The organism is Sulfurimonas hongkongensis (assembly GCF_000445475.1).
Lineage (GTDB): Bacteria > Campylobacterota > Campylobacteria > Campylobacterales > Sulfurimonadaceae > Sulfurimonas > Sulfurimonas hongkongensis.
This window is the reverse complement of the sequence record NZ_AUPZ01000002.1, coordinates 345723-392279: the sequence shown is the minus strand read 5'-3', so window position 1 is coordinate 392279 and position 46557 is coordinate 345723. Positions and strand designations below refer to the sequence as shown.

The window sequence follows — 46557 nt, the reverse complement described above, 5'->3', positions numbered from 1 at the left end:
TACTAAATGTAGCTGACACGAAATTTTAAACGGTCTCTCTTAACTTCTGAGATATTCTAAATCTGTATATATTAAAGCCCACAAGTGAGTATAAGTAAGAAGTATCTACTTTTTTAGAGTAGAATAATAAGTAGATTAAAAATCCTCTTTTTTATACTCCAGTTCACCTGCAACAGCTTCTTTGTCGTTTATGATTTTTTCTATCTGTTTTTTGACTCTGTCGTAGCGATATTGCTCTTTAAAGCCCATGATTCTACCACCTGCTGCATTTGGATGTCCTCCTCCATTTGCCCACTCTTTTGATATCAAAGAGACGCTTACGTTATTATTGGCTCTAAGGCTCATCGTACCTCTATAGCTGACATCTACTATAAAATCATACTCAGGAAAGGCAAGTAAAAAACCGTTTCCTATGATGGAAGTGTTTCCAACTCCATAACTTAAATAGCCTCTATAGCCTTTGTAATAAATAGTTTTTTCATCCCTTGCATTACCTAAAAGCTCAACTATATATTTTGTAGCTAGGTTATCAAGTGTATTGTTACTATCACGCATAAAAAATTCTTTTTTTAGTTGATGAATTTTCTCATCTAATAGTACTGGAGCATCTGGTTCATCTAAGTATTTGGTAGATGCTAGTAGTAGTGAGAGTTTATAGTTGTTATCATCATCAGCAAACATGACTCTGTTTAACTCTCTACTCTCAGTTACAAGACGCATACAAACTTTACCATATTCAAACGCTTCAACTTCTTCTTGTTTCCATAAATCAACAGCATTAACAGCATTTACAAACTTGTTCATCCACTTAGGCTCATCAAATTCAAAATTTTCTTGTGCGTAGTCATATGTTATCTTTGTTGCACATCTTGATGTATCAAGATAGTACCACTCATATTTGTTAGCACTATCCTCTCCACTTCCGTGATGGTCGAGTAAAACCAGCGTGATATCATTTTTTTCATCATTCATCTTAATTACTTCATTGTTAAGCCATCTAGACTCATCAAATGTTAAGTTAAGGTCGGTGATGAGTATCATTGCAGGAGCATTATTTTTAGAAATATTTTCTAAAATGAGTTCAAGTTTTTGTCTAACTTCTGCTCCATAATTTGCGTTGTAATTAAAGATTTTATACGGAGTAAACTTCATAACTAGTTGGCAACTATAACCGTCTAGGTCTATATGAGAGAGATGGTGGATTGTTTTATTATTCATTATTTTCCTTAGGGATTTATTATAACACTATTTATCTATACTTGGATTGATATGGAACCCATAACCTCAAAAGTAGCACTAGAATCTATCTCAGCATGAGATAGAGTTACCACATCTAAAGAGAATCTTTCAAATATCTCTGCTATAGCGCGGCGGAGTTGTGGATCTACTATGATAACTACAGGCGAGATACCTTTTTGCAAGAGTTCATGCGCTTTTGCACTAGTTGCTTGGATGAGTTGATTTATCTCTCCAACGCTTAGCATCAAGTTTCTAACTCCATCTTGTTCTTGTGATTTTTCTAGCATCATCTGTTCTGAACTTGTATCAAAAGTAAGTAGTCTTATAACTCCATCATCTCCTGAATACATTTGAGTAATGATGCGAGAGAGTTTTGAGCGGACTTGTTCGGTTATAAGGTCAACATTTTTTGTATACTCTGCTATGTCTGCGATGGTCTCTAAGATGCTAAGCATATCTTTTAGAGGTATTTTTTCATGCAGGAGTGCTTTTAAAACTCTTTGTATAAGTCCTATAGATGCTACTTTTAAAACATCATCGACGATAACAGGGAAGTCTACTTTTATCTTATCTATAAGAGCTTGAACTTCTTGACGTGTTAACATATCTTGTGCATTTTTCTTAACAAGCTCACTCATATGTGTTGAGATAACAGTAGCAGGATCGACTACAGTGTAGCCATTTATGATAGCTTCCTCTTTTTGATCAGGATTTATCCATAGTGCATCAAGACCAAATGCTGGCTCTTTTGTAGCTTCTCCATCTATCTCGCCCGTTGCCATTCCACTATCCATCGCTAAAAACTTATCTGGTTTTATAGAACCTTCGCCTATAGAGATACCTTTTAGTAGTATTTGATAGGCTTCTGGATCTAGATGAAGATTATCACGGATGCGAACTTGTGGCATCAAAAATCCAAAATCAGCTGCTATTTTTCTTCTCATAGAGCGGATTCTCTCTAGCAAATCTCCACCTTGAGAACTATCTGCTAATCTTATAAGTTGATAACCTAGGGTAAGTTCTAGCATCTCTACTTTAAGTATATCTTCGAGCGCTGCTTCTTCTTCTTTTGCTATCTCTTCATTTGTTTTTTTAGGTTTAGATTCACTCTCTTTTTTATCTAGTTGCTCTTGTGCCTTTGGTGAGAGAATTTTTTGCACATCAAGAATGCTTAGTTCGCCTTTTTCATACTTATAGATAGACCAGCCAAGAAGGGCAAATAAAATACCTACAAACCCCATAGAAGCAGTAGGAAGACCTGGAACTAGTGCAAAAAGAATCATGATAAATCCAACTATCATAAGAATTTTTGAGTTTCCTATCATCTGATTGATAGTGCCCTCTGCAAAATTATCTCCCTCTCCAGAAGACCGAGTTATCATTATACCTGTTGCAGTTGAGATTATAAGAGCTGGAATCTGACCAACCAAACCATCTCCAATAGTAAGAAGTGTAAATGTTGAAGCACTGTCTGAAACACTCATATCATGTTGAAAAACGCCTATTAGAAATCCGCCGATGATGTTTATAAGAGTGATGACGATACCTGCAACTGCATCTCCTTTTACAAACTTAGAAGAACCATCCATTGCCCCATAAAAATTTGCATCTTGGAGAATTTCTGCACGACGCTGTTTAGCTTCTGCATCATCAATAAGCCCAGCATTTAGGTCAGCATCAACTGCCATCTGTTTACCGGGCATCGAGTCAAGTGTAAAACGAGCTGCAACCTCTGCAACTCTGGTAGAACCTTTTGTAATTACCATAAAGTTAATAAGGACTAGGATAGAGAAGACTATGATACCGATGACAAAATTTCCACCAACAACAAAGTCTCCAAAGCTCGTTATGATACTACTAACAGCCTCAGGTCCTTCACCTCCATGGCTTAAAATCATCCTAGTTGTAGCAATATTTAAAGAGAGTCTAAAGAGAGTTAGGATGAGGATAAGTGTTGGAAATGTTGTCAAATCCGTTGGTTTTGGGACATATAAAGATATAAGTAAAATCAAAACAGCTAAAGCCATTGAGATTGTAAGAAGCACGTCTAACAAACCTGATGGAAGAGGGACTATAATGATGGCTAAAATAGCCATTACAAAAACAACTACGCTTAAATCTCTTTGACCGATTAGAAAATTTAGTGTAGTTCCAATCTGCTCTCTTGTGGTAAGTTTTCTTGCCAAGATGCTACTCTAAAATATCATCAAGAGATAGGTCAGCTAAAAAAGTGTCAATCTTGCCTTGTAATTTGTTTAAAAAAGGCCAAATAGAACAAAGCTGTGCTTTGTCGCTCGGGCAATCTTGTATAGATGGTGAGCAATCAAAAACAGTTGGAGCTTTTCCTTCAACCGCACTCATTATCTCTAGCATATTTATGTCTTTGGCATCTTTGTTTAGCATAAATCCACCATTTACACCTTTGTAGGATTTTAAAATACCTTTTTTAGCTAAGGCTTGTAGAATTTTTGCCAAAAAACTTTTAGGAATGGATAGTTGCTTAGAGAGAGTCTCACTATCCATGGGGGAGGTAGCTTTTGTTAAAACTATTAGAGAGAGTATTGCGTATTCGCTTGCACGAGTTATTAACATTTAGTTTGCTTTATGAATTGAGATAAATTTAAAGAGATTATATCTAAAAAAATTGAATATAATTTAAGTTTGATAAATTTAAAAGTCAGTATAATGTCCTTATGTCATTTAAAATAATATCAAAAAAACTAATAATAATCATACCTATTATTTTTTTAGTTATAGCACTTGCTAGAGTAACTGTAAACTATTTTGAGAATAAAGCTAGTGTTGAAGAGTTTATCTCACAACAGGCAAAGCTTGTTGACTCACTATATCTAACTCATAGAGATTATTATCAAGATTTGTACCTCAGAGATATCATACATTTAGATGAAAAAACGCTCCTAGGATTGCCTGCTTATTCGGCAGTGGAAATTTCAAAAAATTTTTCACAAAACAATAAACTTCATATAGAGATGCAAACAGTTAGTGATAAAGCAAGGAACCCTAAAAATCAAGCAGATGAGTATGAACTAAGAGCTATAGAATATTTTAGAAATAATCCTAATGAAGATGAATATTTTGAGCGTGAGGATGAATTTTATCAATATGCAACGCCTTTAAAAATTGAGCAAAAATGCCTAAGTTGTCATGGAGAAAAATCAAAAGCTCCAAAATTTATATCAGAGATATATGATAAAGCTTATAATCATAAACTAGGCGAAATAAGAGGGATCTTAAGTGTAAAAGTACCTACAAAACATGTTGAAAAAATCATAAACAAACAATTTTTTGGTTCACTCCTTTATGATCTGCTTCTCATTATAGTTATCTCTATTATAGCTTTTTATTTTATAAAGTACTTCTCAAACTTACAAAGAGAGCTAGAAGAAGAGTTAGAAGATAGGACTAAAGAGCTTAAGAATTCACTCTCATTTTTGGAGAGTTATAAAGATGCGATAGATAGCAATTTGATAGTCTCAAAAACTGACTTAGATGGAAATATAAGCTATATAAATGAAAATTTTTGCGAGATTAGTGGATATACCCCTAAAGAAATTATAGGTCAAAACCACAATGTTTTAAGAGATAAAACGCTCTCAGAGGCTATACAAAAAAGATTGTGGCGAGCTACAATCAGAAAAGGAACCTGGAGTGGTAGGCTTAAAAATATAAAAAAAGATGGTTCTTTTTACTGGGTTGATGCAACTATAGCACCAATCACAGATGCAAAAGGAAAGATAAAAGAGTACATCTCAATAAGACACGATGTTACAGAGTTAGTGGAGCAAAAGAATGAGCTTAAACTCCTAGCTAACACAGACCCACTTACAAAACTAGGAAATAGAAATGCACTAAAAGAAGAGAGTGCAAAGGCTAAAAACCTATCTTTGATCTTGGCAAATATAGATAGTTTTTCTCAGATAAATGACTTTTATGGGCATGAGCTTGGAGATGAAGTTTTGGTAGAGTTTGCAAAAAAATTACGAGAGTTATGTGAAGCAAATCAAAATCTGAAAATTTATAGAGTTAGCGGAGATGAATTTGCAATACTAGCAAGAGATATGAAAGCTCACTCAGTTGTACAAAAGGCTCAAGATATTGTTAAGTTTATAGACTCACACATATATGAAGTCCAAGGTGAGACAATAGAACTTAGTGCAACTCTGAGTATATCTTTTGAAGAAAAAGACAATCTTCATGTTACAGCAGATATGGCTCTAAAGATCGCAAGAAGAGAGGCAAAAGATCTTATTGTTTATGATAAAAGTATGAGTTTGGATGATGAGTATGAAAATAATATGCTCTGGACTAAGAGGATAAAAGATGCTATTAAAAATGATAGAATAATTCTCTATTTCCAGTCTATTGTAGATAATAATACTCTAAAAACAAATAAATATGAATCACTCATAAGGCTTGTAGATGAACACGGAAATGTCATCACTCCATACTTTTTCTTAGAAATAGCAAAAAAAGCTAAGTTATACAAACAACTAACGAAAATAGTTGTTCAAAAGAGTTTTGAAAACTTTAGAGAGAATGATTTTGACTTTTCTATAAACCTGAGTATAGATGATATCTTAGATAAAGAGATTAGTGAGTATATCCTAGAGATGCTCGCTATTTACAACATCTCAGATAGAGTTATCTTTGAGATAGTTGAGTCTGAGAGTATAGAAAATTTTTATGAGATACAGAAATTTATAAAAAATGTAAAGCTACTTGGTTGTAGGATAGCTATTGATGATTTTGGAACTGGTTACTCTAACTTTGAGTATCTTATGCGTCTTGAAGCTGACTTTATCAAGATAGATGGAACTATCATAAAAGAGATAGTTCATAACAAAAATTCAGAAATCATCACAAAAGTTATAATTGATTTTGCTAAGAGAATGAATATAGAAATTATAGCTGAGTATGTTGAGAATGAGAAGGTCTTTAAAAAGGTAAAAGAGTTGGGGATTGAGAACTCTCAGGGTTATTATTTTAGTGAACCTAAACCTACTTTAATGTAGATAAGCTATAATCTCGCTTCAACTTTGCACTACTTTAGTGTAAATGTTAGACTATTATACCCATCAGGAGGCTATTATGGCTTTAGATTCGGCTAAAAAACAAGAAATTGTAACAAAATTCGGTCGCTCAGAGAGTGATACAGGTTCAAGCGAAGTTCAAATCGCACTTTTAACAGCAAGAATAAGTGAATTAACAGAGCATTTAAAACAGTTTAAAAAAGATCATGCATCAAGATTAGGGCTACTAAAGTTAGTTGGTCAGCGTCGTCGTTTAATGAAGTATTTTAAAAAGAAAAATAAAGATGCTTATATGAAACTAGTAGAAGATTTAGGTATCAGAGACAATATCTAATCAAACTCCTTTTAAACCTCTTTTTTAGGAGGTTTAAATTTCTAAACTTACTCACAAAACAATCAAACAACAAAAGAATTATTAAAAAAGCCTAGAGAAATATCTCTATAGCTCTTGCCAGATCCTCTGGGGTATCTATTCCAAAACCTGTACTTGAAACTTTAAGCATTGTTATCTTTTTTTGATGGTAGATGGCGCGAAGTTGTTCTAAGCCTTCTATATCTTCTATAGGAGCGTCACTTAAGTTACAAAACTCTTTTAGGCTTTTTTTGCTAAATCCATAGATGCCAATATGCCCAAAATATGTAGCTCTACCACTTCGGTTATATGGAATAAGCGATCTTGAGAAGTAGATGGCATTGTTTTTCTCATCTAACACAACTTTTACTAAGTTTGGATCTTTTGCAGATTCTGCATTTATGGCATTAAAACAACTCCCCATGATAAAATCTTCATCTTTTTTTTGTAACTCTTTGAGTTTTGCCATAAGTGACTCTACAACTTCTGGCTCTATAAACGGCTCATCAGCTTGAACATTTATGATAATCTCATCATCACTTAGATTTAAGATATTAGCACACTCATTGATGCGATCTGTTCCACTTTTGTGTGTAGTTGAAGTGAGCCTTGCTTCAATGTTGTGCTTTTTGCAAACTTTTATGATGGACTCATCATCTGCAGCAACTACAACACGATCAAGATGCTCAACTCTCTTTGCAGTTCTTACAATCATAGGCAAACCACCTATATCAGCTAAAACTTTTTGAGAAAATCTAGTAGATGCTAATCGTGCGGGTATAATAATCATTATTTTTCCTTAAGTGATGCGAATAACTCTCTCGCTTTTTATTATTGGGTATAATTTCACAATTATACAAAAAAAGGGTGTAGATGTTACTTTACCAACCTCAAGTTGGCTACTGCTACAATAGCGATTCTATATTTTTATATGATTTTATTAACTCATTTAATCCAAAAGGCAGAGTCTTAGATGTTGGTGCTGGTTGTGGTGTTATCGGGCTTTTAGTTGCAAGAGATAACCCTAAAGTTGTGCTTGAAGCTATAGAGAAGCAAGATGCTTTTGCAGAGTATGCTAGCATCAATGCAAGAGTAAATAAAATCGCTTATAAGATTCATAAAAAAGATTTTTTAGATTTTGAGGATGACAAAAAGTTTGACTACATTATCTCAAATCCTCCATTTTATAGTGATAATATCTCAGTGAGTAAAAATGAGATGTTATTTAATGCAAGGTATAATATCAACTTACCATTGAGACCTTTTTTTAAAAAGGTCTCACAACTTTTAAAACCTAGGTCTCATTTCATTTTTTGTTATGATGCCTCTCAGTTTGGGCTTATTTGTGCTGAACTTGAGCGTTTTAAACTAAGAGCAGTTAATGTTCGTTTTGTTCATCCAAAAATAAATAAGGGAGCTTCTTTAGTAATGATACATGTTAGAAATGGCTCTTCATCGCTTATGAATATCCAAAAACCACTTCTAAGCTTTGAAAGAGATGAGTTCACACAAGAGGTAAAAGAGATATATAAAAGAGCATCCTCGCAGAGTATAAAATGTCATATTTAATGAAAAAAGAGGGTTTTTCTTATACTTTTGATTCATCAGCTTGTGCTAGTTGTGGTGGTAGATGTTGCACTGGTGAGAGTGGATATATCTATGTAAATAAGAGTGAGATTGAAGATATTAGCAATTTTTTAAATATAAACACTAAAGATTTTGTAAAAAAATATCTCTACAGAGAAGGTTTTAAATACTCTATAAAAGAGCGGAAAGTAGGTGATTCTTATGAGTGTATCTTTTATGATGCTACAACAAATGGATGTAGAGTATATGAGGCTCGTCCAATCCAGTGCAGAACTTTTCCATTTTGGGACTATTTTAAGACAAGAATAGATGAACTCCAACTTGAATGTCCTGGAGTAATATTAGGAAGTGATGATGATTAAAATAATTTTATCTATATTTTTATTACTGCTATTTAGTGGATGTGTAGCAAAGTATGAAGATGTACAAGTTAAACCTAATGAAAAAGTTTTTGAGCAAGAAGATACTCTTATACTCTTTGCCCTAAGAGCCGCAGAATTAAAACAATACGATAAAGCTTCAAGTATATTTAACACCCTATATGAAAAATCAAATAAAAAAGAGTATCTCTATGAGTCGCTTCAAAATGATCTCTTTGCACAAAAATATGAGAGAGCTGTAAAAAGAGTAGATGCTCAAATGGATGAAGAATTAGAAGATTTAAAACTCGTTAGGATAAAAATCATAGCTCTTATAGGGGATGAAAAACTACAAGAGGCTAGAGTGTTAGCACTAGCATTAGTAGAAAAATCAAAAGAGGTAGATGACTATATCCTAGTTAGCGAGATATATGTAAAACAAAAAAAGTTTGACACAGCATTAAAGTACTTAGAGAGTGCATACACAAAAAACTATAATGAAAAAATCCTTGATAAGATGTCTATTATCTTATATGTAAATCTACAAAGAAACAAAGATGCAATAGCTCAACTTGAAACTCATGCAAGAATGCATGGATGTTCTAAGATAATTTGTACAAGACTTATAGGTTTTTACTCAAATGAAAACAATGTTGATGGGCTTTTATCTGTATATCTTAGATATTATGAACTAGAAAAAAATGATGAAATAGCAAAAAAAATAGTCCAAATTTATGCTTATAAAAAAGACTTTATAAAACTTATGAGTTTTTTGCAAGATAGCGGAGTTGATGATGATTTGCTTTTGCAAGTCTATATAAACTCTAAAAACTACTCTAAAGCAGCGATTTTAGCAAAAAAACTTTATGAAGACAGAGGTGATTTAAATTACTTAGCACAAAGTGCAATCTTTGAATATGAGAGCCATAAAGATAAGAATGATAAAAAGATGCAAGCCTCGGTTATAAAGAAACTAAAAAAAGCTATAGCAGGAGATAAAAAACCGCTATATTTAAACTATCTAGGATATCTCTTGATAGACCACTCCATCAACATAAAAGAGGGAATCTCTTATATAAGAGAGGCTTTAAGCATAGAGCCTGATTCAGCTTATTATCTTGACTCTTTAGCATGGGGATACTATAAACTAGGAGATTGTAAAAGAGCTTATAAAATCATCTCAAAAGTCGTAAAATTAGAGGGTGGAGATGACGAGGAAGTTGTTAAACACTTAAAAGCTATAAAAAAATGTCTAGAAAACCAAGAAAAGGAAAAAAATAAGAGATGATTTTAGATGATATTATAAAAAAGACAAAAGAGGACTTAGTAAAGAGAGAAAAAGAGTTCTCTCTTGATTGGTTAGGTCGCTCACTTGCTTTTAATGCAAGAGCTCCACGAGATGTATATCCATACTTAAAAGCCACAGAACAAGACCCATATAGAATAATCTCAGAAGTTAAAAAGGCTTCTCCATCTAAGGGTGTTATACGAGAGGACTTTGATCCACTTGCCATAGCCCAAGCTTATGAGCGAGGTGGAGCTAGTGCTATCTCGGTACTGACAGAGCCTCATTTTTTTCAAGGTTCACTTGATTATCTAGGTGGCATTAGAAGATATGTTGGCATTCCACTTTTAAGAAAGGATTTTATAGTCTCAAAGTACCAAATCTTAGAAGCCATGGTTCATGGAGCTGACTTTATACTACTTATTGCCGCAGCTCTTAGTAAGGGCGAATTAAAAGAGCTTTTAGGATATACAAGACACTTAGGGATGGAAGCTTTAGTTGAAGTTCATGATAAAACTGACTTGGTAAAGGCTATATACGCAGGTAGTGATATTATCGGTATAAACCATAGAAATTTACAAACTTTTGATATGAATATGAATCTCTCTTATGAGCTAATACCTATGATTCCAAATGGCAAAATAATTGTGGCAGAGAGTGGTATCTATGAGCATGGACAGCTAGAGGATTTAAGTAAAGCTGGAGTTGATGCTTTTCTTGTAGGCGAGTCTTTAATGCGTCAAGATGATGAGGAAGCCGCTCTAAAAAAACTCAAATTTGGTTAAAAAAGTGCAATAATTTGTTACACCAAGGAAGAGGTGTAACAAGGTTTAGCGAACTAACCTAATAAACTCTTTACACACTCATTTATTCTTTTTCCATCAGCTCTGCCACTTAGCTCTTTTGAAGCTGCTCCCATAACTTTACCCATATCTTTTATCGTTGATGCACCAGTTTGAGTGATGATATCTTTGAGTGCTTTTGTTAGCTCCTCATTACTTAGTTGTGCTGGTAAGTAGGTTGTGTAGTATTTTATCTCATCAAGCTCTATCTGCATCAAATCTTCTCTGTTTGCATCTTTATACTGGGTAGCTGAATCATTCCTTCTTTTTATTTGTGATTGGATAATTTTAATAACATCATCATCACTTAACTCTTTTCTTTCATCGACTTCTATCTGTTTAAACGCACTCATCAATAGACGCAATGCATCTCTCTTTTTTGTATCCTTTGCTTTCATAGCCTCTTTTAAATCTTGGTTTATTTTCTCTCTTAAGCTCATACATATCCTTTGGAACTATTTTTGCTAGTATTATAGCAAAATCAGCTACAAAAATGAGATTACAATGATAAAACAAATTTTAATATTCTTAACACCGCTTTATGCGATAACTTTTTTTACTGGCTGTACTGCAAATCTTACAGAACCAGAGATAGATTTTACACCACCCGCATACGTAGAGCAGATGCCAGCAAAAGAGGATAAGCAAGACTATGTCTCAACAGGAAGCATATTTGGTCAAGGAGACAATCCTCTCTTTTCAGATCATAAAGCTATGCATGTCAACGACATAGTAAGAGTTGTAATATCTGAAAATGCAAAGAGTTCATCAAGTGGGGCTAGAGATCTAAGTAAAGAAGATAACTCAAATTTAGGTGGTGGAACATTTGTAGCGGATGGTGCAAATGGAGTTGTTAATTCTGTGACAGATAAAATAAATGGATTTACAAATATAGGTTTTACTGGAACATCAGGTAGTAACTTTACAGGAAGTGGAAGTGCAACAAAAGATGCCTCTTTTACAACTACAGTCTCAGCTAGGATAGTTAAGGTTATGCAAAATGGGAACTATTTTATCTCTGGTAAAAGAGAGATTTTAGTTGATGATCAAAAGCAAATTATACAGATAAGTGGTGTTATCCGCCCATATGATATAGACCAATACAATAAAATAGACTCAGCTCAAATGAGTGAAGCTAAGATTCTTTACCAGACTCAAGGAGACGTAGACCGTGCAACAAAACAAGGATGGGGAACCAAAATCATTCAAGCCGCTTGGCCATTTTAGCTTATTAGTAGCGTCTTTTTTATTAACTCTTCCTCTTTTAGGAGCAGGAAATTTTGAAGATTTTAAAAGATTTCAAGCCCAATCATTTTCAAAGTATAAAGATGAGAGGGACAATGCTTTTAACAAACACTTAAAATCACAATGGGAAGCCTACAATGCCTACAAAGGCACGCCTCTTTATGAAAAACCAAAATCTAAAGTACTTCCAGATGCACAACTAGTAAAGCCTAAGAGTGTTGGTCCAAAAGTTAGCATAGAGATAAAATCTCCAAAGGATTTGACAACCTATAAAAAAGATGAAAAAAAAGAGAAAAAACCTCAGATAGTTGCAAAGGAGACAGTTAAAAAAGATATAAACTTTGAATTTTTTGGAACTGCAGTCTCTTTTGATATTGCAAAAGGTATGAAGAGCGCTAGATTTTATCCGCAAAACAAAGATGGGATACTAAGTTTTTTTAATAGTTGTGCATCGAGTGATTATGATACCCTTATAAGAGAGATAAAACGAGAATCGAGTGTGATGAATCTAAATGATTGGGGTCTTTACTTGCTTGTACTTGAGATTTCAAAGCAAGTTCATCAAAATCAAGATGATGCGAATATGCTTAGTTGGTTTCTTTTTAACAAACTTGGATATGCAGTCAAAGTTGGGTTAGCTAACAATCATGTTGTTTTGATGCACTACTCTGAAAAAATTATATATGATACTCCAAACTATATTTTTGATAACAAAAAGTACTATGTGATCTCAAACTATGCCAAAGGCAGTGCTGGAAGACTATACTCTTACAAGCAAGACTACCCAGAAGCTACAAAGCCTCTTGATTTAGCACTAAAGAGTCTACCAAAGTTTGACGAGCTTTTAAAGTCTAAAACTCTGCATTTTGAAAACTACTCTAGAGAGTACACCCTTTTTTATGAGTACAACCAAAATCTTTTAGACTTTATGGCTACATATCCACAAGCTGACTATGAGACTTTTTTTAATGCTCCTATGGATGAGAGAACTTACTCCTCCATCGCAAAAGATATGAAAAAGTATGTGGATGGTATGAGTGCTAGTGATGCTATAAATTTTGTACTTCATTTTGTACAAAAATCTTTTATATATGAGACAGACCAGGAACAATTTGCAAGAGAGAAGGTTATGTTTGCAACAGAGACTCTATACTATGATAAATCTGATTGTGAAGATAGGGCTACACTCTTTTCATACCTTATAAAAGAGCTTTTTGGCATTAGTGTTTTAGGTGTGAAGTATAAAGATCATATGGCTACTGCTCTGTATGTTCCCATGAGTGGAGATAGTATAGAAGTCAATAAGAAAAAATTTATAGTGGCTGATCCCACATATATAAACTCAAACATTGGTCAAAGTATGCCAAAGTACAAGTCTATAAATCCTGAGAGTTTTGTGGTTGTGAAAAGGGATTAGGTGTGATTTTAAAAGCCTCCCATTAAAAGCAGACAAGCTTTATTTTAACCACCAATAGCAGAACCCAATCCCCAAATAGGTAAAAAAATGCCAAGAGCTAGTAATATAACCATAGCAGCTATTATAACAAGCATAATAGGTTCTATTGCATCAGAGAGACCATCTATAATAGCATCGAATTTCATCTTATAGAACTGGGCAACTTTTTGCATCATTGCATCTAGAGTACCACTATCTTCTCCAGCTCTTACCATCTGTATAATCATGTTTTCAAATAGTTTAGTCTCATCTAGCCCACTCTTTAGGGTGCCACCTTTTTCAACAGTCAATCTTACGGAGGATAGTTTTATCTTAAGTGGTAAGTTGTCTATCATAGATATAGAAGTCTCTAGAGCTTCTGCTATTGGAATACCAGCTCGAACAAGTTCTGAAAAGACTAGAGTAAATCTACTAAGAGTAGAAAATTTTATAATATTTTTTATAAGATATGTTCTAAGAAGTATTTTGTGCCAGGCAAGTCTTATATTTCTGTAGTTTGATATAAGATATTTAAAAAGCACAAAAGCTAAAAATAAACCAGCTATAATATATAGTCCATAATTATTAAAGAGGTATTCTAGTTTTAATAGTATTTGAGTTGGTAAAGGCAGTTCAACATTTAGTTTCTCAAACATATCTTTAAATTTTGGAACAACATAAGAGATTAATATTGTAAAAGCTATGGCCATAGCTATCATTACATTTCGTGGATATGCCATCGCTTTTTTAAACTTTATAAAATTTGCACGAATCTCTTCAAGCATATCTGCAAGTGCATATAATGCCTCATCAAGGTCACCCGTTTTTTCTCCGAGTTGAACCATGGCTATAGTTAAATCTCCAAGTTCAAAACGAAAATTCTCCATAGATGATGAAAATGAGTGACCAGAGTTTATATCATCTGCTAGTTTGCTAAAGACATGTTTTAAGGCTTTGTCATCGCTTGAAGAAGCTATCTCGCTAAGTGAATCATGTATCGAGATACCAGCATTTGTCATAACAGCCAATTGTCTAATAGCAGCTATAAGTGCATCTGGTTTTATTTTTCTTTTTTTTATATTTTGAGTAAAATTTGCTTTAAATCTTTTAAACTGTTCTTCTAGTGGTTCTGTTTCTTCAACAACTTTTATAATTATTCCAGAATATTTTAACTTTGCAAGATCATTAGCTTCTTTTCTATCTTTAGCATAGAGTGGCACCTCTAATCTTTTACCTTTAGTTAAGATGGTTGCTACAAAATATTTCATCCTTTTGCCACCCTAAGTACCTCTTCAATGCTAGTGACTCCATCTAGTGCTTTTTGAACTCCATTTTCAAAGATGCCTATAAACCCTTCATCTATTGCTTGTTGTAAAAGAGCATCTTTAGATGCGCCTTTTGCTATTAGAGAGGATAGATTATCTGTAATATTTAAAACTTCACAAATCATCTCTCTTCCCATATATCCAGTATCATTACACTCTTTACATCCTTCGCCTTTGTAAAAAATATAACTCTCTGGTAGAAGTTCACCTAGGCTTTCTATGATGGATGCTGGAACTTTTTCAATTATCTTACACTTAGTACAAATTTTTCTAACAAGTCTTTGTGCTTGGATAGCAACCAAGGCACCACTTATAAGATAGTTCTCTATTCCCATATCAACCATACGAGGTATTGCACTTATAGCATCATTTGTATGGAGCGTAGAGATAACCAAGTGGCCTGTAAGTGCAGCTTTAATAGCAATCTCGAGAGTCTCTTGATCACGGATTTCACCTATCATAATCTTATCTGGATCTTGTCTAAGAATAGATCTAAGTGCAGTTGCAAAGGTCAAGCCTATCTTAGGATTTACTTGAACTTGCTGGATAAGATTCATCCTATACTCTACTGGATCTTCAACCGTAATAACCTTGTCTTCTACATTTCTAAGTTCATTTAAAGCGCCATAGAGTGTTGTTGTTTTACCACTTCCTGTTGGACCAGTTACAAGTATGATACCAAATGGTACTTTAAGACCTTTTAGAAGTTTGCTATAGCTTAGTGCATCCATACCAGCATCTTCTAACCTTACAAGGGCTTTTTCTTTATCAAGAACACGCATAACTATAGACTCACCATATAAAATTGGGAGTGATGATATACGAAAATCATACTCTCTATCTCCAACTGTGCTTGAAAAACGACCATCCTGGGGTTTTCTTCTCTCAGCAATATCTAGGTTTGCTAGTAGTTTTAGTCTTGAAGCTAGTGGAGGGTAAATATCTTTTTCAAAGATAAAAATCTCTGCTAGTTTCCCATCTATACGACCACGAACTACACAGTTCATCTGGGTTGGTTCTATATGAACATCACTTGCTCTACTTCTAATACATGCTTTTAATATAACATCTATAAGTAGTAGAATAGAAGAAGCTTCTTGTTGTTCTTCTATAGAGCTTATTGAGTTTAACTCATCTCTTATTTTTTTTACTAAACCTTTTACACTATCTTTTAGCTCTACTTTAAAGAGATAAGATTGAATCTGTTTTTTTGTAGCTGTTGCTATTTTTATAACTTTTCTCGGAAAGACTCTTTGAAGAGCTTCTTGGGCTTCTATGTTTAGTGGATCATAAAAGGCTATGGTTACATACATATCATCTTGAGAGACTGGAAGTGCTGTATGCTTTTTGAGTTGAGCTAACGGAACATTGTTTGTAAGTCTGTAGTCCATATCTATAGAGTCTAAGTCTAAAAATGACAATTCCAACTCGCTAGATAGCTTTTGTAAAACTCTTTTTTCACTTATATAGTCATAATTGTCTATGATGGAGAGTTCATAAACACCATTTCTGATTCTCTCAACTATAAAGCGGATAAGTCTATCCATAGTCATAAAGCCAGATAGAGTAATATCTCTTAAGATCAGATCTGAACTAAGCCCTTTTGATAGCAGTCTATCTACCTGTGATTGCATAATAGATCCGTTAGCAAGTAAGTCGTTAGTTATTCTATCCATTTTAAATTCACTCTACCAATATATGTGTTTTTTTATAATTATTGTATCATAAAACTCTTCAATAACTATTTTTTTTAGTTTTTCATCATTTGTGAGATATAGCTTATATGTTAATTTTTCATCATTTTTATCTTCAAATAGGTAAACATCTCTTTGCTCATGAACACCAAGCTCGGCATAAAAATCAAAGACTTTAGAAAGTACATAATCAGTAGAGGGAAGTTTTAAAGATGATAAGTCATAGTTGTCAATGAGTGCATGATATAGAAGTTTTTTCTGCATTAATATGGTAGAGAGGTAAGCTGAATTAGCACGAGCTTCACTTGAAAACTTTAGCATAGCAATAGGTATAGCTAGCCTATCTATATAATCTGAATAAAGACAAGAAAAAGCATATAGTGAGATAAACTCTTCATCCTTTTTGTTGTACTTAAAACTATTAAAACCCATAGTACATGCCTCTTCAAACTTTTTGTTTTGATAAAGATTTAGCATATCTTGTTTTATATCTGCATGCAGATTAAAAGCTAAAAGTATAAATAAAATTATTTTCATCGAAATTTTCCTCTCTCTATCTCTTCTAATAGAGTTTTTGCTTGAGTTGATTTTGAATGCTCAATATATCTCTTTAGCGTTTTTGTAGCTTCATCTTTTCTATCGAGCTTAACTAAAGACTTTGCAAAGATTATCCAACTAGAATCTATATTGTCATTGATTCTATTTGTAATTAGAGCATAGTTATAGGACTGATTATAATTTTCAAGTTCATAATATTTTTTAGCAACAAAGAGACTAAGAGCAGGATTGTTGTTCTTTTCAAACCTTCGTATAACAAGGTTTATATCATCTTGAGTATTTTGTCTATGTATCTTTACTGGATTGCTCCTTTGGAGCTCTACTTCTTCAATAACAACAGAATCGGGCTCTTTTTTAGCAGGTTTTAAAACCTGCTTTTCTTTACTCTTTTTTGTTTTTATCTCTTTTTCTATTTTATTTTTATTTATAACCTTTTGGTAGTTAACATCATTAGAAGGTAGGCTATGTTTTATACTCGATATAAAGTTTAGTGAGGGAGTAAGAATAAGTCCTCGGTCTACTTTAGCCTCTATAGTTTCTTGCTTTTTTTCTATAGCTACTTTGGTAGTTTCATTTTTTTCATCTACTCCTTTAATAGGTGCATCTTTTGTTTGCTCTAGTTGAACTTCAAAAGTTTTTTGATTATGATGTGCTTTGTTGCTCTTAAAAATATCAGAGCTGTTAACAAATAAAACTACTATAAAAATTACACATAAACTTAGAGATATAACAAGATAAGGTAAAAAATTCTTTAGCTTATATGCTTTATATTTTCTTTCCAAATCATGCACATTAAGCATCTATAATCCCTGTATGAATAGCAGCCATTTCTATTATTTTTTTTGAAATTTCATTTGTTTTTATACTGCTTGGAGAGTTTTGCATATACCATGAGTATATGTCAAAAAGAGTATATAAAAGTTTGTTAGTCTCTCTATAGTTTCCTTTTGTTAACTTATGTACTAAGTTGACATTAGTTTTATTAAACATATTTGCACTATCAAAATAGTTTGCTTTCATAAGTTTTTTTTGTATATAAATTTTGAGCTCTTTGTTTGAAGCATTTTCTAGCTCTATAGTCTCCCAAATTCTAGTCTTAAAATGCTCTTTTGCAATAAGGTCCTCTTTTTGTGTTTTGTGAAGTGTTATAACAAATTTTACACTCCTTGTATCTGAGAGGAGTCTAATCTTTTCCATCAAAACACTAGGATATAGTTGTGCTTCATCTAAAAGTACCAAAGGTACTTCAGGTTTATCATTACTATTTTCCTTTACTATACTCATAAATTGCGTAAAATTTAATTCTCCTTGATACTTCACATTAAAAAGATCTTGTGCAAGAGATTTTACAAATTCATTTTCATCAAGAATAGGGGTTTGGTATATTACTACTTTTTGCAAAGTTGAGAGATCATGGTAGAGTTTGTTTAAAAACATGCTCTTACCCGTACCTGGTTTGCCAAACAAAAGAATCATCTTTAGAGGTTTTTTAACCGAATCTTTTAAAGATTGGTATATTGTCGATACGCGATCTAGTTGAACATAGTCTTTTGCATTAACAGAGTCAAGAAAAACACTCTTAGAGCTTTCAAAGATGTTATTTTTCATCTTCCTCTTTCGCTAGTTGAATTTTCTTAGATTTTACTTCTGTTTGAATATCGGCTTGAAAACCCTTAGTAACATTTGAGACAGAGTTGTTTTTTATTCCAACTAGAGCGTCTGTTATACCTTCATATCCCAAATCAGACAAAGAAAGATTATTATTATCTTTTCTTATAATATGTGGCGTTATAACAATTACAAGTTCTGTAACTGTTTTGAGCTTATTTTCATATTTAAAAAGGTAATTAAGAATAGGAATATCACCTAAAATAGGAACTTTATTAACATCTATAGAGTCTGATGTAGTTATCAAACCACCAAGAATAATACGATCACCATCTTTAACTGTTACAACTGATGAGAGTTGACGACGGCTCAAATCTGGTGGCATAGTTCTCTCAGAAGATCCAGTATCTATAAAGGTACTACTTATTGTTTCAGAAAGAGAGGGATTAATCTTGAGTGTAACTGCATTCTCTTCTGAAATTTCAGGAGTTATATCTAAAAGAACACCTGCAAAAACTGATTGGACATCCTCACTTGAACTTTGGGTGCTTTGTGTTCCTACCAGTGTCTCAGTGCTTCTTATTTTATAAAAATACTCTGTTCCTGCAGTTATGAGAGCTGGTTGATTGTTAAGAGTTAAAACCTTTGGATTTGAAATAGAGCTAACATCACCTTGGGTTTTAAGAAATTTTATAACCTCATTTAAACTGCCTTTTGCTGACAACTGAAATGCATGAGCAGTATTGACAGCTTGATCCCCCATTTGGTCAAATGATGTAGTTCCTAAGACACCACCTTCATTAGTTAGTTCGATTAGATTATTTTTGCTAATATAATCAAAACTCATATCTATATTTTGAAGTTTATAAAGTTGTGACCAATCAACTCCAGTAGTTTTACCCTCGCTCATGGTAACTTGTAGCAACTGTACATCAATTAAAACTTGAAGCTCAACTTTTTCTTGAAGATTTTTAAGATATTTCTCCAGCCTCTCTAACTGTTTAAGAGTTGCAGTAACTGTGATAATTCCTGCATTTTTATTTATAATTGGAGCCTCTGCTTTATATCTATCTTGTGGTACATTTAAAATTTGTTGTAACTCTAAATCTAGCTCATGCCAAAATTGAACTTCATCTGTACTTTCAATCTTCATCCCAGACTTGCCAGCATCGCCACCACCTTTTGAATCTTCATTTGTACTTGAAACAGTTCTAGTAGTTGCCTTTCCTGCTCCCTCAGAAGAGAGAGTTATATCTGTATTTGACTCACCTTTTCTTTGTGATAGAATATAATCTATGCTAAACATTTTTGTGTTTAGGTATGAGATTCTAAGGATATTATTTTCAAGAGTATATGTAAGGTTATTCTCTTTTAGTATAATATTTAAGACTTCATTTATAGTTAGATTTTTTAAGTTTGTCTTATTTAATGAACTCCTTAAAAACTCTTGGGCATGAGGATCTGTTACAACGATACTAAACTCACACTCATCACTAAGTTGTTCTATAAAATCTATAATCTTTGTATCTTTTGTAGAACTTATGCTAAAGAGCTCATAAGAACAATCAGCATTTAAGCTACTTGATAAAAGAAGTGTAAAAAGTGACCCGTAAACTATTTTTTTAATAAATTTCATTCTCTTATCCTGTTTTATTTGAATTTTAGATTTTTATTTTGGTCGTTAGTTGTAAGAACTAACTTTTTTTTGCCTTTTGTTAAAACAACATTCGTTCTTGTTATGCTTGATACCATAAAACCTGCTATATTTTGATCTACTCTATACCACTCTCCATTTATTAGTGCAGAGTTGTTTATAATAGCAGTAAGTTTCATGGGTTTAGGTCCCTTTTTTATAGTAGCATCAGAAGACTTTCTAATACTTGATTTGGCAACATTAGTTGCTTTTTTGTTTTTTGCCGACCCTTTTTTATAGAATATAAAAGGGTCTTGCAACTTTAGAGTTTCAGAATTGTTCATTCCAACTCTTGCCGGCTTGATTGCATCTACTTGGGTATCAACCCACGATAATTCATTTGCACTAAGTGTAACTTGAAAAAGTAAGAGAGATGCAGTGATGATTTTGTATGCCTTCATTAGTATGTAATCCCCCAAACTGAAATAGATAGATTTGTATCTAGTCTCTTATTTGCTTTTATCCCTAGTTTATGAATGTCTACCACTAAGTCACTCTGTTCTAGTGAGTTTATAAACTTAAGTGAGTTTTTATAGTTTGCGGTTGTTTTTAAATCTATATCTAGAATATGCCCAAAAGCCTTGTTAGTGCTTGCATATTCATTTGTAAAGTCTATGATTTTAATACCATATTTTTTGGCATTAGTAGAGATAGAGTGTAGATATTCACCCCAAACTCTCTCATCATAAATGAGTGAAGAGATAGTCTCTATTTTACTTTTGATATATGCGTTGTTCTCTTTATATATCTCAAGATCACGATTTAGTCTTTTAATCTCATGGTCTAAGCTAGCTATTTTACTCTCTGGATTTATCTGCAAGTAAGCTTTATCGGCATTTATTTTAGAAGTAATTTTGTTTATCTGATCATTTTTTTCTTTAAATGCGGCTTCTGAACTATCCCAAAAAAGAAGATATGAAAATGCAAAAATTACACTAAAAATCATAATATATGTCATATATATATCTTTTTGACTTTTATTTTTAAAAGAAGCATCTATGCTTTGTAAGTAGTCTTCGATATTTATTTTCATAATATAACCACCTTTAGCTCACTAAAGTACTGATTTGGATCATTTTTAAGCTCTATGCGTCTTAGAAAAAAGTCATATTTTCCTTCATATACTTTTGTTAAGTACTCTACCATCTGAGTTATCTTTTTGTCTTTTTTAGAGATCAGATTTAGTGTAAAAATTTTTTTGTTTTTATCTTCATCTTCTTTATAAGTTATAGAGTCTACTTTTATTCTAAACTTATTTAAATCTTTTGTAAACATAGATAGTAGTTTTGCTTTCATAGGATAGTTCACTTTAACATCGTGAATCTTTACAAGAGTTGCTTTTTTTTCTGCATAATTATCTTTTTGCTTTTTAAGAAGAGCAAAAACTTTTGCTTTATCTGCTTCTTTATTTTTAATAATCGCTTCTCTTGTGATTTTTATATTGTGAAGCTCTGCGTACTCTGCTTTTAGTAGTTCATATTGCAAATTTTGTGCATATGTTAATGTCCAATATGTAAAAGGGTATAAAAAAGCAATAATAAAAGAAGCAACGCTTAAGATGACTAGCTTACCACTCTCTCTTTGCATAAACTCTGGAGGTCTATGATATGGTGTAAAATTACAGTTATATTTGTGCTCTTTTGGTAGTGTTGCATAAATATGCATCAAAGAGTGAAGTTGGTCTATGTAAATATTATCGCTCTTTAACCCATAATCAAATTCATAACTGCTAGACTCAACACCAAGTTCTACCTCACTCATCTCATCTAATTTTGTGATAGTTTGAACTTGAGAGTCTATATATATATGCTCTATCTTTTTTAGTTCATAAGCCCTTTTTACATAAGTTAAAATATCACTAATGTTTGCAAATATCTCTTTATAGAGCTTTATAAAATAATCTTTATAATCACTAAGAGTATCTTTTAAGTTATGATTGCTAAGAAAATCCATAAAATCTTCATACAAAACTCTCTCACCATAGAGTTCACAAAATCTCTCATACATCTGTAAAAATGAAAAGTTTATAGATTTTGTATATAGAAATTCTTGTTCATTATATATCGTAATAGAAGCATCATTTTCTTGAAAATATATAAAAGCATTTACACCATTAGACTCTACAATCTCTTTTTCATAGAGAGATTTAAGTAGCAAAGGAGAGGGGATGATGGTGTCTATATACTTAATTTTCGAGACAACATTAGCAAATGTTTCTTCAATTTCTAAGGGGTCAACTATAAAGACATGGAAGTTTCTGTCATTTTCATCAAGCGAGTTAAATGTTTCTATGAACTGTATCTTATAACTTACCGCTTGGTCAAGCGCTAATTCATCGTAAACCTTGCTGTTTATCGCATCATATAAATCTTCATCTGATATGTTTTTAGATATCGATATCTGCGATGTTATGAAACTTTTAGTATTTAGGTAAGAAATCGCGTATTGGTCTTTAGCGTATTTTGGCGAATTATTTTGAGAAAGGAAGCTAGATGCGCCACTAAAATAGCTCTCGTTGTATGGATTAACAGAAATCACACTTGAAAAAGAGTGTTTTGTTTTTTTCTTCATTACTTAAAATCCTATTTAAAGTAAGCCATTGCCATAGCATAAAATCTACCATCCCTGTAGAATTCTACCCTATATAGTTTTTGACTCTTATCAACAGAAAAGCTTTTATCTAAATTTTTTAGATTGATATCAACTCCAGTTTCACTGACATTTGATCTATAACCTATAACATTTACACGAAACTTACTGTCATCAACTATGTTAAAATCGTCAGTTACAAAAAAAGTTGAAGTAAAATCAACAGAATTTAACTTACCATCTATGATAACATCAAACTTTTCTCCACCATTTTTCATAATTTCAAAGTATTGAGGTCTTAATGTTGTAACTCTTTTATTGCCAATATAGACAACAAAATTGCCATTAATTTTCTTAACACTACCTAGTGGATGAGAAAACTCAAATACATTCTGCGTAGATTTTATCGGAATATAACTTAAGTAAGGTTTTATATCATGCAGATTTAATGATATATTGTTATTGATGTTTAAAATGCCATATTGTGAGAGTATTTTGCTAAGCTCTTTTTCATTTAAATCAAACTCTCTTTTATAGTCTATATCCATAATTTTCATAAACTCCTCTATGGCTAAGAGTTGATAAAAAACTTTTTGAGATAGAGTTGGAAGGTGTTTACTTGTCTCTATAGCAAAGGCTGGTGTATTGTTTGTAACTGCAAAATATGTAAGTGAGAGCTGCATAGCCTCATCTTCAAATTTTGTATTTGTATTTCTAACACCAAGAGTATGATGTTTTTTTATAAGTTTTTTATTTATGTTTTTTGTAACAATAGATGCTATAGAGTCAAGATTTCCAAACTCTTGAACTTGTTGGAGTCTGTTTTGATCTATTACGCAAGTTTGCCCCCATGCGTTTGGGTTGAAGATATTTCCTTGATGCTCTTTTCTATAAAAGCCATTTCCATCATGAAGGTTTAAAACCAAAGAGATGTTTTTTTCTAAAATAATCTTTTTAATCTCTTTTACAACCTTTTTGTCTTTATCGCTATCTTTGAGAAAAGAGAATTTCCTATTCATATCTCCATGTATGCCTCTTTGGTTGGCTTGAATGCTAGGTTTATTTAGATTTGGGACTATCCAAAGATTTTTAGAGAGTATCTTATAATGAGTTGCAAGAACAGAAGCTGCGAAGTATCCACCAGGTTCATCTCCGTGGATACCTCCAATAACTAATAGAGTAGTGTTTGAATCACTGTTTTGTTTTTTTATAAGTTGGACCTCTGAAGATGCACAGAGACTTATATATAAGAGTAAAAAAAAAGATACAAATAGCTTTTTGTATATCATTTTATTTTTCTGTTAAAATTTTCATCTTGTTAGACTCATCAAGTCTTACAATAAGTGTCTTGTCTCCACTAAATTCAAAAGTGTCTGATTTATAATACTCATAAAAAGTTATCTGATAAATATCTTTTGTATCAGGATATGGAACAACATTTATATCTTTAAATAAGATTGTTTTTTTCTCTATTTTTTTAAAGACTCTTGTTTTGTACTTTTTAAATCTATCAAAACCCATACCATCAAATCTTACAAACTCTTTTGCATAAAAATCAAGATAAGCATCTATATTATCATAGAGCCAACTATATCTCCAACTATAAAGTTCAGATAGAATCGAAATTAAAATATCTTTTGAGATGTCTTGTTTGACCTCATCGCCATTTATTATAAGAAGAGTGTTTCGCACGTCTATATTTTCATTTAAAACCTCTATACTAGGGTTGTCTATAGCTATACATCCTTGTGTGAACTCATCTCTGTCTTGTTCAGTTGGAAGACCATGTATCCAGATACCATAGCCATTTTTACCTCTGTACTTATCATACTCATTTGGATATGAAGTAACAAAAGCGAGAGGTCCATAAAATGAGTCAAGTTTATTTTCTTTTGTAAGTTTCTTTGTTATCTTATAAATACCAACAGGAGTTTTTAAATCTCCCTCTTTAATCTTGTCGCCTTTTTCTTTTCCAGTGTACGCACTATACTTTTTCTTTAACTTATAGGTATTGTTAGCATCTTTGGAATACAAAGCTAGACTCGATAAGTTTTTGTTGCATGTTAAAATATTTTTATAAGACTCTATATAACCAAAAGTATTGTCTGTGTCTTTTAAGTGCTGGCTCCAGTAAACTTTACTTGTAAGTTCTAAATCCATATGCTTCTCAATATTATCAATCCCATTTAAACGATAATTAGTGAGTAAATCACTAGCAAAGACAGAGATGCTAATAAGTACCAACAAAACTATTTTCATGATATATATCCTATTTCTTCAAGATAAGATTTGTCTTTAGACCAACCTTTTTTAACAACTACTTCTAAATTCAAGTAGGTTTTTTTACCACTCAAACGCTCTATTTTTTCTCTAGCTGAGGAGGATATTCGTTTGATGGAATTTCCAGCTTTTCCTATGATTATGCCTTTTTGTGACCCTTTTTCTATGATGATAGTAGCATGTATACTATCAAGCCCTTTTTCTTCTTCTATAGAGTCTATGAGAACATCAGACTCATACGGAATTTCATCACTAACATTTTCAAAAATTGCCTCTCTTATGAAACCCGCATAGATATCACGCACAAGCTCGCTTGTTAAATCCTCTGGATCATAAAGAAAAGGTGACTCTGGAAGATGTTTAGAGATGATTTTTAAGAGATCTTCATGACCTACTTTTTTAGAGATACTCACAGGGATTAAAGCTTCAAACTCATTCCCATACTGGTTATATGAGTCTATCTTTTTAAAGAGTTTTGCTTGATTTACTTGGTCAATCTTACTAAGAACTACAATGTGTTTAACCTTAGAGTTGTTTAATTTTAAAAACTTCTCATAATGCTCTAGTGAGTCAGTCACAGGAGCAAGGTAGACGATAAGGTCACAATCACCCATAGCTTTTAGTGCTTCATCGAGCATAAACTGATTTAGTATCTTCTCTCTTTCATGAAGACCAGGAGTGTCTACAAAAATAATTTGAGTATCATTGTGCATCACTATAGCGTTTGAGCGTTTTCTAGTAGCGTTTGCTTTTTGACTAACCATAGCTATGTTTTCACCCAAAAGTGAGTTCATAAGTGTGCTTTTTCCAGCATTTGGACGCCCAATAAGAGATACAAAGCCTGCTTTTGTCATATGTTAATTGCCTTTAATAAAATCATCTTTTGTGATTATAGTATATAACGAGATAGATTGTCATCTTCGACAATAAGATCTAGTTTTTCATGTACAAGTTCGCTCTTTATTACAAACTCTTTGCCTTTGTGTTCATCAGCGTTAAAGCTAACATCTTCTAAAATCCTCTCTAAGACTGTATGAAGCCGTCTAGCACCAATATCCTCAGTTATCTCATTTGCACGATGCGAGAGTTTTGCTATAGCCCTTATGGCCTCATCTTCAAAAACAAGTCTTACATCTTCTACCCCTAGAAGAGCCTCATACTGCTTTAAAAGCGAGTTGTGCGTTTGAGTTAGTATCTTATAGAGAGTCTCCTCAGTCAGAGACTCAAGCTCAACTCTTAGTGGAAATCTACCTTGAAGTTCTGGTATAAGATCACTTGGTTTTGTCACATGAAAAGCACCAGCTGCGATGAAGAGAATATGGTCGGTGTTTATAACTCCATACTTAGTGGTAACACTACTTCCCTCAACTATAGGCAGCAAATCTCTTTGAACTCCCTCTTTACTTGGATCATTCCTGCCCTGTGACTTTGAACTGATGGCGATTTTATCTATCTCATCTAGAAATATAATGCCACCATCCTCAGCTCTTTTAAGTGCCTCAGCATTGATGCTATTCATATCTAAGAGTTTGTTACTTGCCTCAGTTCTTAAAATAATCTTTGCATCCTTAACGCTTAGTTCTTTTTTCCTATCTTCTTTATTCATAGAATCAAAGATTTTAGAAAATGACTCTTGAACTTTTGCCATCTCAGGAGGAAGATTTGTATCACTAAACTCTACATGTATCTTATCAACTTCAAGCTCGATAGTTTTGTCATCCATCTCGCCATTACTAACTCTTCTCTCCATTGCTTCTAGAAGTCTTTGATAGTCATCTTTTTTACTCTCACTTGCACCATCTGGTAGCGGAGGGAGAAGTTTTTCTACTATCTTGTTTAGTACATAGTTATCTATCTTTTCTTTGTTTTGTTCTTCTTTTTCCTCTTTTACAATAGAAATAGAAGCGATAACTAAATCACGAATCATAGACTCAACATCACGACCAACAAAACCAACCTCAGTGTACTTGCTAGCTTCAACTTTGATAAAAGGCACTTTCATCATCTTTGCAAGTCTTCTTGAGATCTCAGTTTTACCAACGCCAGTAGAACCTATCATAAGAATATTTTTAGGCATTATCTCGCTTTGAAGTTCTTCGCTTAACTGCATCCGTCTATATCTAGTTCTAAGAGCCAAGGCTATGGTCTTTTTAGCATCTCTTTGTGAGATTACATATTGGTCAAGATATTCTACTATCTCTTTTGGAGTTAAGTTCACTGAGTATCCCCTTGAAGTGTTAGTACTTTTATGTTGTGATTTGTGTAGATGCAAAGGTCTGCAGCTATTGAGAGGCTCTCACGAATCAGCTCTTCTTCATCTAGATTTGAATGTTTTTTCAGAGCTCTTGCAGCTGAGAGAGCGTAGTTTGAGCCACTTCCGATGGAAGCAATCTCTCCATCTTCTGGTTCAACGACATCGCCATTTCCAGTGAGTATAAAAATATGGTCATTGTTTAAAACTATCATCATAGCTTCTAACCTTCGAAGCACTTTATCTTTTCTCCAAGCTTTAGAAAACTCAATAACAGACTTTAAAATATCGCCCTTTTTATCCTCTAAAAACTCTTCAAACATATCAAAAAGATTAAAAGCATCAGCTGTACTTCCCGCAAAACCAGCAAGAATTTTGCCATTATGAAGTGTGCGAATTTTTGTAGCATTTGCTTTTAAGACAGAATTTCCAAAAGTAACCTGTCCATCTCCACCAATAACAGCTTTGCCCTTGCCCTTATAGGCAAGTATCGTAGTAGCATCAAACATAATATAGGTCTCCTTGAGGAGGAACAAGTCCCTCCTCAATTCCTCTCACTGAAGCTTCGCTTGTCGGCGAGAAAAAGTCATATCTGTCTCCTTTTGCTAAAGCTATCATATCTACTCTCCCTGAACATCCACATGAAGTTTTGCGTGTATAGCGTGACCTAGCTTTAAGTCAAGCTCATGCTCACCTACAGTTTTGATGGCAACTTTATCAGTTATATGCTTTTTATCTATCTCAATGTTGTGTTGATCAAGAAGTGCCTGAGCTACTTCATCCTTAGTTATTGCACCAAATAGACTACCATTTTGGCCTACCTTTTTAGTTATGATAATTTCTAACTTATCAAGTTTTTTAGCCATCTCATTTAAACTAGCTATCTCGGCAGCTTCATCAGCAGCTTTTTGTGCTTCATCGGCTCTATGTTGTTCTAAAATTTCAGTAGTAGCATGTTTAGCAAAGCCTTTTGCTATAAGAAAATTTTTTCCATAGCCATCTTTTACCTCTTTAACTTCGCCTCTTTTTCCTAAACTTTTTACATCTTTAATCAATAATACTTTCATATAATTTTCCTTAAATTTTTTATCTTACGATCTCTCCACCATAAGAGACTATTCCACGAGTTAAGTTTCCTATATTTTTGTACCCCATATCATTTAGTATCCTTGCACAGTGAGCTGAGCGACTTCCTACATGACAGTATAATATGATATTTTCATCCTTAGAGAGTTTTGCATCATCTAGCACTTGAAAAAAACTACTTGTTGGCACTAGCGCGTCAGCTCCAGCTATATGACCCATCTGCCACTCCATGTGTTCGCGAACATCTATAAGTTTAAACTCTACCATACCTATCTCTCTAGCTTCTAACAGTGAGAGCAGCTCTTCGCCGTCTAGTTCAGCTTGATTTACAAGCAGTTCACATTCATCTTTAGTTAAACCACGGGAATGAGTATGGATTATCTCTTCCATTCCCATCTCTAAACGCTTTTTTGTAGCATACTCTGGTGTACAATAGATACCACAGTGACAAGCTCCATCTTTAGGAATCTCATACTCTATAGCAGGTTTGCAAGGGCAGATTCTATCATCAACACTTTTTGGTTTTTCACCACTATTGTCGACCATAAAACATGGACAAAATCTTTTGCCATACATCATCTTGTTTCTTGCAAGACCTAGCTGCACACCCTCGTTCACTTCAGCTTCTGGATTATACTCCCATCCAAACTTAGATATGACTTTGTCTGTAAAGTCTATAGTTCTTTCTAACTCAGCTTGAAACTCATCAGAGTCTATGTCTATCTTTATTATGCTCATACGCTTAGCCTTTGCTTATCTGTTTTTTCTAGCTTTACCTTCGATGATAAATCTTAGAGCATTTAGTTTTATAAAGCCCTCCGCATCCTTTTGGTTATATACTTCATCTTCTTCAAAAGTTGAATACTCTTCTGAGAAAAGTGAAACGTTAGAGCTTCTTCCAACAACTATTATATTGCCTTTATATAGTTTTAGACGTACACTTCCCTCTACAAATTCTTGAGACTTATCAATAGCCGCTTGGAGCATCTCTCTCTCAGGGGAGAACCAAAAACCATTATAGATAAGTTTTGCATATCTTGGCATCATCTCATCTTTTAAGTGTGTAGCTTCGCGGTCAAGCGTGATGGACTCCATAGCTCGATGAGCTTTTAACATGATAGTTCCACCCGGAGTCTCATAGCATCCACGAGCTTTCATTCCAACAAAGCGGTTCTCAACAATATCTATACGACCGATGCCATGCTTTGAGCCTAACTCATTTAGAGTTTTAAGCATTGTAGCTGGGCTTAACTCTTCGCCATTTAGTGTAATTGGATCACCATTTTTATAACCTAGTTCAATATACTCAGCTTCATCAGGAGCATTCTCAGGTGAATTTGACCATAACCACATACTCTCCTCTGGTTCCGCACTAGGATCTTCTAAGATGCCACCCTCGTATGAGATATGAAGTAGATTTGCATCCATTGAATAGGGTGATTTATTACCTTTTTTCTCTATAGAGATGCCATGCTTTTTAGCATAAGAGAGTAGTTTTTCTCTTGAGTTTAAGTCCCACTCTCTCCATGGAGCTATGATAGTTAGAGTTGAATCTTGGCTTAGGTAACCCATCTCAAAACGAACTTGGTCATTTCCTTTTCCAGTTGCACCATGGCTAACACCATCAGCACCAGTGATTTTGGCAATTTCGGCTTGTCTCTTTGCAATAAGTGGGCGAGCTATAGAAGTTCCTAGTAAATACTCTCCCTCATAGATGGTGTTTGCTCTAAACATAGGATAAACATAGTCTTTTACAAACTCTTCTCTTAAGTCATCGATAAAGATATTTTCAGGTTTGATACCAAACTCTAAAGCCTTTTTTCTTGCAGGTTCTAACTCTTCGCCTTGACCTAAGTCTGCTGTAAAAGTCACAACTTCACAGCTATACTCATCTTGTAGCCATTTTAAAATAACACTAGTGTCTAGTCCGCCAGAATAAGCTAAGACTACTTTTTTAACTTCTTTTTTCATACTAAATGTCCCTTTTGCAAAATAAATGTCGCGAGTTTACAATAAAAGAGATTAAAAACGGGTTAGCAAATTGTGTAGTGTAGATTTATGCGAAGAGTGTTTGATTCAAAAGGGAGTTTAACACTTTTACCCTTTTGAGTCAAAGAGTATACCAACCACTTCTTGCATCTTTGGAAGAAATTCCATAGCTTGTTCAGCTGGAAATCGTCTGATCATTTTGTTAGTTTTTTCTTCTATGACAGAGACATAAAAGATATCATCTCTATCAACACCAAACTTGATATCTGTGCTAATAGGCGACATCGCTTCATTTAGTTGTTTGACTAACTCTTCAACTTGTTCTTTTGAGTTAATCTTTACATCTGTGTTAGAGCTCTCTTTTTGGATCTCCTCCACCAAATCAACCTGTTTAGGTTGTTCAACCTCAGTTGGCATTTGAGTTGATCCTCTTCCTTGAGTCTCTTGTATATCTGTTTGTAATTGTTGTTGTCTTGCAACATTTGCTACGCCATCCATGACTTGCTCCTTATATAAAGAATACTATAAATATTATATCGGCACATAAATAGATGACTTTAATAAAAAAACACAAATTTATCAAATATATTTTAAAAGCTTCCAAAAGTATGATAATCTTTCACGCATGAACGACTACATAGAACTACTAAAATCAGAACCCATCTTTAAAAGATTATCAATCATTCAACTTATTGCATATTTTGGTGCTTGGTTTAGTAATATAGCCATCTATACACTACTTTTAGAGCTTGATACATCAGCAGCAATTATAGCATTTGTAGCGATGCTTCACTTCTTAGCAGGAGTTATTCAAGCTCCTTTTTCAGGTTCCATCATTGATAGTTTTAAGCCTAAGAAGATTTTACTTATACTTATAACTATAGAGATTTTTGCAACATTTTTTTTAATTTTTGTAACCTCTTTAGATGATATGTGGCTTCTGTATATTTTGATATTTTTAAAGATGGCAGCTGCTAGTTTTTACTTTACAACAGAGATGTCACTACTTCCTAAGATTTTAAGGGGTAAAAAACTCCAAAAAGCCAACGAGCTTCACTCCATCATCTGGTCACTCTCATACACTCTAGGTATGGCAACAAGTGGTTTTTTTGTCTATTATTTTGGAGTTAAAGCCGCTTTTATTATAGATGCTATGATGTTTGTTGTTGGTTTTGTTTTGCTTAATAGCTTAAAAATAGATATAAACATAATAAAAACAGATGAAAATATTTTTGAGATGATGAAAGACACTTTTAGATATATAAAAAGAACCCCACAAGCCTTGCATCTGATGATAATCCACGCTTTTGTAGGGCTAACCGCTTTTGATGCACTAGTAGTTTTGATGGTGGATCAGTTCTATGCAAGTATCATAGCTAGCTCATTAGCTCTTGGTCTTCTTCACTCTGCCCGTGCAGTTGGTTTAGTAATAGGGCCGATGCTAATTAGCAAATGGGTAAATAACAAAACTCTAGTTTATGTCTTTATGGCTCAAGCTATAGTGGTTTGGCTTTGGGCTGTTTTGATGAGGGACTTCTATCTCTCACTTTTTGCTAGTGTTCTTGTTGGTTTTTTTACTACAACTCTTTGGTCTTACACTTATACTCTTTTACAAAAAAATATAGAAGAGAAATATTATGGACGGATGGTTGCATATAATGACATGCTTTTTTTAAGCTCAGCCGCTTTTGTTTCATTTATGATAGGTTTTTTAGCTACACATGACCTTTCTCTACAGAGTATAGCAACTCTTATGGGTCTTGGTTTTGTTTTTGGTGGGTTATATTATAGATGGATTTTAAAAACACAAACTATTAAGGATGTAAGTGATGATTTATAATTCAAGTATCGGAGAGATTGATCTATCAAAGTTGACTAGGCTTTATCCAGCTGCAGTTGTAGAGATGCAAGGCGATGAGGCAGAGATGAGCTTAGAGTGGATAGAGATGAATGAGGGTAAAGTAAACCTAAAAGAGTATATATTGGTCTTTGACTTTACACCTCCAAAAGAGGAGATAAAGGATAAAAAAACTCTTCATTTTAAAACAAAAGCTGAGTTAATTAAAACTATGCAAGAGGTAGCACAATTTTTTCAACCCTAATCTCCAATGACACAAAAAGAGTTTTTCGTCTAGCAATTCCAGCGGCACTAAAACATCTTGTAGATATTTTACAAATTCTTATAGATATGCTTATGGTGGGCATGATTAGCGTCTCAGCACTTGCCGCTGTTGGTCTTAGTATGCAGTTTATGATGATTATAAATGTTTTGATGACTCTTTATGTGGTTGGTGGAAATGCTATTATAGCTCGCTATATTGGGCAGGGTAGAAAAAAAAGAGCATCAGCACTACTTTATGGGCTTGGGCTTTTTGCTATATGCTTATCTATTTTTGTAAGCATTGGCGGATATTATGGAAGCTCTTATATCTATGAACTTATGGGAGCATCTTTAGATGTAATACTGCTTGGCTCAAAATATTTTGAAATTCTATCACTTGGCATTGTGCTTATATTTTTGGATAATCTTCTCTACAATGCGCTCTCTGCGGCAGGAGACACTTCAAGCTCACTATATATAAAACTCTTCTCAGCTGCTGTTAATGCTTTTTTTAACTATGTACTTATCTTTGGTCATTTTGGCTTTGATGCTTATGGGATTGAGGGAGCTGCAGTTGCAACCTTGATATCTTATTTTTTGAGTATAGTAGCCTACTATTTTCTTCTAAAGAGACCTAGCTCAAAACTAAACTTTATCCCCATCATCAAAACAGATGATATTATAAGAGCGCTAAGAGTTGGCTGGAGTGCAGCGTTAGACCGCGGAATCTCTAGTATCTCTTTTTTGGTTTTTGTCTCTATCATTGCAGCGTACGGAACAGCGGGACTTGCTGGTTATCAAGTAGGGCTTAGAATAGAGGGTATAGCTTTTATGCCAGGTTTTGGTTTTTCTATAGCTGCCATGGCTCTAGTTGGTCAAAATATTGGAGCAAATGACAAAATAAGGGCTTATAATATGGGAGTAATAAGTGGACGGATAGCCTATGTGTTTATGGGGAGTGTGGGCGTTTTCTTGATTCTATTTCCAGAATTTTTAGTCTCATTTTTTACAGAAGATGAGCTTACTATTGTAGTTGCATCTCAGTACCTTATACTTGTAGGTTTAGCTCAAATTCCTCTTGCTATAATGTTTGTTTATTCTGCAGCACTTAGAGGTGCAGGGGCTACTAAGACAACTCTAAAGATTAACTTTTGGTCTTTGTGGCTTTTTAGAGTTTTACCATCGTATATAGCCTATAAAATGGGATTACCTTTGGTAGCTATATTTATCATTATGAATATAGAAACTCTTTTAAAAGGGATTATATATTGGTATATTTACCAAAAAAAAGAGTGGCTATATACGAAAGTTTAAATGAAAAATGTTACAATGTGTCTCAAAAATGAAAAATAACAACAAAGAGTCATAGTGAATACACCACAAAAGACAAAACAAAAGACACTTCTACTCTCTACAAGTGTACTCCTAGTATCGTGGATAGTGGGTTATCTTTTTTTAAATTATCAATTTACTAATTCTATAAATAAAGAGCTTGAAAAGATTAGTCAATCTATTCAAAAACTCTTTAAAGCAAAGCTAACTGCACAGAGCATGGCACTATCTCTTAAGCTCGATGAGATAGTTAGCTCAGATGGTTTAGCTAAAGCAGTAGCTCAAAGAGACTATCAAAAGTTAGATGCAATAATTACTCCATACTATAAACGACTAAAAAGAGTAAACAAAGAGATAAATATACTTACATTTCGCTCTGCTAATGGCACTACAATCTATCGTGCACACAAAAGAGAGTTTAGAGGTGATAAGCTTAATAAAAAAAGAACACTTATAGTAGATACTAACAATATGCAAAGATCTTTTAACGGTTTTGAAGTTGATAATCTTGATATGAGTTATAGGATTACACAAGCTGTATTTTATAAAAATAGGTATGTTGGAAGTGTCGAACTTGGAATCTCTCCAAAATACTTTGTCCAAGACTTAAACCTTATTTTTGATATAGAGATTGGTTTAGCTATTAAAAAACCTATATCTGAGTTGATTGTTGAAAACGATAAAGTTTCTATAGATAAAGACTATACTTTAGTGCGAGGAAGCCAAAACCTAAAGAATTACTTTAGAGATAGAGAATCTACACCTAATTTCAAGGTAAACATGGATATTCCTCTACAAAATCATCTAAACCAAACCTTGGGTTACCTTGTAGTTGGTCTTGATATTTCAGGCATTGTTAGTCAAAACAGAGACTTTATGTATAAGCTTCTTTTTATCGGTGTCTTCGTAGCAATACTGCTTGTTATTGTGCTACATAAGAGTTTTAACATGATGTTAGAGCATTTTAAAAAGCAAGTCTTTACAGATCACCTAACAGGTTTAAAAAATAGACAAGCATTAAATACTAAACTCTACTCAGGAGAGGCTTATGTTTTGATACTTAGTAACATTAAAGAGTTTAGACTTTTAAATGAGATCTATGGTATTGATGTTGGAAATGAAGTTTTAATTCAAGTAGCCAATGAGCATGAGAGGTTTGCAAAAGCTAACGGCTTTAGTTCATATAGGATATCTGCAGATGAGTATGTACTTCTTAGAGAAGAGAAAAATATTCAGGTGGATGTCTATAGCGACATACTAGATAGACTCCATCAAAAGATAAATGCACTCTCTATCTATGTACCTCTTATTGAAGAGACTCTAAGAGTGGAGATATACTCAGGAGTCTCATTTGATCATGAGCTCTCACTTGAACAGGCTCAGATGGCTATAAAAAAGGCTAAAGAAAAAGCACTTCCATATCTGGCTTATTCGCAAAATGTAGATAGTAAAAAAAGCTCACAGCATATACTGGGTATGAAAAAAATTATTAGACATGCATTGGATAATAAAAATGTTATCCCATTTTTTCAACCCATCACTGATAGAGATGGAGTTATAGTTAAGTATGAGGCCCTAGTTCGTATCATAAACTATGAACATGGTAGGAAGAACATAATATTTCCAGATGATTTCTTACCAGTAGCAATCAAGAGTGGTTTATATATAGATGTAGCACGTGAAGTACTCTCACAAGCACTAGATGTTTTTGCTAGAAGATCTGAAAAGATCTCTATAAACCTTTTGCCAAATGATTTTTTTAATTACTCTTTAATGGATAAGTTAGTAGAGTTGATAGCTACTTTTGACACACCGCAAAAAATTGTTTTAGAGATTACTGAACAAGAGGGTGTTGAGGATTTTGATAGACTTCATAGAGCTATAAAAGAGTTTAGAAGACAAGGGGTTCTAATAGCAATAGATGATTTTGGAAGTGGTTATGCAAACTATGCTCATATCTTAAAGATTAGACCAGACTACTTAAAAATAGATGGATCACTCATTAAAAATATCTTAGAAGATCATGAGTCACAAATCTTAGTAAGGAGCATCATCCGTTTTGCAAAAGATCTAAAAACAAAAACAATAGCAGAGTTTGTAGAGAACAAAGAGATTTATGAGCTACTTAAAGAGTATGGAGTTGATGAGTTTCAAGGCTACTATTTTGGTCGCCCTAAAGATTTAATAAACAGTTACAAAGAGATAGAGATTATATGAAATTACAAGAAGAGATAATAAATATCATACAAGAAAATAAAAATCTTGTGGAGTATAAAAATAACCAAATTATTATTTTAAAAAAAAGACTAAGGGATAGTGTTTATAAAATAATTGATGACACACAAGATGCAAAAGAAGTACTAAGGTTTTCTATAAAAAAAGCACTGCAACTAAAGCAGAGTGACATAGTTGTAATCAAAAAAGACCACATATTTATAAAGATTTTTGATATTGAGAAAAAGAAAAAGATAACCAAAAGTGATGCCAATACTGTAGCTAGTAGATTTAACGGTATAGATGAGAGTGAACTAAAAGAGTTTTATAAAGAATTTTTTTCAAAAGCGGAGAGTAGGAAGTTTTTTAACTTAATAGTTAAAGAGTTTACAAGAAAATTCTTTTTAGAAGAGAAGATAGATAATGATAGGTACGAGAAGTTTGTTTTTTCTTATGTGCAAGCCATTATTATGCAAGAATTAGTAAATGAGTTTGACCATTGTGAGGAATTTTTAAGAGGTTTTAGTGGATATATTTTTAGGATACACTTTAACGAAGTTTTTGAGGGTATAGCAGAATTTATGCTATATGAAATCTCAAGATCAAACGACTATATGGTTGAGTTTTTAAAATATTATTCGCTAAATATCATCATAGTAGATGGTTATAAATATAAAGTTCCACTCTTGCTAACTGAAGAAGGAATGAAGTGGAATGTAGTCTCTATGCTCTCAGTTGCTAAGGTTTATATCAGAACAAAGATATCTATAAAAGAGATAAAAGAGTATGCAAGAGGATTAGATAAAAGGATGCAAGAATTTTTTGTAGATGGCATTTCGCCAGTAGATTACAACAAAAAGTGCAAAGATGACAGAAAAAAACTCACAGAACTCTTAAGAGCTGAGTCTAGAGTACTTCAAGATATGATAGATGATATATATGGCATCAAAGATCCAAAAGAAAAAGAGCAGTTTCGAATAGAGATAGATGAGCAAAAGCAAGAGATAAAAGATATAAAAAAAACCATAGAAAATATCTTAGCTAAAGAGATAAAAAGAGGGACACTTGAAAAGTACTTAAAACTAGAGCGAGAGATGGATAGTATTTTAAGAGATATAAAAGCTCAAGAGAAGATTTTAAAACAAAATACGGACTCATATTTATCTATAAAAAAATCACTTGTAAAAGCTCTAATATCAAAAAAACAGCGTATATAAATATTTTTTGAGATAGGATTTTGCTATGAATAAAGAAGAATATAAAAAAGCAGTTGAACTTTTAAATCTATACTCTCATCACTACTATGTTTTAGATGATGCCCTCACGACTGATGAGGTTTACGATAAGCTTTATCATAATGTTTTGGAGTATGAACTTGCAAATAGCGAAGAAGTTTTAGAAAATTCTCCTACGCAAAGAGTAGGTGACATAATTTCTAGCGGCTTTACAAAAGCCTCTCATCTTTCTCGTATGTGGTCACTTGAAGATGTTTTTGACTCTGATGAACTTGCTAAGTGGCTCACAAAAACTTACAAACTCGATAGCAAGATCTCTTTTTATTGTGAGCCAAAGTTTGATGGCGCCTCACTAAATCTCATCTATGAAGATGGAGTGTTAACTAAAGGTATTACCCGCGGAGATGGTGAAGTTGGAGAGCTTATAACTCAAAATGTAAAAACCATTCGCTCAGTTCCTCTTAGCATAGAGCATAAAGAGCGTGTAGAGATTCGTGGCGAGGTTGTTATCTTTAAAGACGAGTTTGAAGCTATAAATGAGGCAAGATTAAAAAACGGTGAAGCACTCTTTGCAAATCCTAGAAATGCAGCAGCTGGAAGCCTAAGACAACTTGATGCAAGTATCACAGCTTCAAGAAACTTAGTTTTTTTGCCATATGGAGTAGGAGAAAATTCGCTAGAGTTTAGACTGCTAAGCGATATGATGGACTACATATATGAACTGGGTTTTAGAAAACCACCTCTAAGAAAAACATGTGCTGGGTTTGATGAGATAGAGTCTATATATAAAGAGATGTTAGCAAATAGAGACTCTTACAGCATGATGCTCGATGGCATGGTTATAAAAGTAAATGAGATAGCATCTCAGGTTGATATGGGCTATACAGTGAAAACTCCTCGCTTTAGCGTAGCTTATAAGTTTCCTGCAGTAGAGAAGATTACAACTATAAAGGCTATTATACTTCAAGTGGGAAGAAGTGGAGTGGTAACGCCTGTGGCACAAGTAGAGCCAACTGATATTGATGGAGTGGTAGTTGAGAGAGCTACTCTTCATAACTTTGATGAGATTGATAGAAAAGATATACGCATAAATGATAAGGTGATTATTCTTAGAAGTGGGGATGTTATACCTAAGATTATCAAGGTTTTAACTCATCATAGAGATGGAAGTGAAGTTGCATACAAAAGACCAACAGAGTGTCCAATTTGTAATAGTGAACTCTTAGATGAGGGAGTATTACTCAAGTGTCAAAACCTAGAATGCAGGGCAAGAGTTGTAAACTCCATCATCTACTTTGCATCTAAGCCTTGTCTAAATATCGACGGCTTAGGAGTTAAGATAGTTGAGGCTCTTTTTAACTCTGGACTTGTAAAGAGTGTAGTTGATCTGTTTAGTTTAACTAAAGAGCAGCTCTTAACTCTTGATGGCTTTAAAGATAAAAAGGCACAAAATCTACTAGATGCTATAGAAAATGCTAAAGGTTGTGAGTATTTTAGGTTTATAAACTCTTTAGGAATCGAGCACATTGGAGAAGTGGCATCTAAAACTCTAAGTGAAGCTTTTGGCTCGGGCTTTGTAGATGCGACTAAAGAGGAGATAATCTCTTGTGATGGCATAGGCGAAGAGATGGCAGAGTCTCTTTTGGAGTTTGTGCGCGTAAATCGAGAGACTATTGCCACACTACAAGAGCTTATAAAACCGCTTGAGCCTACTAAAAGAGAAGAAGCAGTAGAGAATCCTTTTAAGGCTAAAACTGTAGTCTTAACTGGAAGTATGAGCCAATCGCGAGGAGCTATAAAAGAGCTACTAGAGTCTCTTGGAGCAAAGGTCTCAGGCTCAGTTTCTAAAAAAACAGACTTTGTAATCTACGGCGAAGATGCTGGAAGTAAGTATGACAAGGCGATGGATTTAGGAGTTGTTTGTTTAGATGAAGAAGAGATGCGAGCTATGATTAGATGAGGCTTGATAACTACCTTGTGGCAAACTCACATGCTAAGAGTAGAACAAAGGCGCAGGAACTTATAAAAGCTTCATTTATTAGCGTCAATGGCAAAGTGATAACAAAGAGTTCATTTATACTTAAAGAGGGTGATGAGACCGAGATAAAAGAGCATAAGGCTTATGTATCTCGTTCTGCTCATAAACTTGACTTGTTTTTAGATGAGTTACAGCTAGATTTAAAAGGTCTAATAGCACTAGACATAGGAGCATCTACTGGTGGCTTTACAGAGGTTTTACTTCAAAGTGACGTAAGAGAGGTTAGCTCTGTAGATGTTGGTTACGCTCAACTTCACAAAAGCATAAGAGAGGACAAAAGAGTTACTTCTTATGAGTCTTGCGATATAAGAGACTTTAAAAGCATTAAAGAGTTTGACATAGTTGTAAGTGATGTCTCTTTTATCTCTTTGTTAAATATCTTAGACGATATAGATAGACTTGCATCTAGTGCGATTATACTTCTGTTTAAGCCACAGTTTGAAGTTGGGCGAGAAGCAAAGAGAGACAAGTATGGGGTAGTAACAGATAAAAAAGCCATACAAAAAGCGATGCTAAGGTTTGAAGATGCTACAAAGCTAAAAGGGTGGAGGCTTGTTAAAAAGTCTCCATCAAAGCTAACTGGCAAAGAGGGCAATTTAGAGTATTGTTACTTTTTTAAGAAGTAACTGAATGCTCTAACTCGCTCCTACGCTGTGCGTTGGAGTGCATATAAGCTCATCTGTTTTATCGTTTGTTAAAATTCATATGTACTCCCACGCAGAGCGTGGGAACAAGGAATGCTCTTAACAATTATTAAGCTAGATCCTGAATCAAAACAAGAGAATCGCTTTTTGCTATGCAAAAATGTTTCTTTAGAGTTCAGGATGACGCGTATTCCGTCATTCCGTGCTCGACACGGAATCTAGTTTATAGATTAACCAGAAGGTTCAATTATATATATAAATCTCTTCTTTATTTTTATAGGTTATACTAAGCGCATGAAAAAGCTAATCACACTCTCTCTTCTCTTTGTCATTGGTTTTTCTATCATACATGAGTATGTTTATGCCGCATATGATGATGACCATTGTAGTGCGATAGAGTATATTAGTGAATTTGATGCACCTCAGACTCATGGAGATATTTGTGCTATTCATTTTGAATACCATCAATCATATCTACTCTCTCAAAAGGTAGTCTTACAACATATCGACTACAAAATTATTCCAAACAAAACAGATAAAGAAACATACAACTTCAAAACACATCTAGAATTTTATAAACCTCCTATCTCTTAGCCTCTAACACAAAAAAAATAAACTATACAATTTACTAGAGGATACAATAATGATAAAAATATTATCAATAGTTGTCCTAATATCAGCATCTCTATTTGCACAAAATTTTGATGTTTTTTTAGACAACGCAATAAAAAAAAGCCCATACTTGAAATCTTCAAGAGTAGAAATATCTCAAGCAAAAGAACAAGGACTTATGACAACGAGATACAAAAACCCATCTTTGGATTTAGTATATTCAAAGTTTAAGCCAGATATATCTAGAGATGAAAATGGATATAGCGTAACTATCACTCAACCCATCAGACTATGGGGAGTAGGTAGCGATGCCCAAGCACTCTCAAACGCAACTATCAAAAAGGCTAGCTCAAACTACGCTCTCTCCTACGCAGAGTTTGCTCGGGATATCTCACTTCTTTTTACTAAGTATGCACAGACAAAAAAAATGTTTGAGTTAGCAAAGGAAGAGTTAGAGATAGCAGAGCATATTTATGAGATATCAAAACAAAGAAACTTAGCTGGAACCATCTCAAAAAGCGAGATGCTTCAATCGCGAGTTGAGTATGAGATGGTAGAGATAAAAGCACAAACGCTAAATCTTGATATACAAGAGAGATACTTTGCCTTGTTAGAGTTTGCCGGAGCAAGAGAGGAGATAGAACTAGATTTTACTCATGAGTTTAGACTATCTAAAGGGAGTTTAACAAAAAATAATCCGGAGATAAACTATCTCTTAAGTTATAAAGATGAAGCAAAAGCTTCCTCACAAATAGACTCTAACAAACTTAAGTGGATAGATATAAATGCTCAATATGAGAGCGAGCCAGATCAAGATATATTTAGAGTAGGCGCTTCTATCCCACTTGCTATTTTTAACACATCAAAGGAGGAGAGGCGCATAGCAAAACTTGAAGCAGACAAAGCGCAGCTCCTCATTCAAAACCAAGAAGCAAAGCTCTCTACAGAGATGAGCAGACTTAAAAAGCAAAGAGATTTGTTGCTGCTTTTAAAGTCTAAAAATGAGCAGACTCTAAAAACCCAGATAGAGCTTTTAGAGATGTTTGAAGATGGATATAAAATAGCAAGCGTAAATCTGCTTGAACTTCAAAACATCAAAAACAGAGTTATCAAAACAAAAGAGTCTCTTATAAAAATAGAGACAACATTAAATCAAAACATCATCACAAATAACTATCTTTTAGGAGCATATAATGACTAAGATATTTTTACTAACAAGCATATTAGCGTTAACGCTTTTTTCAGTTGAGATACCGACAAAGAGTGCCAAAATGAGAGAATTTTCAAAATCTATAGAGCTAAATTCACAAATAGTTCAACTCTCAAACGCAAAACAATCCATCATGTCCCTTGTTGATGGTCATATAGAAAACTACTATGTAAAAGTAGGTCAGAGTGTAAAAGCGGGGCAAAAAATAGCTCTTATAGAGTCTATAGTTCTCTCAGATATGACAGCAAACTTCATCTCTTTAAAAACACAACTGCAAACGCAGGAGAAAAATTTTCAAGCGTCAAAGAGTCTTTATGAAAAAGGAATGACTTCAATGCAAGAGCTAAATCAAGAGAGCATCAAAAGAGATGAAGCAAGGGCAAAACTAACATCTCTAAAGTCTCAACTAAATACTTTGGCAATTGAGACAGATACGCTAAAAGTTGCTTCATCAAACTACATACTCTATGCTCATAGTGAGGGAGTGGTGTCTCAAATACTTCAACCACTTCACTCAAGCATAAAAGAAGAGACACCCATCATCTTAGTTACAAAAGACCAAGCCTTCTATTTAAAATCTTTTTTGCCTCTAAAATATGCGTCTAAGGTTAAGATAGGACAGAAAATAGTCATAGATGCAAGTGATGAAAAGATAGTCTCAAAAGTGACTAAGATACTTCCAGAAGTAGATGAAAAGACACAAAGAGTGGTTTTGCTCTCAAACATAGACAGCAGTTTAAATAAGCTCTATGAAAATGCTTACACAAGTGCTAGGTTATATTTTGACAAAACGAAAAAACAGGTAGCAGTAGAAAAATCAGCTCTTTCTTTTTTTAACAATGAGTGGGTGGTTTTTATCTCTAAGCATGATGAACATGAAGCTCACGACCATGATGAGCATGAGCATAAAAAAGTTCACGATGACCATCATGAACATGATGATAAAGATGAAGCACCTTACGAAGTTCGTGTTGTAAATATTGTAGCTCAAGATGAAGAGTTTGTGGCGGTTGAGGGAGTAGAGATAGGGGAGAGATATGTTAGCGATAAGAGTTACTATGTAAAATCTCAACTACTCAAATCTTCTCTTGGCGGACATGGGCACTAGGGAGAGGAGATGTTAAATAATCTTATAGATATCTCACTAAAGTATAAGTTTTTAGTTCTTACACTCTTCATTGCCATCAGTGCTTTTGGTTTTAAAGCCTACAAAGATATACCCATAGATGCTTTTCCAGATATCACGCCAAAGCAAGTTGTTATCTATACCGAGAGCAGGGGTAATTCTGCTGAGGATATAGAAAAACTTATCACCTATCCCATAGAGTCAGCACTATCAGGAATGGCAGGAGTAAAGACAATCATGTCAAACTCATTTTTTGGCTTATCATATGTCTCTGTTTTCTTTGAAGATGAAATGGACATATACTTTTTGCGTCAGCTTGTAAATGAGAGACTTAGTAGCGTAGATATTCCAGAGGGTTGGGGTAAACCAGAATTAGGTCCAAACACTACAGGTCTGGGCCAAGTCTTTTGGTATAGACTCCAAGATGCAAGTAATAGCTACACACTTCAAGAGCTTCGTGAGATGCAAGACTTCATAGTTACACCGCTACTTAAGGGTGTTAGTGGAGTTGAAGAGGTGATTGGTTGGGGCGGAGATGAAAAGCAATACAATGTTCTTATAGATACAAAAAAACTTCAAAATTTTGGTATCACTTACGAGGATATTATCACATCCCTTGAAAAAAGTAACCTCTCTGCTGGAGGACAATACTTAGAGTTTAACCGCGAGCAATATCTTATCCGAGGATCAGGGCTTTATAAATCTCTTGAGGATATTAGAAACACAGTTCTAAAATCTGGTGAAGGACAAGCTGTAACTATTGGCGATATTGCAGAAGTTGAAGTTGGTGCAGTTCCGCGATTTGGAGCAGTAAGCATTGATGCAAGTGAAGCTGTTATGGGGATGGTTTTACAACGCACCGCGACAAATGCTGCAAAGGTAGTAGAGCATATAAAGAAAAGACTCCCAACCATAAACTCAACACTTCCAGAAGATGTCACTATCGAAACTATATATGATAGAACAGAGATAACTAACAAAGCGGTAAGCACTATGACATCGGCACTTCTTACTGGAATGATTTTAGTCGCCTTTGTTTTGTTTTTATTTTTGTTTGAACTGCGTTCTGCATTTATAGTTATCTTATCTCTGCCAATATCTCTGTTTATTGCCTTTTTACTGATGGACTACTATAATCTCTCTGCAAATCTTATGACTCTTAGCGGACTAGCCATTGCGGTGGGAATGATAGTAGATGCTACTATAGTTGTGGTTGAGAATATCTTTCGCAAACTTCGCAAAGATGAGTCAAAAGTAAAAGTAATTGCGGAGGCTACAAAAGAGGTAGCAAAGCCTATAACATTTGCAGTTCTTATCATTGTGGCTGTATTTATTCCTCTTCTATCACTTGATGACTTAGCAGGAAAACTATACTCTCCGATGGCACTTAACATTGTCTTTGTAATGCTTGGCTCAATCTTTGTAGCTTTGGTTTTAATTCCTACTTTAGCCCTCTTTTTGCTAAAACCTACTAAAAGCTCCGAGAACAGACTAATGGAAGCTTTAAAAAAAGCATACGCTCCACTACTCATATTTTCACTCTCAAATTCTAAAAAAATCTTAGCATCTGTTAGCGTTTTATTTATAGCTCTTACTTTTTCTCTTTTACAACAAGGTCGCGAATTTATGCCTGAGTTAAATGAAGAATCTATCATGTATAGAGTTATAGCCATACCAGGAACTGCACTTACGCAATCAGTTGAGAATGCTTCCATGATAGAGAGTCACATACTTAAAAATTATCCTGATGAGGTTAGTTCAGTCTTATCTATGATAGGAAGAAGTGAAAAAGGCGAGACTGCTCAAGCTAACTATATGGAAGTTCTGCTCACTCTAAAAGATGGCATAAAAGATTTGCCTGCACTCACTCACAGGATGAATGAAGACTTAGAACATAGGTTTGAGCATATAGCATTTGTTCCCACACAGCCCATAGCTATGAGGATAGAAGAGCTACTTGAAGGTGTAAGTTCTGAACTCGCCATCAAGATATATGGATATGACCAAAAAGAGCTAGAGGGCATCTCTAAAAGTATCCAAAAAACCATCAGCAGTGTTCGTGGACTTGTTAGGATGGAAGTAGAGACTCAACTCGGTCAAGCGCAGATAAAGATAGAACCAAACTACTTAAATCTGGCTCGTTATGGTATTAGTGTAGATGAGGTTATGCAGGTTATCCGCAATGGCATCGGCGAAGAAGAAGTTACCCAGATGATAGAGGGTAACAGAAGATTTCCAATCGTTGCAAAGATCAAAGATGCAAAAAAGGATATAGAGGCTCTAAAAGAGGTAACTCTTCGCTCAAAAAATGGCTCACTTGTTACACTAGATCAAGTTTGTGACATTGGGGTTACACATGGCGCCTCATTTATCAAACGAGAAAATCTTAGCCGCTATATGGTTCTCTCTATGGAAGTAGATGGACGAGATGTAGCTTCTTTTGTAAAAGAAGCAAACAAGCTTATAGAGGAGGAAGTAGAGATGCCAACAGGTTACTATATCGGTTGGGCAGGTGACTTTAAAAATATGCAAGAGGCTACAAATAAGTTGATGATTATCATCCCCATAACTATATTTTTAGTAATACTCCTTTTATATACGGCATTTAACTCTATCTCAAAAGCGATGCTGATTTTAATAAATGTACCTTTTGGATTTATTGGGAGTATTGTTGCTCTTATAGCAAGTGGCATTTACTTGTCTGTCTCAGCCATTGTAGGGTTTTTAGCTATCTTTGCTATAGCTATTTTAAATGGCATAGTTTTAGTCAGTTTTATAGATGTGTTACGTCTTAAATTCCCAGATGCTGATTTGAAGATTTTACTAAAAGATGCAGCTCTGCTTCGTCTTCGTCCAGTTTTAATGACAGCCTTTACAACACTCTTTGGGATTCTCCCACTTCTATATGCTAGTGGTGTTGGAAGTGAGATTCAGTATCCACTCTCAGTAGTTATAACTGGTGGAATCATAAGTTCAACCATACTAACACTGCTTGTGTTACCTGCTGGATACTACTTGATGTATAAAAAAAAAGATAGATAAAACTTTCTTTTTTGTTCCCACGCTTTTGGAGGTGAGGCTTTAGCCTCGCCTTGTATGGTTTTAAAGCTTTTTTGCGGGACTTATCGTGGAGAATGCCATTGGTTAGCATTCCTAAAAGTCTCACTCCCGAGCCATTTCACAGTCTCTCTGCGTGGTAACACATATAAATCTCAACAAATTGAACCTTCTGATTGATATAAAATTAGATTCCGTGTCAAGCACGGAATGACGGAATGTGCGTCATCCTACAAGCAAATTGCCATTTCAAACAAGCAAATTGCCATTTCAAACAAGAAAATTGTCATCCCGAGCAAGAAAATTGTCATCCTGAGCAAGCAAACTGTTATTCTGAACAAGTAAACTATCATCCTGAACTCTAAAGAAACATTTTTGCATAGCAAAAAGCGATTCTCTTGTTTTGATTCAGGATCCAACTTAATAATTGTTAAGAGTATTTATGCTCTTTGTGTAAGTCTTCCCATCTCTTTTATAGCCTCAGCTAAACCACAAAAAACACTTCTTGCTACTATGCTTT

The 46557-nt window shown here is 34.0% G+C and carries 43 protein-coding genes (1 of these 43 cut by a window edge); 19 read left to right on the top strand and 24 right to left on the bottom strand.

Going from position 1 to position 46557, the window contains the following annotated elements:
- Positions 1 to 135 precede the first annotated feature (135 nt).
- From M947_RS14405 to M947_RS14395, 3 genes are read right to left on the bottom strand one after another with little or no spacing between them, the layout of a single operon-like run.
- Entirely contained in the window at positions 136 to 1218 is a 1083-nt protein-coding gene (locus M947_RS14405) for a DHH family phosphoesterase (protein ID WP_021286747.1), read from the bottom strand.
- Positions 1219 to 1253: 35 nt separating this feature from the next.
- Complete coding sequence (flhA, locus tag M947_RS14400; protein WP_021286746.1) at positions 1254 to 3425, bottom strand: flagellar biosynthesis protein FlhA; 2172 nt, start codon at positions 3423 to 3425, stop codon at positions 1254 to 1256.
- Between the two features lie 4 nt (positions 3426 to 3429).
- On the bottom strand, positions 3430 to 3831 hold the full coding sequence (locus M947_RS14395; protein WP_021286745.1) for an RrF2 family transcriptional regulator: 402 nt from the start codon (positions 3829 to 3831) through the stop codon (positions 3430 to 3432).
- Between the two features lie 101 nt (positions 3832 to 3932).
- Between M947_RS14395 and M947_RS14390 the strand changes: the two genes are divergently transcribed.
- Both M947_RS14390 and rpsO read left to right on the top strand, forming a co-directional pair.
- Entirely contained in the window at positions 3933 to 6272 is a 2340-nt protein-coding gene (locus tag M947_RS14390) for an EAL domain-containing protein (RefSeq protein WP_021286744.1), read from the top strand.
- Positions 6273 to 6348: 76 nt separating this feature from the next.
- Positions 6349 to 6624 (top strand): 30S ribosomal protein S15, encoded by a 276-nt coding sequence (gene rpsO, locus M947_RS14385; RefSeq protein ID WP_021286743.1) that lies wholly within the window; start codon positions 6349 to 6351, stop codon positions 6622 to 6624.
- 91 nt (positions 6625 to 6715) lie between these two features.
- Here the strand turns inward: rpsO and kdsB are convergent, their stop codons facing one another.
- Complete coding sequence (gene kdsB, locus M947_RS14380) at positions 6716 to 7432, bottom strand: 3-deoxy-manno-octulosonate cytidylyltransferase (protein ID WP_021286742.1); 717 nt, start codon at positions 7430 to 7432, stop codon at positions 6716 to 6718.
- 83 nt (positions 7433 to 7515) lie between these two features.
- Between kdsB and M947_RS14375 the strand changes: the two genes are divergently transcribed.
- The 4 genes from M947_RS14375 to trpC are packed head-to-tail and all read left to right on the top strand — an operon-like array spanning position 7516 to position 10658.
- Positions 7516 to 8211, top strand: a complete 696-nt coding sequence (locus M947_RS14375) for a tRNA1(Val) (adenine(37)-N6)-methyltransferase (RefSeq protein WP_021286741.1) — start codon at positions 7516 to 7518, stop codon at positions 8209 to 8211.
- On the top strand, positions 8199 to 8591 hold the full coding sequence (locus tag M947_RS14370) for a YkgJ family cysteine cluster protein (RefSeq protein WP_031347820.1): 393 nt from the start codon (positions 8199 to 8201) through the stop codon (positions 8589 to 8591). The genes M947_RS14375 and M947_RS14370 overlap by 13 nt, the downstream gene beginning before the upstream one ends.
- Positions 8584 to 9876, top strand: a complete 1293-nt coding sequence (locus M947_RS14365) for a tetratricopeptide repeat protein (RefSeq protein WP_021286739.1) — start codon at positions 8584 to 8586, stop codon at positions 9874 to 9876. Before M947_RS14370 ends, M947_RS14365 begins: the two co-directional genes overlap by 8 nt.
- A complete protein-coding gene (trpC, locus tag M947_RS14360) occupies positions 9873 to 10658 on the top strand; it encodes an indole-3-glycerol phosphate synthase TrpC (RefSeq protein ID WP_021286738.1) in 786 nt (261 codons plus the stop codon). The genes M947_RS14365 and trpC overlap by 4 nt, the downstream gene beginning before the upstream one ends.
- A gap of 53 nt (positions 10659 to 10711) precedes the next feature.
- Here trpC and M947_RS14355 read toward each other — a convergent pair whose 3' ends face one another.
- On the bottom strand, positions 10712 to 11155 hold the full coding sequence (locus tag M947_RS14355; RefSeq protein WP_021286737.1) for a GatB/YqeY domain-containing protein: 444 nt from the start codon (positions 11153 to 11155) through the stop codon (positions 10712 to 10714).
- Positions 11156 to 11219: 64 nt separating this feature from the next.
- Here M947_RS14355 and flgH point away from each other — a divergent pair, with 64 nt between their 5' ends.
- Positions 11220 to 11942 carry a flagellar basal body L-ring protein FlgH gene (gene flgH, locus M947_RS14350; protein WP_021286736.1) on the top strand — a complete coding sequence of 241 codons (723 nt, stop codon included), beginning with the start codon at positions 11220 to 11222 and terminating at the stop codon, positions 11940 to 11942.
- A complete protein-coding gene (locus M947_RS0111835; RefSeq protein ID WP_021286735.1) occupies positions 11887 to 13377 on the top strand; it encodes a hypothetical protein in 1491 nt (496 codons plus the stop codon). Before flgH ends, M947_RS0111835 begins: the two co-directional genes overlap by 56 nt.
- Positions 13378 to 13421: 44 nt before the next feature.
- Here M947_RS0111835 and M947_RS14345 read toward each other — a convergent pair whose 3' ends face one another.
- From M947_RS14345 to M947_RS14260, 18 genes are all read right to left on the bottom strand, one after another.
- Positions 13422 to 14663, bottom strand: a complete 1242-nt coding sequence (locus M947_RS14345; protein ID WP_021286734.1) for a type II secretion system F family protein — start codon at positions 14661 to 14663, stop codon at positions 13422 to 13424.
- Positions 14660 to 16396, bottom strand: a complete 1737-nt coding sequence (locus M947_RS14340; RefSeq protein ID WP_031347818.1) for a GspE/PulE family protein — start codon at positions 16394 to 16396, stop codon at positions 14660 to 14662. The genes M947_RS14345 and M947_RS14340 overlap by 4 nt, the downstream gene beginning before the upstream one ends.
- A gap of 12 nt (positions 16397 to 16408) precedes the next feature.
- The gene (locus M947_RS14335; protein WP_021286732.1) at positions 16409 to 16951 is read right to left on the bottom strand and encodes a hypothetical protein; all 543 of its coding nucleotides are present in this window, start codon (positions 16949 to 16951) and stop codon (positions 16409 to 16411) included.
- On the bottom strand, positions 16948 to 17772 hold the full coding sequence (locus M947_RS14330) for a hypothetical protein (RefSeq protein ID WP_021286731.1): 825 nt from the start codon (positions 17770 to 17772) through the stop codon (positions 16948 to 16950). The genes M947_RS14335 and M947_RS14330 overlap by 4 nt, the downstream gene beginning before the upstream one ends.
- A complete protein-coding gene (locus M947_RS14325) occupies positions 17765 to 18580 on the bottom strand; it encodes an ATP-binding protein (RefSeq protein ID WP_021286730.1) in 816 nt (271 codons plus the stop codon). The genes M947_RS14330 and M947_RS14325 overlap by 8 nt, the downstream gene beginning before the upstream one ends.
- Positions 18570 to 20216: a pilus (MSHA type) biogenesis protein MshL gene (gene mshL, locus M947_RS14320; protein WP_021286729.1), complete on the bottom strand. Its 1647-nt coding sequence runs from the start codon at positions 20214 to 20216 to the stop codon at positions 18570 to 18572. The genes M947_RS14325 and mshL overlap by 11 nt, the downstream gene beginning before the upstream one ends.
- Before the next feature lie 14 nt (positions 20217 to 20230).
- The gene (locus M947_RS14315) at positions 20231 to 20674 is read right to left on the bottom strand and encodes a hypothetical protein (RefSeq protein ID WP_021286728.1); all 444 of its coding nucleotides are present in this window, start codon (positions 20672 to 20674) and stop codon (positions 20231 to 20233) included.
- Complete coding sequence (pilO, locus tag M947_RS14310) at positions 20674 to 21306, bottom strand: type 4a pilus biogenesis protein PilO (RefSeq protein WP_021286727.1); 633 nt, start codon at positions 21304 to 21306, stop codon at positions 20674 to 20676. Before pilO ends, M947_RS14315 begins: the two co-directional genes overlap by 1 nt.
- On the bottom strand, positions 21303 to 22844 hold the full coding sequence (locus M947_RS14305) for a hypothetical protein (protein ID WP_021286726.1): 1542 nt from the start codon (positions 22842 to 22844) through the stop codon (positions 21303 to 21305). Before M947_RS14305 ends, pilO begins: the two co-directional genes overlap by 4 nt.
- 11 nt (positions 22845 to 22855) lie before the next feature.
- A complete protein-coding gene (locus M947_RS14300) occupies positions 22856 to 24151 on the bottom strand; it encodes a M99 family carboxypeptidase catalytic domain-containing protein (RefSeq protein WP_021286725.1) in 1296 nt (431 codons plus the stop codon).
- Between the two features lies 1 nt (position 24152).
- Positions 24153 to 25121 carry a L,D-transpeptidase family protein gene (locus tag M947_RS14295; protein ID WP_021286724.1) on the bottom strand — a complete coding sequence of 323 codons (969 nt, stop codon included), beginning with the start codon at positions 25119 to 25121 and terminating at the stop codon, positions 24153 to 24155.
- A complete protein-coding gene (gene era / locus M947_RS14290) occupies positions 25118 to 25996 on the bottom strand; it encodes a GTPase Era (protein WP_021286723.1) in 879 nt (292 codons plus the stop codon). Before era ends, M947_RS14295 begins: the two co-directional genes overlap by 4 nt.
- 35 nt (positions 25997 to 26031) lie before the next feature.
- Positions 26032 to 27360, bottom strand: a complete 1329-nt coding sequence (gene hslU, locus M947_RS14285) for an ATP-dependent protease ATPase subunit HslU (RefSeq protein WP_021286722.1) — start codon at positions 27358 to 27360, stop codon at positions 26032 to 26034.
- Positions 27357 to 27902, bottom strand: coding sequence for an ATP-dependent protease subunit HslV (hslV, locus tag M947_RS14280; protein WP_021286721.1), 546 nt, complete (start codon positions 27900 to 27902; stop codon positions 27357 to 27359). The genes hslU and hslV overlap by 4 nt, the downstream gene beginning before the upstream one ends.
- A 111-nt stretch (positions 27903 to 28013) precedes the next feature.
- Complete coding sequence (gene rplI / locus M947_RS14275; protein WP_021286719.1) at positions 28014 to 28460, bottom strand: 50S ribosomal protein L9; 447 nt, start codon at positions 28458 to 28460, stop codon at positions 28014 to 28016.
- 19 nt (positions 28461 to 28479) lie between these two features.
- Entirely contained in the window at positions 28480 to 29217 is a 738-nt protein-coding gene (locus tag M947_RS14270) for a ferredoxin-thioredoxin reductase catalytic domain-containing protein (RefSeq protein ID WP_021286718.1), read from the bottom strand.
- Positions 29218 to 29232: 15 nt separating this feature from the next.
- Positions 29233 to 30450, bottom strand: a complete 1218-nt coding sequence (locus tag M947_RS14265; protein WP_021286717.1) for an argininosuccinate synthase — start codon at positions 30448 to 30450, stop codon at positions 29233 to 29235.
- 126 nt (positions 30451 to 30576) lie between these two features.
- Positions 30577 to 30966 (bottom strand): flagellar protein FlaG, encoded by a 390-nt coding sequence (locus M947_RS14260; RefSeq protein ID WP_021286716.1) that lies wholly within the window; start codon positions 30964 to 30966, stop codon positions 30577 to 30579.
- A gap of 127 nt (positions 30967 to 31093) precedes the next feature.
- Between M947_RS14260 and M947_RS14255 the strand changes: the two genes are divergently transcribed.
- From M947_RS14255 to M947_RS14205, 11 genes are all read left to right on the top strand, one after another.
- The gene (locus M947_RS14255; protein WP_021286715.1) at positions 31094 to 32308 is read left to right on the top strand and encodes an MFS transporter; all 1215 of its coding nucleotides are present in this window, start codon (positions 31094 to 31096) and stop codon (positions 32306 to 32308) included.
- Positions 32298 to 32570 carry a hypothetical protein gene (locus tag M947_RS14250; RefSeq protein ID WP_021286714.1) on the top strand — a complete coding sequence of 91 codons (273 nt, stop codon included), beginning with the start codon at positions 32298 to 32300 and terminating at the stop codon, positions 32568 to 32570. Before M947_RS14255 ends, M947_RS14250 begins: the two co-directional genes overlap by 11 nt.
- The gene (locus tag M947_RS14245) at positions 32555 to 33883 is read left to right on the top strand and encodes an MATE family efflux transporter (protein WP_071779279.1); all 1329 of its coding nucleotides are present in this window, start codon (positions 32555 to 32557) and stop codon (positions 33881 to 33883) included. Before M947_RS14250 ends, M947_RS14245 begins: the two co-directional genes overlap by 16 nt.
- A gap of 54 nt (positions 33884 to 33937) precedes the next feature.
- Positions 33938 to 36118 carry an EAL domain-containing protein gene (locus tag M947_RS14240; protein ID WP_021286712.1) on the top strand — a complete coding sequence of 727 codons (2181 nt, stop codon included), beginning with the start codon at positions 33938 to 33940 and terminating at the stop codon, positions 36116 to 36118.
- On the top strand, positions 36115 to 37332 hold the full coding sequence (locus tag M947_RS14235; RefSeq protein ID WP_021286711.1) for a hypothetical protein: 1218 nt from the start codon (positions 36115 to 36117) through the stop codon (positions 37330 to 37332). Before M947_RS14240 ends, M947_RS14235 begins: the two co-directional genes overlap by 4 nt.
- Positions 37333 to 37357: 25 nt before the next feature.
- Positions 37358 to 39310 (top strand): NAD-dependent DNA ligase LigA, encoded by a 1953-nt coding sequence (gene ligA / locus M947_RS14230; RefSeq protein ID WP_021286710.1) that lies wholly within the window; start codon positions 37358 to 37360, stop codon positions 39308 to 39310.
- On the top strand, positions 39307 to 40014 hold the full coding sequence (tlyA, locus tag M947_RS14225; RefSeq protein WP_021286709.1) for a 23S rRNA (cytidine-2'-O)-methyltransferase TlyA: 708 nt from the start codon (positions 39307 to 39309) through the stop codon (positions 40012 to 40014). Before ligA ends, tlyA begins: the two co-directional genes overlap by 4 nt.
- A 312-nt stretch (positions 40015 to 40326) precedes the next feature.
- Positions 40327 to 40626 (top strand): hypothetical protein, encoded by a 300-nt coding sequence (locus M947_RS14220; RefSeq protein ID WP_021286708.1) that lies wholly within the window; start codon positions 40327 to 40329, stop codon positions 40624 to 40626.
- A 49-nt stretch (positions 40627 to 40675) separates the two neighbouring features.
- Positions 40676 to 41845, top strand: a complete 1170-nt coding sequence (locus M947_RS14215) for a TolC family protein (RefSeq protein ID WP_021286707.1) — start codon at positions 40676 to 40678, stop codon at positions 41843 to 41845.
- Positions 41838 to 42962 carry an efflux RND transporter periplasmic adaptor subunit gene (locus tag M947_RS14210; RefSeq protein ID WP_021286706.1) on the top strand — a complete coding sequence of 375 codons (1125 nt, stop codon included), beginning with the start codon at positions 41838 to 41840 and terminating at the stop codon, positions 42960 to 42962. The genes M947_RS14215 and M947_RS14210 overlap by 8 nt, the downstream gene beginning before the upstream one ends.
- A 9-nt stretch (positions 42963 to 42971) precedes the next feature.
- Positions 42972 to 46022 carry an efflux RND transporter permease subunit gene (locus tag M947_RS14205; RefSeq protein ID WP_021286705.1) on the top strand — a complete coding sequence of 1017 codons (3051 nt, stop codon included), beginning with the start codon at positions 42972 to 42974 and terminating at the stop codon, positions 46020 to 46022.
- Between the two features lie 455 nt (positions 46023 to 46477).
- Here M947_RS14205 and M947_RS14200 read toward each other — a convergent pair whose 3' ends face one another.
- Positions 46478 to 46557, bottom strand: partial view of a pyridoxine 5'-phosphate synthase gene (locus M947_RS14200; protein ID WP_031347816.1) — the final stretch only. It continues 706 nt past the right edge of the window; only the last 80 of its 786 coding nucleotides appear in the window; the start codon falls outside the window, past its right edge; its stop codon occupies positions 46478 to 46480.

What these genes read in the sequence shown, in the direction of transcription:
- M947_RS14405 (WP_021286747.1), bottom strand. Translation starts at nt 1,218, where the DNA reads ATGAATAATAAAACAATCCACCATCTCTCTCATATAGACCTAGACGGT.
- M947_RS14395 (WP_021286745.1), bottom strand. Translation starts at nt 3,831, where the DNA reads ATGTTAATAACTCGTGCAAGCGAATACGCAATACTCTCTCTAATAGTT.
- M947_RS14390 (WP_021286744.1), top strand. Translation starts at nt 3,933, where the DNA reads ATGTCATTTAAAATAATATCAAAAAAACTAATAATAATCATACCTATT.
- rpsO (WP_021286743.1), top strand. Translation starts at nt 6,349, where the DNA reads ATGGCTTTAGATTCGGCTAAAAAACAAGAAATTGTAACAAAATTCGGT.
- kdsB (WP_021286742.1), bottom strand. Translation starts at nt 7,432, where the DNA reads ATGATTATTATACCCGCACGATTAGCATCTACTAGATTTTCTCAAAAA.
- M947_RS14375 (WP_021286741.1), top strand. Translation starts at nt 7,516, where the DNA reads ATGTTACTTTACCAACCTCAAGTTGGCTACTGCTACAATAGCGATTCT.
- M947_RS14370 (WP_031347820.1), top strand. Translation starts at nt 8,199, where the DNA reads ATGTCATATTTAATGAAAAAAGAGGGTTTTTCTTATACTTTTGATTCA.
- M947_RS14365 (WP_021286739.1), top strand. Translation starts at nt 8,584, where the DNA reads ATGATTAAAATAATTTTATCTATATTTTTATTACTGCTATTTAGTGGA.
- trpC (WP_021286738.1), top strand. Translation starts at nt 9,873, where the DNA reads ATGATTTTAGATGATATTATAAAAAAGACAAAAGAGGACTTAGTAAAG.
- M947_RS14355 (WP_021286737.1), bottom strand. Translation starts at nt 11,155, where the DNA reads ATGAGCTTAAGAGAGAAAATAAACCAAGATTTAAAAGAGGCTATGAAA.
- flgH (WP_021286736.1), top strand. Translation starts at nt 11,220, where the DNA reads ATGATAAAACAAATTTTAATATTCTTAACACCGCTTTATGCGATAACT.
- M947_RS14345 (WP_021286734.1), bottom strand. Translation starts at nt 14,663, where the DNA reads ATGAAATATTTTGTAGCAACCATCTTAACTAAAGGTAAAAGATTAGAG.
- M947_RS14340 (WP_031347818.1), bottom strand. Translation starts at nt 16,396, where the DNA reads ATGGATAGAATAACTAACGACTTACTTGCTAACGGATCTATTATGCAA.
- M947_RS14335 (WP_021286732.1), bottom strand. Translation starts at nt 16,951, where the DNA reads ATGAAAATAATTTTATTTATACTTTTAGCTTTTAATCTGCATGCAGAT.
- M947_RS14330 (WP_021286731.1), bottom strand. Translation starts at nt 17,772, where the DNA reads ATGCTTAATGTGCATGATTTGGAAAGAAAATATAAAGCATATAAGCTA.
- M947_RS14325 (WP_021286730.1), bottom strand. Translation starts at nt 18,580, where the DNA reads ATGAAAAATAACATCTTTGAAAGCTCTAAGAGTGTTTTTCTTGACTCT.
- mshL (WP_021286729.1), bottom strand. Translation starts at nt 20,216, where the DNA reads ATGAAATTTATTAAAAAAATAGTTTACGGGTCACTTTTTACACTTCTT.
- M947_RS14315 (WP_021286728.1), bottom strand. Translation starts at nt 20,674, where the DNA reads ATGAAGGCATACAAAATCATCACTGCATCTCTCTTACTTTTTCAAGTT.
- pilO (WP_021286727.1), bottom strand. Translation starts at nt 21,306, where the DNA reads ATGAAAATAAATATCGAAGACTACTTACAAAGCATAGATGCTTCTTTT.
- M947_RS14305 (WP_021286726.1), bottom strand. Translation starts at nt 22,844, where the DNA reads ATGAAGAAAAAAACAAAACACTCTTTTTCAAGTGTGATTTCTGTTAAT.
- M947_RS14300 (WP_021286725.1), bottom strand. Translation starts at nt 24,151, where the DNA reads ATGATATACAAAAAGCTATTTGTATCTTTTTTTTTACTCTTATATATA.
- M947_RS14295 (WP_021286724.1), bottom strand. Translation starts at nt 25,121, where the DNA reads ATGAAAATAGTTTTGTTGGTACTTATTAGCATCTCTGTCTTTGCTAGT.
- era (WP_021286723.1), bottom strand. Translation starts at nt 25,996, where the DNA reads ATGACAAAAGCAGGCTTTGTATCTCTTATTGGGCGTCCAAATGCTGGA.
- hslV (WP_021286721.1), bottom strand. Translation starts at nt 27,902, where the DNA reads ATGTTTGATGCTACTACGATACTTGCCTATAAGGGCAAGGGCAAAGCT.
- rplI (WP_021286719.1), bottom strand. Translation starts at nt 28,460, where the DNA reads ATGAAAGTATTATTGATTAAAGATGTAAAAAGTTTAGGAAAAAGAGGC.
- M947_RS14270 (WP_021286718.1), bottom strand. Translation starts at nt 29,217, where the DNA reads ATGAGCATAATAAAGATAGACATAGACTCTGATGAGTTTCAAGCTGAG.
- M947_RS14265 (WP_021286717.1), bottom strand. Translation starts at nt 30,450, where the DNA reads ATGAAAAAAGAAGTTAAAAAAGTAGTCTTAGCTTATTCTGGCGGACTA.
- M947_RS14260 (WP_021286716.1), bottom strand. Translation starts at nt 30,966, where the DNA reads ATGGATGGCGTAGCAAATGTTGCAAGACAACAACAATTACAAACAGAT.
- M947_RS14255 (WP_021286715.1), top strand. Translation starts at nt 31,094, where the DNA reads ATGAACGACTACATAGAACTACTAAAATCAGAACCCATCTTTAAAAGA.
- M947_RS14250 (WP_021286714.1), top strand. Translation starts at nt 32,298, where the DNA reads ATGATTTATAATTCAAGTATCGGAGAGATTGATCTATCAAAGTTGACT.
- M947_RS14235 (WP_021286711.1), top strand. Translation starts at nt 36,115, where the DNA reads ATGAAATTACAAGAAGAGATAATAAATATCATACAAGAAAATAAAAAT.
- ligA (WP_021286710.1), top strand. Translation starts at nt 37,358, where the DNA reads ATGAATAAAGAAGAATATAAAAAAGCAGTTGAACTTTTAAATCTATAC.
- tlyA (WP_021286709.1), top strand. Translation starts at nt 39,307, where the DNA reads ATGAGGCTTGATAACTACCTTGTGGCAAACTCACATGCTAAGAGTAGA.
- M947_RS14220 (WP_021286708.1), top strand. Translation starts at nt 40,327, where the DNA reads ATGAAAAAGCTAATCACACTCTCTCTTCTCTTTGTCATTGGTTTTTCT.
- M947_RS14215 (WP_021286707.1), top strand. Translation starts at nt 40,676, where the DNA reads ATGATAAAAATATTATCAATAGTTGTCCTAATATCAGCATCTCTATTT.
- M947_RS14210 (WP_021286706.1), top strand. Translation starts at nt 41,838, where the DNA reads ATGACTAAGATATTTTTACTAACAAGCATATTAGCGTTAACGCTTTTT.
- M947_RS14205 (WP_021286705.1), top strand. Translation starts at nt 42,972, where the DNA reads ATGTTAAATAATCTTATAGATATCTCACTAAAGTATAAGTTTTTAGTT.